This window comes from Roseovarius tolerans, from assembly GCF_900109855.1.
GTDB classification, from domain to species: Bacteria; Pseudomonadota; Alphaproteobacteria; order Rhodobacterales; family Rhodobacteraceae; genus Roseovarius; species Roseovarius tolerans.
This window is the reverse complement of the sequence record NZ_FOBO01000008.1, coordinates 56,979-113,577: the sequence shown is the minus strand read 5'-3', so window position 1 is coordinate 113,577 and position 56,599 is coordinate 56,979. Positions and strand designations below refer to the sequence as shown.

The following is a 56,599-nucleotide window of genomic DNA, read 5'->3' as shown; positions in this document are numbered from 1 at the left end:
CGTCCCGGAAGCGATCCTTCCGGGACACGCCCACGCTGCGCAGCGCCGAAATGCTGCGCCATTTCGAATATCTTCTTGTCGATAATTCAGTCACATCCCGCGCAAATCCCGGCTATAGGTCGGTTGCGGCGCGACCAGCGTCGCAATTCGGAAAGTGGCGATGCGACAAATTGACGAAAGCTGCGCCAGACTTAACAAAGATGCGCGCGCGCAGAGCAAGCAAGGATTCCCCCCATGTCTGACGAAGAAGACGACATCATCCTGTCGGAACTGGACGACGAAGAACTTGTCCAGCAGATGTTCGACGACCTTTACGACGGCCTCAAGGAAGAGATCGAGGAAGGCGTCAACATCCTTCTGGAGCGGGGCTGGCAGCCCTACCAGGTCCTGACCGAGGCGCTGGTGGGCGGCATGACAATCGTCGGCAAGGATTTCCGCGACGGCATCCTCTTCGTCCCCGAAGTGCTGCTGGCGGCCAACGCGATGAAGGGCGGCATGGCCATCCTCAAGCCGCTCTTGGCCGAAACCGGCGCGCCGCGCGTCGGCAAGATGGTGATCGGCACGGTCAAGGGTGACATCCACGACATCGGCAAGAACCTCGTGTCGATGATGATGGAAGGCGCAGGTTTCGAAGTGGTCGATCTCGGGATCAACAACCCGGTCGAGAACTATCTCGAGGCGCTCGAAACCGAAGAGCCCGACATCCTCGGCATGTCCGCCCTGCTGACCACTACGATGCCCTATATGAAAGTCGTGATCGACACGCTGATTGAACAGGGCAAGCGCGATGACTACGTCGTTCTCGTCGGTGGCGCGCCGCTGAACGAGGAATTCGGCCGCGCCATCGGTGCCGACGCCTATTGCCGCGACGCCGCTGTCGCAGTGGAAACCGCCAAGGATTTCATGTCGCGCAAGCACAACAAGCTGGCCGCAGGCTAAGCCCGAGCCACCCTGTCCTCATCCCTGAGGCGCGACGTGCTTGCCGATCCGCTCGGCAAGCACGTTTGCGTTTCAGCCACAGCAGCGATCAGCGCGCCGACACCAGGCGCATGACAGCTACCATGACGATGCCGTAAAGCACATGTCCAACCAGCGCGACCCAGGTGATGCCGGTGAAGTTCAGAAAGAACGGCAGCCCCGCAATCGCCGTGATCCCGCCGATCGCAAAGACCCAGAGGCCAAACCCGTAGACGGCGGACGGGATGAACCAGCCGGTCGACTGACCAAGAACCCGCGTCCAGACCGGGCGAAAGATGAACAGCCAGCCAACCGGATACCCGATCAGGCCGACAAGATAGAAATGCACGAAATAACCGGCGAAATCGCCGTTGGGCAGGCCGAACGTGCCCAGCAGGCTTTTCGCCAGACCATGCGGCGACAGGTTGGCAAAGCCAAGCGCGGGGCTCAGGATCTGGCCCCAGAGATCAAAGGCTGCGGTTGCGAAAAAACCGGAGAGGAACATCAGACCAAGGGTCTGGGCAAATCCGGGGGCGAGTGCGGGGGGATGGTCGGTTGACGTGGTCATTCGGCTATGTCCTTGTTTGGGGCAAAACGGGGATCGTGAGACGCAGGTGTCGTCTCGTCGCCGAATGCGCAATGAATGCTGCAAGCATGACACGAAAAGGTCAAAACACGTGACTGATAACGACCAGAGCATGCCCGCCACGGCCACGCTAACCACGCAGGGGCTCGCGCCCGAGGGGCACGGCACCATCCTGCTCATCGCCTGCGGCGCGCTGGCCCGTGAAATCCTGGCGCTGAAACGGCTCAACGGGTGGGACCACATGGACCTGCAATGCCTGCCCGCCAAGCTGCACCTCTACCCCGACCAGATCACCGAAGAGGTGGAAAAGGCGGTGACGGAACACCGCGACGCCTATGACCGCCTCTTCGTGGTCTACGCCGATTGCGGCACCGGCGGGCAGCTACAGGCGAAATGCGCAGAGCTCGGCGTCGAGATGGTGGCGGGGCCGCATTGCTATTCCTTCTTCGAAGGCAATGACCGCTTCGCCGCGCATGACGACGAGATCACCGCCTTCTATCTCACCGATTTCCTCGTCCGGCAATTCGACGCCTTCGTCTGGAAACCCATGGGCCTCGACAAGCACCCCGAACTGCGCGACATGATCTTCGGGCACTACACCAAGCTGGTCTACCAGGCCCAGACCGACGACCAGGCGCTCACCGCCCGCGCCCGCGACTGCGCCGAGCGCCTCGGCCTCGACTTCGAATATCGCTGGACCGGCTACGGCGATCTGGAAACCGTGCTCAAAGCGCAGGCGAATGGGGCCTAGCCGGGAACGCCCTTGCAAGGGCGTTCAAAGCCGTTTGGAAACGGCTTTCCAAGCGCTTTGCAAAGCGCTTGCCCCGCTCACGGCAGGCGTGCCACCGCCTCGATCGTGCCGTGGCCCTCATATTGCAGCAGGATCGCGCTGGCCGCCGCGTCGTTCGGCCGCTCAAAGCTCAGCTCGAGCGGCTCGACCGTGTCCCACCGCGCCAGTGTCTGCATCTCGGTCACGATATTGACATAGGTGATCGTCTTGCCCGCATTCTCGCCGCGCTCGATCTCCACCGTCTCTTCCGGCAGGTAGCGCACGAGATACACCGCCAGCGGCATCGTGCGGGGGCTTGGCGTGCGCGCAGTCAGGTGGACCATCCCGCCCTCCTCGCGCACATCCACCGACAGATCGCCCCCCGACCGCGCCAGATGCTTGTCGATCAGATCGCCCACATCCTTGAGCCGTGTGCCCACCGCGTGATCGGCCCCGTTGATGATCATCTGCGGCGTGTAGACCATCTTGCGACCGTCGGCCTTGGCATAGCCGCGCTGCCGGGCGGTGTGATCGGGGCTGGCGAACGTGTCCTCCCAGCCGATGTAATCCCAGTAATCCACATGCAGCGACAGCGCGAGCACATCGTCGCGCGCCACGAGTTCTTCGAGAAACGCATCGGCAGGCGGACAGGACGAACAACCCTGCGAGGTGAACAATTCCACAACCACCGGGCGTTCACCTGCCATCCCGGGCAGCGCCCCGAGGGCCAGAAGCCCGGCAAGGGCGGTCATCAAAATATGTCGCATCGCGTGTGTCGTCCCCGGCGGATCGTCTCGATATCGGCGTATCCCAAAGGTAGTCCGATCTTCCCATGATAACCAATCAAGGTTTCGAGAGACAGCAGTGAAATCTTGAAATGACACCCAATTGTGTGCAATAGTATACAAAAAGAGCCCCAGCCCTCTTGATCGGCATCGCCAAATCGGTCAGAAGCAGGGCAAGTGATCCAGCCTCGACCATGAAAGGACGGCCACCATGCCCATCAGTGTCGGACAAGACAGCGCCAAGACCCGCAAGACCCTCACCGTCGGCGACCAAAGTGTCGCCTATTACTCGATCCCCGCCGCCGAGGCCGCCGGTCTCGGCGATTTCTCGCGCCTGCCCGCCGCCCTCAAGGTGGTGCTCGAGAACATGCTGCGCTTCGAGGACGGCAAGACCGTCACCGTCGACGACATCAAGGCCTTCTCCGAATGGGCTGCGAATGGCGGCCGCGCCAACCGCGAACTGGCTTACCGCCCGGCCCGCGTGCTGATGCAGGATTTCACCGGCGTGCCCGCCGTGGTCGATCTCGCCGCGATGCGCGATGGCATTCAGGCCCTCGGCGGCGACGCGCAAAAGATCAATCCGCTCAACCCCGTGGATCTGGTCATCGACCACTCGGTGATGATCGACGAATTCGGCAATCCCCGCGCCTTCCAGATGAACGTGGACCGCGAATATGAGCGCAACATGGAACGCTACCAGTTCCTCAAATGGGGTCAGGGCGCGTTCAACAATTTCCGCGTCGTGCCCCCCGGCACCGGCATCTGTCACCAGGTCAATCTCGAATACCTGGCCCAGACCGTCTGGACCGACGAGGACCAGAACGGCGAAACGGTGGCCTACCCCGACACGCTCGTCGGCACCGACAGCCACACCACCATGATCAACGGCGTGGCCGTGCTCGGCTGGGGCGTCGGCGGCATCGAGGCCGAGGCCGCGATGCTCGGCCAGCCGATTTCCATGCTGATCCCCGAGGTCGTGGGGTTTGAGCTGACCGGCGCGATGATGGAAGGCACCACCGGCACCGATCTGGTGCTCAAGGTCGTGGAAATGCTGCGCGCCAAGGGCGTTGTCGGCAAGTTCGTGGAATTCTACGGCTCCGGCCTCGATCACCTGCCGCTCGCCGACCGCGCCACCATCGCCAACATGGCCCCCGAATACGGTGCCACCTGCGGCTTCTTCCCGATCGACGACGAAACCCTGCGCTACCTGCGCAACACCGGCCGCGACGAGGCCCGCGTCGAACTGGTCGAGGCCTATGCCAAGGAAAACGGCTTCTGGCGCACCGCCGATTACGCCCCGGTCTATACCGACACGCTCAGCCTCGACATGGGCACCATCGTGCCCGCCATCTCCGGCCCCAAACGCCCGCAGGATTACGTCGCCCTCGATCAGGCGGCCTCGAAATTCTTCGACGTGGTGTCCGAGTATCGCGGCGAGGATGAAGGCGCCGACGCCACCGACATGGCCGCCGAAGGCCCGGCCCCCGACGCGCTCATCGACCCGCGCAAGTCGGTCAAGGTCGCGGGCGAGGAGTATGAGCTTCACGACGGCTCGGTAGTGATCGCCTCGATCACGTCCTGCACCAACACCTCCAACCCCTACGTGATGATCGGTGCAGGCCTCGTCGCCCGCAAGGCGCGCGAACTGGGCATCACCCGCAAGCCCTGGGTCAAGACCTCGCTCGCCCCCGGCTCTCAGGTGGTCTCGCACTACCTCGAGGCGGCCGGCCTGCAAGAGGATCTCGACGCCATCGGCTTCAACCTCGTGGGCTATGGCTGCACCACCTGCATCGGCAACTCGGGCCCCCTGCAAAAAGAAATCTCCGAGGCCATCGCCGAGGCGGATCTCATCGCCACCTCCGTGCTCTCCGGCAACCGCAACTTCGAGGGGCGCATCTCTCCGGATGTGCGCGCCAACTACCTGGCCTCGCCTCCGCTCGTGGTGGCCTATGCGCTCGCCGGTGACATGAATATCGACATCAGCAGCGATCCGCTCGCCCATGACAAGGACGGCAACCCCGTCTACCTCAAGGATATCTGGCCCTCCCAGGCCGAGATCGCCGAACTGGTCGAGCGCACGGTCACCCGCGAGGCGTTCCAGTCGAAATATGCCGATGTCTTCAAGGGCGACGAGAAATGGCAGGAGGTCGAGACCTCCGAGGGCGAAACCTATGACTGGCCCGCGCAATCGACCTACGTCCAGAACCCGCCCTACTTCAAGGGCATGTCCCGCGACCCCGGCACCATCTCCAATATCGAGGGCGCGCGCATTCTGGCCCTTCTGGGCGACATGGTCACCACCGACCACATCTCGCCTGCAGGTTCGTTCAAGGAGACCACCCCCGCAGGCCAATACCTGCGCGAACGTCAGGTGCCGGTGCGCGAGTTCAACTCCTACGGCAGCCGCCGCGGCAATCACGAGGTGATGATGCGCGGCACCTTCGCCAATATCCGCATCCGCAACGAGATGCTGGACGGGGTCGAAGGCGGCTACACCAAGGGGCCGGACGGCGAGCAGACCTCGATCTTTGACGCCTCCATGGCCTACCAGGAGCAGGGCACGCCCCTCGTCGTCTTCGGCGGCGAGCAATATGGCGCAGGCTCTTCCCGCGATTGGGCCGCCAAGGGCACCGCCCTTCTGGGCGTCAAGGCCGTCATCGCCGAGAACTTCGAGCGCATCCACCGCTCCAACCTCGTCGGCATGGGCGTCATCCCGTTCGAGTTCACCGGCGGTGACACTCGCAAGACGCTGAACCTCACCGGCGACGAAAGCGTCTCGATCCAAGGCCTCGATGCTGTGAAACCGCAGCAGGAGGTGCCCTGCGTGATCACCTACTCGAACGGCACCGAGAAAGAAATCACGCTCAAATGCCGGATCGATACCGCCATCGAGAAGGAATATGTCGAGCACGGCGGCGTGCTGCACTACGTGCTGCGCGACCTCGCCAAATCCGCCGCTTGAGCGACAAGGCGGGGCCGGGACATCCCCGGCCCCCCTTGATCCGTCATCGTCCGGCGTCCCTAACCCGTCATCGTCCGGCTCCCCTCAACCCGTCATCGTCCGGCTTGACCGGACGACCTCTCACCTCACGTCCCCCGCTTCCCCGTCACCCTCTCAACCCCGTCATCGTCCGGCTCGACCGGACGATCTCCAACCCCCCCTTTTTTTTCATCACATGCGCAAGTTTTGGCCACTCGCCCCGGTCCTTGCACGGTTTTCCGCCGATCACGCAGGCGTGACGCGTTTGCCCGCCGCTTCCCCCTTACTTTCTCCGCCGCCCCGCCCATCTTGGGGAAAAGAGCAGAGAAACGGATAGAGCAATGAGAACCATCGTCATTCTGGCACAGGCCGCCTTCATTAGCATGGTCGCCGTGATCGGCGCCTACGGCGACAGCGACCACAAAGCCCCCTGCCCCCTCCCCGCCGCCGCCGAGGCCGCGCAGCATTGTGAGGTGGAGCGGTAATAGGAACGGCGGACGCGCCTTACGCCTCCTCGCGCGCCTCCGGCGGCACATAAGCCTCCGGGTCCGCCTGCCACTTGCGGTATTCTTCTTCGAAATCGTTGGTTTTAAGCTTGCATGTTGGCCAGTGTCCGGGCCGAATCGCACATTCAGGCAGAACTACGGAACCGTCACCAAATGTTGCCAACACATACGTCGAAATATTGGTTAATTGGGTACAATCTAAATTACGAAGCTTCGCTTGTTCAAGAGAGCCAGGGCTGAACGCTGTATCTTGGTTAAACTTTGTTCCGTTGAGTGTTGCTTTTTGCATCTGAGCACCACCGAGTCGTGCGTTATGCAACTGCGTCTGTTCAAGGTTAGCGTTTTGCATCTGGACACCAATAGCAATGCTTCTTTGCATTTGCGCCCCAAGAAGATTTGCCCCTTGCAACTTTGCACCGGAAAAGACGCAACCCTGCATATCAACGCGGCTTAGTTTTGCGTACTGCGCATTAAGATGACGGAGGTTTGCCCCCTGCAACCGCGCCTCCCGGAGGTCCGCACCCTGCAACCGCGCCTGCCCGAGGTTCGCCCCCTGCAACTGCGCCTCCCAGAGGGAAGCCCCCTGCAAACTCGCCCGCCCGAGGTCCGCACCCTGCAAGCGCGCCTCCCAGAGGGAGGCTCCCTGTAGCTGAGCCTCTATTAGCACGGCCTCCTGCAACCGCGCTGTCATGAAGTCTGCCCCTTGCAACCGTGCTCGAATTAGGTTCGCCCCCTGCAACTGAGATCCCCAGAGGACCGCGCCCTGCAACCGCGCACCCTCAAGAACCGCTCCCTGGAACCGTGCTGTCCTGAGGTCCGCCCCACACAAGTGGGTCCCGTTTAGTTTCGCACCTTTCAGGTTCAACCCCGAAACGTCGGCTCCAGGCAGGCTTGCGTTGCGGAGGTCGAGCCGGTAGCCGTCGTATGCGATCAGGGGCTTCTTCCAATCTTCGAGTCTTTTCCGATAGGCACCCAGCGTCGCAGGGTCGTGGTTATCTTCCGCTCCGTCATAGGCGGGGCAGGGTACATCAAATGGAAACTTCGCCTCCTCGCCGCGCCCTGCCTCCAACCGCCGCTGTCGGGCGCTGCGTCGCCCAATCACCGTCAGCGCCACTTGTATATCTTCGCGCACCTTCAGCGTTCTCTGTCGTTCCTTCTGCGCGTTGCGGAAGGCCTTCCATCGCTCCTCCCAATCCTCCAACAGCGGGCCATCCTCCTCGCCCTCCTTCATCTCCAATTCGGGCCAGTCCATCGCTTTGGAGGCGGGGGCATTCTGCCGGATATAGGCGCAGAGGATTTCCATGATCTGCACATGGTCGCGGTCACTGTCCTGCGCGATCCGCTCAAGTGCATAGATCGCCCCGATCCGAACTTCGAGATTGGGTTCGGTCCATTCCTTGTCGTCCCGCCTGACCGTCTTCTCCGCCCCTAACCCCTCGACCGCCTTGTTGATCCGGTCGGTGATATGCCCCTGCTCATGAACATCGACCGATTTCTGCGCCACGACCGATCGCCAGATCACGAAGGGTGCGCCGATCAGGGCGACGGTCACGGCCCCGACCCCAAGGCTGTTGCCGGGTGTCAGGGACGCGCCGCCGAACACCGCGCCGCCCAGCATCCTGACGGCGCTCGCGATGGCAAGAATGAACAGCAGAAACACCAGACCCGACAAGACCGGCCCCAGCCACCGCGCCTTCGAATAATCGAACGGCGCGCGCAACCCGAGCCAGCCCGCCAATCCGCGCTTGTCATTCTCACTCACCCGGTCGCTCCCCAGCCTCGAACACCCGCTCAGCCTAGTCCGGAAAACCGCCGATCACAAAACCCTTGCTGGTGATTTCGGACGACAGTCACCGAATTGGCACCCCGCCCCCCGCACCGACGCAATACCGACGTGATACCGACGCGATACAGCCTGCCTTTCCCGCCTTGCAAATGCCCCGCCCCGACCTTAGGTTCCGGCTCAATTCGCGGGGCCTCCGCCCCGGCACCTCAGACAAGGACAAGACCCAATGGAAGCCTTCGGCCAGTTCATTCCCCTCATCCTGATTTTCGTGATCATGTATTTCCTGCTGATCCGTCCGCAGCAGAAAAAACTCAAGGAACACAAGGCGATGGTCGATGCGCTGCGCCGTGGCGATCAGATCGTGACCCAAGGCGGGCTGATCGGCAAGGTGGCCAAGGTCAAGGACGACAACGAGATCGAGGTCGAGCTGTCCGAGGGCGTCAAGGTCCGCGTCGTGCGCTCCACCATCGCGCAGGTCCTCTCCAAGACAGAGCCCGCCGAGGGCTGAGTCCCACTTTCACTTGCGCGCCTAACCCATTGAAAAGGCAATATCATGTTGCAAATCGACCTGTGGAAACGCCTTGCCATAATGGGCCTTGTCGCGCTCGGGCTGCTGCTCGCCCTGCCCAATGGTTTCTACTCCCGGGTCGAGACGCATAATGACGCAGCCGCCGCCATCGAGGCCGGCGCCGACCCCGCCGCCCTGCAGGACGAACTCGCCCTCTGGCCCGACTGGATGCCGTCGAGCCTCGTCAATCTCGGCCTCGACCTGCGCGGCGGCGCCCACCTCCTCGCCGAGGTTCAGGTTGAGGATGTCTATGCCGCACGGGTCGAAGGGATGTGGCCCGAGGTCCGCGATCTCCTGCGCGAAGAGCGCGACCGCGTCGGCCCGATCCGCTTGCAAAACTCTGAAAACGCTGAACTTCGTGTCCGTCTGGTTGAGCGCCCCGAGATGGCCCAAGAGGCCGCGAGCCTCGTGCGCGGCCTCGCCCGTCCGGTCACCAGCCTGACCGGCGCGGGCTCCACCGATATCGACGTGACCACCGACGGGGCCGAGGTGATCATCCGCCTCAGCGAGGCCGAACAACGCGCCACCGATGAGCGCACCGTGCGTCAGGCTTTGGAAATCATCCGCCGCCGCATCGACGAAACCGGCACCCGCGAGCCGACGATCATGCGCCAGGGCGCCGACCGCGTCCTGATCCAGGTGCCCGGCATCGGCTCCGCCGCCGAACTCAAGGAATTGATCGGCACCACCGCGCAACTCACCTTCCAGCCCGTGGTCAGCCGCTCCTCCAGCGCCGATGAAAACCCTGGCGTCGGCAACGAAATCCTGCCCTCGCTCGACGAGGACGGCGTCTATTACATCCTCGAACGCACCCCCGTTGTCACCGGCGAGGAACTGGTCGACGCGCAGCCCGATTTCGACCAGAACGGACGGCCTGCAGTGTCGTTCCGCTTCAACCCGACCGGGGCGCGAAAATTCGGCGATTACACCGCCGACAATATCGGCAATCCCTTCGCCATCGTGCTCGATGGCGAGGTGATCAGCGCCCCGGTGATCCAGAGCCATATCCCCGGCGGATCGGGCATCATCACCGGCAATTTCTCCGTTGAGGAAAGCACCCAGCTGGCCGTGCTCCTGCGCGCGGGCGCGCTGCCCGCCGGTCTAGAATTTCTCGAGGAACGCACCGTCGGACCGGAACTCGGCGCAGACAGCATCGAGGCCGGCAAGCTCGCCTGTATCGTCGCCTTCGTCCTCGTGCTGGCCTATATGGTCGCCTCCTACGGGCGCTTCGGCATCTTCGCCAATATCGCCCTCATTATCAATGTCGGGCTGATCTTCGGCCTGCTCAGCCTGATCGGCGCGACGCTCACCCTGCCCGGCATCGCCGGGATCGTGCTGACCATCGGCATGGCGGTGGATGCCAACGTGCTGGTCTTCGAGCGCATCAAGGAAGAGATGAAGACCGCCAAGGGGGCCGCCCGCGCCATCGAACTGGGCTATGAAAAGGCGATGAGCGCCATCGTCGACGCCAATATCACCACCTTCCTCACGGCCCTGATCCTCTATGCCATGGGCTCTGGCCCGGTGCGCGGCTTTGCGATCACGCTTGGCCTTGGCATCATCACTTCGGTCTTCACCGCGCTCTTCGTCACCCGCCTGATCGCGGTCATGTGGTTCGAACGCAAGCGCCCAAAGACCGTGCTCACGGGCCGCGCGCTGCGCCTTGTACCTGAGCAGACCTCGCTCGATTTCTTCAGCCGGTGGAAGCTGTGGCTAGGGATTTCCGGCGTGATGATCCTCGTCGCACTTGGCTCTTTCGGGCTGCAGGGGCTGAATTTCGGGATTGATTTCAAGGGCGGCACCACGATCCGCACCCAAAGCACCGAGCCGGTGGATGTCGGCCAATACCGCGACGCGGTCGGCTCTCTGGGCTTGGGCGATATCTCCATCACCGAGGTATTCGACCCCACGTTCGGCCCCGATGAAAACGTCGCCATGGTCCGCATTCAGGCGCAGGACGACACCGAGAGCGTGACACCGGAAGTGATCTCCGACGTCGAGGCAGCCCTGCAATCGGCGGTGCCGGATATCGAATTCACCTCCGTCGAAAGTGTCGGGCCCAAGGTCTCGGGAGAGCTTATTCAGGCCGCGATCATCGCCGTCGCCCTCGCCATCGGGGCGGTGCTGGTCTATATCTGGCTGCGCTTCGAGTGGCAGTTCGCCGTCGGCGCGGTGATCGCCCTTGTGCATGACGTGGCGCTTACCGTGGGCGTGTTCTCGGAATTGCAGATCCAGTTCGATCTGGCGATCATCGCCGCCCTTCTTACCATCGTGGGCTATTCGCTCAACGACACGGTGGTGGTCTTTGACCGGGTCCGTGAGAACCTGCGCAAATACAAGCAGAAGCCGCTGCGCGAAGTGCTCAACATTTCGATCAACGAAACCCTGAGCCGCACGATGATGACCTCCGTCACCACCCTGCTGGCGCTCTTCGCGCTCTACTTCTTGGGCGGTGACGTGATCCGCGGCTTTGTCTTCGCGATGATCTGGGGCGTGATCGTCGGCACCTACTCGTCGATCTTCGTGGCCTCGACGGTGCTGATGTGGCTCGGGGTCAAGCGCGACTGGTCCAAGCCCGACGCCAATGCCGGGACGCAATTCGCCAATGTAGATGCCTGAGGCACTCGGCACAGCCCTTGCCACGCCGGGGCTGCCCTGGCTCTTGCTGGCGATTGGCGTGGCGGGGATCGTGCGCGGCTTTACCGGTTTTGGAACGGCGCTGATCTTCGTGCCCGTGGCGGGGATATTTCTCGCGCCGCAAATCGTGGTCGGGGTGATGATGCTCACCGGGCTGGTCAGTTCGGCGGCACTCCTGCCGCGCGCCTGGGGACAGGCAAACCGGCGCGAGGTCGGGTTGCTGGCGCTTGCCGCAGTGCTGACCGTACCGCTTGGTCTGTGGCTGATGACACGGCTCGATCCGGTGCTGATCCGCTGGTGCGTGGCGGTGATCGCCGCCATCACGCTGGCCGCACTGATCTCTGGCTGGCGCTTCTCTGGCCGGGTCAATCGCCCGCAGCTTGCGGGCATCGGGGCCGCAGCGGGGGGCATCGGCGGGCTGACCGGGCTCACCGGGCCTGCCGTGATCCTGTTCTACCTTGCCGGGCAGTCGGTAGCGCAGCGGGTGCGGGCCAACACCATCCTTTTCCTCGCCGTCCTCGACGTGGTGATCGTGGCCAACCTGCTGGTGCGCGGCACCGTAACCGTTGGTCTTGTGACGCTCGCGCTGGTGCTGGCGGTGCCTTACCTCATCACCTCACTGATCGGACAGGCGCTGTTTGACCCGCGCCACGAGCGGCTCTACCGTTGGGCGGCCTATGCCGTGATCGGCCTTGCCGTGCTGAGCGGCCTGCCACTCTGGACGTGAAGGAGACACTGCCATGCAGATGACCGAAATCAGCTTTGCCGGAGCCACGCCGATTGACGGCTACGGGCCCGGATTCTTCCGCGTCGCAGGTGAGGTGATGGAGGGCGCGATCCTCGTGACCGTGAAATCGGCGCGCGGCTGGGGCGGGTTTGATGATAAAAAGCCCCTGTTGGACCTCGCCCAAGAGGTCGACGTGATCTTCATCGGCACCGGCGCCGAGGTGGCCCATATCCCCGCCGATCTGCGCCACGCGCTGGAAGAGGCCAATGTCGGTGTCGAGACGATGAGTTCCCCCGCCGCCTGCCGCACCTATAACGTGCTCCTCTCTGAGGGGCGGCGCGTGGCGGTGGCGGCATTGCCCGTGTGACGATGCGCGCAGCCTTGGCGCTTTTCGCGCGCCCGGTTTCGGGCTAAAGCAGGCGCATGATGCTGACCGTAACCGATCTGAGCATAGCACGCGGCGGAATACCCGTCCTCGAAGGGCTGAACCTGAGGCTCGGGGCCGGTCAGGCGATGGTGCTGCGCGGGCCCAATGGCATCGGCAAGACCACGCTTTTGCGCACCATCGCAGGGTTGCAGCCGCCGCTGTCGGGACAGGTTCATGTGACACCCGAAAGCCTCGTCTACGCGGGCCATGCCGACGGGATCAAGCCGACGCTCACGGTCACGGAGAACCTCAACTTCTGGGCGCAAGCGTTTGGAAATCATGATATTTCCGCCGCAATCGCCGCCTTCGCCCTCGGCCCCTTGGCCGCGCGTCCCGCAGGTGCGCTCTCGGCCGGGCAGAAACGCAGGCTCGGCCTTGCGCGCCTTCTGGTGACCGGCCGCGCGATATGGGTACTGGACGAGCCGACCGTCTCGCTCGACACGGACGCCGTTGCGATGTTCGCCGCCGCCGTGCGCGCCCATCTGGCACAGGGTGGGGCCGCGCTCATCGCCACGCATATCGACCTTGGCCTTGCCGAGGCTCAGCTGCTCGATGTCGGGCCCCTCCGGGCCAAGCCGCTCGATATCGAAGATTTCGACGGGGCCTTCCTGTGATCGCGCTGCTGATGCGCGATATCCGGCTGGCGATGCGCGCCGGGGGCGGCTTTGGCCTTGGCCTGTCGTTCTTCCTGATCGTCGTGGTGCTGGTGCCCTTCGGCGTCGGCCCACAAAGCGCGCTTCTCTCGAAGATCGCGCCGGGCATCCTGTGGCTCGGCGCGCTTCTGGCCTGCCTGCTGTCGCTCGACCGGATCTTCGCCCTCGACTGGGAAGATGGCAGCCTCGACCTGCTCGCCACCTCGCCCCTGCCGATGGAGGGAATCGTCAGCGTCAAGGCGCTCGCCCACTGGCTGACCACGGGCCTGCCACTTGTCTTGGTGGCCCCGGTTCTGGGCGTGCTGCTGAACCTGCCCGAGGCGGGCTTTTTGTGGCTCACCCTCTCGCTCGCCCTCGGCACCCCCGCACTCAGCGTGATCGGCACGTTCGGCGCGGCGTTGACCGTCGGCCTCAAACGCGGCGGATTGCTCCTCAGCCTGCTTGTGCTGCCGCTCTACGTGCCTACATTGATCTTCGGAGCCGAGATGGCGCGGCGCGGCGCGGAAGGGTTTGATATCACCACGCCGCTGCTGCTACTCGCGGGGATCACCTGCGGCACCATCGCGCTTTTGCCTTTTGCCTCGGCTGCGGTATTGAGGGTCAACCTGCGATGAACAAAGGAAACGGGATGAGCCTGAATTCGCTCTGGGAATATGCCAATCCCAAGAAATTCATCCAGACCACCGACCGCGTCTTGCCGTGGGTCGCGTGGTCGGCCGCACTCACGCTGGTGGTGGGGCTGGTCTGGGGGTTTTTCTTCACGCCGGATGACTACCGGCAGGGCTCCACCGTCAAGATCATCTACCTGCATGTGCCTGCGGCGCTGATGGCGATCAACGCATGGATGATGATGCTCGTCACCTCGCTGGTCTGGATCGTGCGCCGCCATCACGTCAGCGCCCTCGCCGCCCGCGCCGCCGCCCCCGTGGGGATGATCATGACGGTGATCGCGCTGCTGACCGGGGCGATCTGGGGTCAACCGATGTGGGGCACATGGTGGGCCTGGGATCCGCGCCTCACGAGCTTCTTGATCCTGTTCCTCTTCTATCTCGGCTATATCGCCCTGTGGGAGGCGATCGAGAATGACGACACCGCCGCCGATCTCACCTCGATCCTGTGTCTGGTGGGCTCGGTCTTTGCGCTGCTCAGCCGCTACGCGGTGAATTTCTGGAATCAGGGGCTGCATCAGGGCGCGTCGCTCAGCCTCGACAAGGAGGAAAACGTGGCCGATGTGTTCTGGTACCCGCTGCTGGTGGCGATGGCCGGGTTTGTCCTGCTGTTCATCGCGCTGGTGCTGATGCGCACCCGAACCGAGATCCGCGCGCGGCGCATGCGCGCGCTGCTGGCCCGCGAAAGGATGGGCGCATGATGCCTGATCTGGGAAAATATGCCGACGCGGTGCTGTCGTCCTATGCCGTCTCATTGGTGCTGTTGGCACTGATCGTCTGGCTCAGCCTGCGCCGCTCCAAACGCATCAAGAGCGACCTCGAAGAGGTTGAACGCAAGGTGAAATCCAATGGCTAAGCTGTCACCTCTGATGATTGCCCCGCTGGTGATCTTCGCCGGTTTCGCGGGGCTGGCCCTCGTCGGGCTGGGGCGCGACAACCCGAATGAATTGCCCTCTGCCTTGCAAGGCAAGACCGCACCCGCGGTCGCGGTCACGTCGTTGGGCGACGGTGCCCCCTTCACCGATGCCGATTTGCGCGCGGGCGATGTCACCCTCGTTAACTACTGGGCCAGCTGGTGTGCGCCCTGCCGGGTCGAACACCCCAACCTCGAAGAACTCGCCGAAAGCGGCCTCACCATCTACGGCGTGAACTACAAGGACAAGTCGGGCAATGCGCTCGGGTTTCTGGAAGAGTTGGGCAATCCCTACACGGCGCTCGGTGCCGATGCACAGGGCCGCATGGCGCTTGATTGGGGCGTCTACGGCGTGCCGGAAACCTATGTGATCGACGGCGACGGGCAGATCGTGCTGCGCTTTGCCGGGCCGATCACCGACCGGGTGATGGAAAAAACCCTTCTGCCCGCGATTGAGGCGGCGCGGCAGTAAACCGGCCCGACGTCACGCGAAAATCTGCGCCCGGTGCTCTTCGAGATAGATCCGCAACCACGGGGTAAATCGCGACGGATCATCCGCGATCCGCGCGCGCAAATCGTCCATGGCGCACCATTCCACCTCCATCACCTCGTCGGGATTGGGGGTGACGGGAATGGGCGACGCGACCTCGGCGGTGAAAATATCGACCACCTCATGTTCGATCAGGCCGTTTCCCACATCGGCGCGGTATTCCACGCGGTCGCGATACCCTAGGTCCAGCCCGGTTATTCCCAGTTCCTCATCCAGCCGACGGTGCGCGCAGGTCGCAGGGTCTTCGCCCCAATTCGGATGCGTGCAGCAGGTATTCGCCCACAGGCCCGGCGTGTGATACTTGCCCAAGGCGCGCCGCTGCAACAGCACCCGCTCGCCACACATCACGAAGACCGACACCGCCTTGTGCCGCAGCCCGCGCCGATGCACCTCCAGCTTCTCGACAGCGACCAGATCGCCGCCCACCCATGTCGGGATCATCACGCTCATGTATAGACCGCCGGCACCAGCCGGGTCAGATGCGCGAGGTTCTTCAATCCGATCCTGAGATGCGCCATCGGGCGGGCCTTCACCAGTTTCTTGTTCATATAGGCCTCGAAAGTGAGGCGCTGCACGTCGATATCATGGCAGAGCGAGACGAACCGCTCGCGCCGCTCATCCGACTTGTAATAGGCATTCTGCATCGAGGCCAGCACCCGGAACACGGTTTTATGCTCGCGCATGAAGAGCTGCCGGGCCAGCCGCAGGTCCTTCACCCGCCCCGACGCAAGGCACGCCGCCGCCGCCGTCGCGGCCACCCGACCGCCGACCATGGCATAGTAGATGCCTTCACCCGAGGACGGCGCAACCACCCCCGCCGCATCGCCCGCCAGCACCACGTCGCGGCCATTGTCCCAGCAATCGAGCGGCTTGAGCGGGATCGGCGCGCCCTCGCGGCGAATGGTCGGGCAATCGGCAAGCCCGCTGGAAACGCGCAACGCCGCCGTCGCCTGTTTCAGATCCACCCCCTTGACCATCGACCCCATGCCGACGCTCGCCGATTTGCCATGCGGGAACACCCAGCCGTAGAAATCCGGCGAGATCGCGCCGTCATAGATCACGTCACAGCGCGCCGGGTCATAGGCCCCAGTGGCCTGCGGGGCCTCGATGATCTCGTGATAGGCGATGACATAGGGTATCTTGTCGCCGCCCGGCACCTCGTCCCGCGCCACGTTCGAGCGCGCGCCATCCGCGCCGATAATCAGCCGGGTCTCAAGCCGACGCTCCTCGCCGCTCGCCTTGTCACGGTAGATCACGGCGGGCGCATCGCCCGCGCGGTCGATCCGCAGATAGGTGCCAGTGACCCGCTTGGCCCCGGCCGATGCTGCGCGGGCGCGCAGGAACTCGTCGAAATGCTCGCGATCCACCATGCCGACAAAGCCGTTCTCGATGGGGATGTCCACATGTCGCCCGGTGGGCGAAATCATCCGCGCGGTGCTGATCTTGGCCACAAGCTGTTCGTCTGGCAGATCGAAATCCGCAATCAGGCGCGGCGGGATCGCCCCGCCGCAAGGCTTGATCCGCCCATCCCGATCCAGCAGCGCCACGCTGTGACCCGAGCGCGCCAGATCCTCGGCCGCCGTAGCCCCCGAGGGGCCACCGCCAACGATAACAACATCATACATGCTCATTCTCCCGGAACGAGGGTCGCAGCACCGCGGTCACGACCGTGATCAATCACCCTCAGCGCCAGAAGCGCCGAGAGCACGAATAAAGCAGCCTCAAAGGCAAAGACCGCGCCAAAGGCGGGGGCATCCGCCACCATCACCCGGCGCATCACATCGACCGCTGCGGCACCGACCAGCCCGCCAAAGCCCGCCGCAATCGCCTGCGCCGCACCCCAGAGCCCCATGCGCGTGCCCTCGCGCGATCCGCGCCCCTGCCCCGCAAGCGCCATCATCGCGCCGATAGCCGCCACCGCGAACATGCCGTTGAAGAACCCCAGCAACACAACCGCCGGCACCAACGCCGAGGCCACGCCCGACGCCCCGAGTGCCGTGATCACCCCCAAGGACATGGCCGAGCCAAGACAACCCGCCACCACCCAATGCCGGATGGAGCCAAGCCGCAGCCCCGTGGCCGCGATACCCACCGTCAGCATGCCCAGAAACACGCCCCCGTTCTGCGCGCCCGACAGCTGCGTGGATTGCCCCGGCGTCATGCCAAAGACCAGCCCGGCATAAGGCTCCAGGATCAGTTCCTGCATGAAGTAGGCGGTCATCGACAGGAAGACGAAAATCGTGAAGTTGCGCGCCTCGGGTTCGGCCCAGATCTCGGCCAAACCCTCGCGGAACCGCACAGGGCCGTCCGCCTTGAGCGGCTGCGCGCCGGTGCGCGCCTCAATGCCCCAGATCGCCAGCATGGTCAGAACGACCGCACCCACGCTCACGATACCAACGATCCGCAGCAGCAGCGCAGGTGTATAGGGATCAAGAAACGCGCCCACGGTGCCCGCCGTTATGGCGATCCCCGCGATCATCATCAGCCAGGTAATCGTCGCCGCTGCTGCGCGCCTGCGCGCCGCACAGGCCGTTGCCAGCAGCGCCAGAAGCGAGGTGCCCGACGCCCCTGCCCCCAAACCGATCAGCGCATAGGCCAGAATCGACAGCGCCAGCCCCGCGCCAAACTGCGTCCCCATCATCACCACGCCAAGCGCGGCCATCCAGCCGCCCGCCGCCAGCACCGCCATGCCGCCGATGATCCAGCGGGTACGGTTGCCCGAGGTATCCGACAGAAAGCCCCAATTCGGCCGGGTGATCTGAATGCCGTAATGCAGCCCCACCAGAAGCCCCGGCAGCACCGCAGGCAGCGCCAGTTCCACCACCATCAGCCGGTTCAGTGTCGAGGTGGTGAGCACCACCACCGCGCCAAGGCACATCTGCACCAGACCCATGCGAAAGATTTGCAGCCAGCTCAGGTTCATCCCACCCCTCCGATCGTGCGAATGGCAAAGGCGGCGATCATCATGCCGGTGACATATGCGGTCACGCCCGTGCCGTTATACCAGGGCGCGCGGCCCTTGGGATCGGAGAGCAGAATGCGCATCGCCCAGAGTTGTGCCAGAACAAGCAAACCGATGGCAGCGGCATGAAACGGACGGTCCCAGGCCAGCAAAAGCCCGATCACCGCCAGCTGCGGCAGCGCCATGACCACGCAGGCCACCCGCGCCGCGCGCTCAGGCCCAAGCGTGACGGGCAGCGAGTTGACCCCGGTCTGCCGGTCGCCTTCCAGCGCCTTGAAATCATTGAGTGTCATGATGCCATGCGCGCCAAGCGCATAGAGCGCTGCAATGATCACCACCTCACCCGCAGGCGCACCGGCGGCCAGAACGGCGGCCCCGGTAAACCACGGCAGCCCCTCATAACACAGCCCCACAAGGCCCGGACCCCAGACGCCCGACCGCTTGAGCCGCACCGGCTCCGCCGAATAGGCCCAGGCCGCGAGCACGCCAAAGACGGTCGCACCAAAGCCCCACGGCCCCAGCGTCGAGCCAAGCACCAGCGCGAGGCCACTCATTGCCAGCGCGATCCACAGACCCCACCGGCCCGGAATGGCCCCTGAAGGGATCGGCCGGTCGGGCTCGTTGATCGCGTCCACATGCCGGTCGCACCAGTCATTCGCCGCCTGGCTCATGCCACAGACCACCGGCCCGGCCAGCACCATCCCGATCAGCACCAGCCAGGGCGCGGATGTCAGCGGCACACCCGACGAGACGACGCCGCATAGATAGGCCCAGATCGGCGGAAACCACGTGATCGGCTTGATCAGCGTGAGCATGGCGCGCGGTTTCGGCAGGCGGCGCGCATCGCGTAATGAATAAGTGACACTCATAGTGTCAACTAAACTATACATTGCGAGTCGGATAAAGGGTTTTGTTGTGGTGACGGGGGATATGGCCTGTCAGTTTTGGGCTTAAGGGCACTTTGCCGTGAGCCGCGCATCGACGGGCCGTGGTGCGGCGATCCAACGCCTGTTCGTCACACCTTTATCTCCGCCAAGTCAGGAAAACATCCATGTGATGCGCAGGTTGCAGCCAAATCGCCGTGCCGTCGGGGCGGTCCGTCGATGCGCGGCGGTCTTCGACCGCGTATCGCGCAGGTGCTTTGATCCAAGAACGGCAGCAACAAGCAAAACCCCGCCCTGAGCACCCCCCAGAGCTAAACCTCACCCCTCGCTGTCGGAGTTCAGGATCCCGTATTTGCGCAGTTTGACGTAGAGGCTCTGGCGCGACAGGCCCAGCATTTCCGCCGCTGCAACCCGGTTGTTGCCGGTCAGCTGCACCGCCGTCTCGATGCACATCTTCTCGACCACATCTGAGGTGGCCGAGACCAGTTCCTTCAACGACGCCGTGCCGACCAGATCCATGACGTTCTTCATCGCCTCGTCGCTCACCGCGACCGCGCCCTCGGCGGCCGGGTAATCGCTCGGCGTCTGCTCGCGCAGGATCAGGCCAAAGCCCAGATCGCCCCCGCGATGACGCAGCCGGGCGGCGGAGATCGCCACCGGCGCACGGGTGCCGACGATGCTCTTGACCTGCGCGGCATAGCTGCGCATCCGCCCCGACTTGGCCGCCGTCTCCAGGATCAGCTTGAGATCGACCGCGCCTCGCAACAGGAATTCCGACAGCGACTGCTCCTTGACGTCCCGCAACTGCGCGGCATCCGCCATGATCAGGAACGCTTCGTTGGCGTCGCGGATCATACCCTTGGAATCGGTCAGCACGATCGCATCACTGGAGGCCGCAAAGAGCGCCGCAAGCGCCTGGGTAAACTCCGGTCCGCTGGCATCCTTCTCATCGACCAGATTGATCCGGCACAACAGCACCAGATCGCCCGAGGCGCGGAAAAACTCCGGGAATACCATGACGATGCGCCCGTTGCGCCGCGCCACCACCTCGACCCCCTTGGTCTCGCTGGCCTGGGCCGCGCCATGCACCGCCTCCATGAACTCGCCACGACGGCGGCCCTCGAAGGCCTGCGCGAACGCGGTGCCCGCCAACGTGTCGGGCTTGGAGCCAAGCAGATGCGCCGCCGCACTGTTGATGTCGCGAATACGCCCGCTCTCGGGATCGACCAGCGCCATCGGCGTCTCGGACGCCTCCAGCACGACGCGGTAATAGGTCTCGCCGCCGCGCAGGCGCTGCTGGTCGCGCTCGCGGGCCTGCTGTTCGCGCAACAGACGCTGCTGCACCTCGGCGACGGGCTGCATGTCGCGCCCCAACAATAGAACGCCCTGCCCGGTGACCCGGTGCAGCGTGTAGCGCACCGGAAATTCCCAGGTGGCGTTGTCGATGTGATTGAGCTCGACCGGACGCGGCACGGCCTTGGGGTCACCCAGCATCTCGCGTCGGCGCGCGGTGAATTTCTCTTCGCTCTCAGACGTCAGGAAACTGATGAACTCGCGCCCGACCCAATGATCAAGACAGCCCAGGGACGGGCATTCCGGACTGACCGAAATCCCCGACACGACACCGGCCTCGTCCACCATCACGGCGATATCCGAGGCCTGCTCTATGATATTGTCGACGGCCCCCGGATCAGGAAGAGCACCAGCGCACAGTCGTTCCGATGTCCGTTCCTGCTTGGTCACACCTTTACTCCGGTTTTACGCGCCCTCCCGCTCTTACAGAGCCGAGTCGAACGGCAGTTCTTGTCCGACCGCAGCCAGACCGCATCGTTCGATCGCTTCGCGGATCGACGTCACGGCATGATCTGCCCCGGTGCGGCGCTCTATCATCCGCGCGTCGTCAACGACGCGGCCACCAATGACGATCGGCGGGCAGTCAGGATTGTTAGCCCGGATGTAATCTATTAATTCCGTCACCTTTTCAACCGTTTTCCGCGTCGCCACACTCAAGCCCAGCATGGAAAAGCGGCCACTCGAGATAAGCTTGGTCAATTCCTCGCGATTAAGCCCGATCCCCATGTGAACCCAGAGCCCGTGCCGACGGAATTGATCCGCCGCGACAAACGCCCCAAGCGAGTGGTGCTCGAACTCGGGAATGATCATCAGAACCGACTGGCCAAGCGGGATGCTGCGGTCCATCCAGCGATCGAATCCGTCCTCGCCATAGCTGCGAAAGAGCGCCTGAAGCCGCGACGCGCCAAGCGTCACGTCGACGAAACTGGCGCGGTCCTGCACCCACATTTCGCCCAGCACGCGGGCAGCATCGGGGATATAGGATTGGAACACCTCGCGCTGCGTCACACCCTTGGCGATCAGCGACGAGATCACCGCCTTGTGGCTGGTCTCCGATTCCGACACCAGCGCCGCGCAAAGCTGCGTGATCCATTCGTCGCGCGTCTTGGGTTCCGTGTTGTGGCTCGCCGAGGCGACGGATCGCAGCGCGGACTCAACCAGAAAGCGAATTCCCTTGCCCTGTCCGCCGGATATTCCGGGCTGCCCCTCTTGTCCCTCGTCTTGCATGTTATCCCCTCCTCCAAGCCCGTCGCAGCGACCTCGCATGCAATGGCACGCATCTAAGCAACTGAGATTGATTTAGTCTGCGCGCGCGAAGGTCAAATGTCAAAATTTTCTGACATGTTTGATGTCAAACCCGCTAGCACACTGAATTCCCGTTTCATTATTTTCATTTTTCTGCCGTGCAGCAAGGCTATTTTGATTGATCGCGGTGACTGGTCGATTCTTGAAAGGGCGTCCAGAACGGGTGACATTCGCGAAATGACAGGTGTAAATTATAATTGACACTTTGCCCGTCCCGCACTTAGCATGAACCAAGACAAACTTGCCTGTGAGGGGGACAAATGGCGCAGCAAGCGCAGACCACCAACGCTTCAGGCGCGCTCTACACAGAGGAACAGCGCGCGCGTCGTGACGCGAGTGTCTGGACACTGGTCCAGGGGATTCTTGCGCCGCTGCAATTCCTGGTGTTTCTCGTGTCGCTTGTGCTGGTTATCCGCTACCTGCTGACGGGAACCGGCTACGAGGCCGCGACATTGTCGATCCTCGCCAAGACCGGCTTGCTCTTGCTCATCATGGTGACCGGCGCGATCTGGGAAAAGGTGGTGTTCGGGCAATACCTCTTCGCCCCCGCCTTTTTCTGGGAGGACGTGTTCAGCTTCGCGGTAATCGCGTTGCACACCGCCTATGTCTGGGCGCTCTACACAGGCGCGCTCCCGCCCGTGGAACTGATGGCCCTCGCGCTCGCCGCCTATACCGCCTACGTCATCAATGCCGGTCAGTTCCTGCTCAAGCTGCGCGCCGCCCGGCGGCAGATGGAGGGCGCCGTATGACCCGCCATGACGCCCCCCCGCCGACCCGCGGCTGCCGCGACGCACCGGTCCTCAAACAGCGCGGACAACACGAGGTGTTCTGCGGTCTCACCGGCATCATCTGGCTTCACCGCAAAATGCAGGATGCCTTCTTTTTAGTCGTCGGATCGCGCACCTGCGCACATTTGCTGCAATCTGCGGCTGGCGTGATGATCTTCGCCGAGCCCCGATTCGGCACCGCGATCCTCGAAGAGACCGATCTCGCGGGCCTCAAGGACGCGCAGGAAGAACTCGAACGCGAGGTCGAGCGCCTGCTCGCCCGCCGCCCCGATATCCGTCAGCTTTTCCTCGTCGGCTCCTGCCCCTCCGAGGTGATCAAGCTCGATCTGGCGCGCGCCGCCGAACGGCTGACCCTGCGCCACGCGCCCAAGGTGCGGGTGCTCAACTATTCCGGCTCAGGGATTGAGACGACCTTTACCGAGGGCGAGGATGCCTGCCTCGCCTCGATGGTCCCCGCTCTTCCCAAGACCGACGAACGCCAGCTGATGCTGGTCGGCGCGCTGCCCGACGTTGTCGAGGATCAGGCGCTTGACCTTCTGGCGCAGATGGGGATCGACAAGGTGTCTGTCCTGCCTGCGCGCCATGCAGATGACCCGGTTGCTGTGGGCCCGAACACCGTGTTCGCCCTCACCCAGCCGTTCCTGGGGGGCACCCATGCCGCCCTTGAACGGCGCGGGGCGCGTCATGTTCCTGCACCGCTACCCTTTGGCGAGGAGGGCACGACCGCTTGGTTAGCCGCTCTCGCGCAGGAATTCGGTGTCGAACGGGCGCGTTTTGATGCCGTCACTGACGCGCCCCGTGCCCGCGCCCGCCGTGCGGTCAAGCAAGCCGCCGAAACGCTCGCTGGCAAGACCGTCTTCTTCTTCCCCGACAGCCAGCTTGAGATCCCTCTGGCGCGCTTTCTCACCCGCGAATGCGGCATGCAGGCGCTGGAGGTCGGCACTCCCTACCTGCACAAGGCCATTCTCGGCCCCGATCTCGATCTTCTGGCCGAGGGCCCGCAGATCGCCGAAGGTCAGGACGTGGATCTGCAACTCGAACGCTGCCGCGCCGCGCGCCCCGATCTCACGGTCTGTGGCCTCGGCCTCGCCAACCCGCTCGAAGCCGAGGGCCTGACCACCAAATGGGCCATCGAACTGGTGTTCACCCCGGTGCATTTCTACGAACAGGCGGGCGATCTCGCCGGGCTCTTCTCACGCCCCCTGCGCCGCCGCGCGGCCCTGCATCTGGAGGCGGCGGAATGAAGCTGACGCTCTGGACATATGAAGGCCCGCCCCATGTCGGCGCGATGCGCGTCGCCACCGCGATGACCGGCTTGCATTACGTGCTCCACGCCCCGCAGGGCGACACCTATGCCGATCTGCTCTTCACCATGATCGAGCGCCGCAACCACCGCCCGCCGGTGACCTACACCACCTTTCAGGCGCGCGATCTCGGTTCCGACACCGCCAACCTCTTCAAGACCGCCTGCCAGAACGCCTACGAGCGGTTCAAGCCCGAGGCGATGATCGTCGGTGCCTCCTGCACCGCCGAACTCATTCAGGACGATCCCGGCGGCATGGCCGAAACGATGGGCCTGCCCGTCCCGGTGATCGCGCTCGAACTGCCAAGCTATCAGCGCAAGGAAAATTTCGGCGCGGATGAGACCTTCTTTCAGATCACCCGTGCGCTGGCAAAACCGGTCGAGAAGACCGCCCATGTCAGCTGCAACCTGATCGGGCCGACGGCCTTGGGCTTCCGCCACCGCGACGACATCACCGAACTGACCGGCATGCTCGCCGATATGGGCATCGCGGTGAATGTCTGCGCCCCCTACGGTGCCTCGCCCTCCGACATCGCCCGGCTCGGGGCCGCACATTTCAACGTGCTGATGTATCCCGAAACCGGCGAGGCCGCCTGCCGCTGGATGGAGCGCGAGCTTGAACTGCCGTTCACCAAGACCGTCCCCATAGGCGTCGGCGCCACCCGCGATTTCATGGCCGAGGTGGCCTCCCTCACCGGCCTCACGCCGCAGATCGACGAGAGCCGCCTGCGCCTGCCTTGGTATTCGGCTAGCGTCGACAGCACGTACCTGACCGGCAAGCGCGTCTTCCTCTTCGGCGACGGCACCCATGTCGCGGCTGCCGCCCGCATCGCCCGCGACGAGATGGGGTTCGAGGTCGTGGGCATGGGCTGCTACAACCGCGAAATGGCCCGCCCCATCCGCAAGCTGGCCAAGGAGTACGGCGTCGAGGCGCTGATCACCGACGACTACCTAGAGGTCGAGGCCGCCATCGAGGCGCTCGCCCCCGAAATGATCCTCGGCACCCAGATGGAGCGGATGATCGGCAAGCGTCTCAACATCCCCTGCGCCGTGATCTCCGCCCCCGTCCATGTCCAGGACTACCCCGCCCGCTACTCCCCGCAGATGGGGATCGAGGGCGCGAATGTGATTTTCGACACCTGGGTACATCCGCTGGTCATGGGGCTGGAAGAGCACCTGCTGCACATGTTCCGCGACGATTTCGAATTCAACGACGCCGCCGGGGCCAGCCATCACGGCGGCCACCACAGCACGCCCGCATCAGAGACGAAGCAGCCGGAAACGGCGGACGCGGCGACGACAGGCACCGTCATCTGGCTCGACGAGGCCGAGCGCGAATTGAAGAAGATCCCCTTCTTCGTGCGCGGCAAGGCGCGGCGCAACACCGAAACCTTCGCCGCCAATCAAGGCGTCCACGAAATCGGCATCGACACGCTATACGAGGCAAAGGCGCATTATGCACGTTGATCGCGACATGACGGCGCCCAAGCCCTACCGCGTGGTGATCCTCACGCTCGATGCCCATGCGGCAGGCCCCTGCGCGCGTGTCGCCGAACGGCTGGCGGGCGACTTCCCGGGGCTCGAACTCAGCGTCCACGCCGCCGCCGAATGGGGCGAATGCCCCGAGGCTCTGGCCGAGGCGAGGACAGCGATTGCCCAAGGCGATATCGTGATCGCCAACCTCCTGTTCCTCGAAGAGCATATCAACGCCATCCTGCCCGACCTCAAGGCCCGCCGCGCCGATTGCGACGCGATGGCGGGCGTCATCGCCGATGCGCAGATCGTGAAACTCACCCGCATGGGCACGCTCGACATGGGCGCGCCCGCCTCGGGCGCGATGAAGCTGCTCAAGAAACTGCGCGGCTCCGGCAAACCCTCGACCGAATCCGGCGCCAAGAAGATGCGCATGCTGCGCCGCCTGCCCAAGATCCTGCGCCTCATCCCTGGCAAGAGCCAGGACCTGCGCGCATGGTTCCTGATCATGCAATACTGGCTGGGTGGCTCGGACGACAATATCGAGGCGATGGTGCGGTTCCTTCTGTCGCGCTACTGCCGTCGCGCCGATTGGCGCGGTGTCACCGCCCCCGCGCCGATCGAATATCCCGATACCGGCCTCTATCACCCCGACCTGCCCGAGCGCATCACCACCGACCCCGCCGCCCTGCCCGCCCCAACGGCGGCCAAGGGCACCGTGGGCCTCCTGATGATGCGCAGCTACGTGCTGGCGGGCGATACCGCGCATTACGACACCGTCATCCGCACGCTCGAGGCGCGCGGCCTGCGCGTCTTGCCCGCCTTTGCCGGCGGTCTCGACGGACGCCCGGCAATCGAGGCGTTCTTCACCGATGAGACCGGTCCGAAGATCGACACGCTCTTGTCGCTGACCGGCTTCAGCCTCGTCGGCGGTCCCGCCTATAATGACAACGCCGCCGCGCTCAAGACGCTTGGCGCGCTCGACCTGCCCTATATCGCGGCCCATCCGCTGGAGTTTCAGACGCTCGATCAATGGGCGGGCTCCAAGCAGGGCCTTGGCCCGATCGAGACCACCATGCTCATCGCCCTGCCCGAGCTTGACGGCGCGACCAACCCCACGGTCTTTGCCGGTCGCCATGGCGCACAGGGCTGCCGGGGCTGCGCGCGCAACTGCGCGGCACAGTCCACGGTCAAGGAAATGGCCCCCTGCCCCGAGCGCATCGAGGTGCTGGCAGCCCGCGTCGAAAAGCAGGTCGCACTCCGGCGCTCGCGCGTGGCCGAGCGTCGTGTGGGCATTGTCCTTTTCGGCTTTCCGCCCAATGCGGGCGCGGCGGGCACGGCGGCCTATCTCGACGTCTTCCAATCGCTGCACAACACCCTGCACGCCATGGCCGCCCGCGGCTATGACCTCACCCCGCCGGAAACGGTCGAGGATCTGCGCGCCGAGGTGCTGGGTGGCAATGCCGCGCAATATGGCCAAGAGGCCAATATCGCCGCCCATGTCGGCGCCGACGAGATCGTACGCGGCACGCCCTGGCTGAACGAGATCGAGGCGCAATGGGGTGCGGCCCCCGGCAAGGTGCAATCCGACGGGCGCGGCGTCTATATCCTGGGCCGCCAATTCGGCAATGTCTTCGTCGGGCTGCAACCGGCGTTTGGCTATGAGGGCGACCCGATGCGCCTTCTCTTCGAGGGCGGCTTTGCCCCGACCCATGCTTTCACACAGTTCTATCTCTGGCTGAAAAACGCGTTCCGCGCCGATGCCCTCCTGCATTTCGGCATGCATGGCGCGCTCGAATTCATGCCCGGCAAACAGGCAGGGCCCGGCAATGCCTGCTGGCCCGACCGGCTGATCGGCGACATGCCGAATATCTATCTCTATGCCGCCAACAACCCCTCTGAGGCGACCTTGGCGAAGCGGCGCACAGGCGCGGTGACGGTCACGCATCTCACCCCGCCGCTGGCGGTGGCCGGGCTCTACAAGGGGCTGACGGAACTGAAAGACAGCCTGACCCGCTGGCGCGAAATGGCGGATGATGCCCCCGAGCGCACAGAGCTTGAGGCGCTGATCGCCGAACAGGCGGCGGCGGTCGATCTCGACGGCAGCGATATCGCGGGGCTCTGGCTGCGCCTGCTGGAGACCGAAGCGGCGCTGATCCCCGAAGGCCTGCACGTTCTGGGCCGCCCGATGACGGCCACGGCCCGCGCCGACTATCTCGACCTGATGGCCGATGCCGATGACGCGACCCGCGCTCAGGCCGACGCGCATCTGCAACAAGACACCGAGATCCCCGCGCTCCTCAACGCGCTCGAGGGACGCTTTACCGCACCGGTGCATGGCGGCGACCTGATCCGCTCGCCCGACATCCTGCCCACCGGGCGCAATATCCATGCGTTCGATCCGTTCCGCATGCCCTCGGAATTCGCCTGCCGGGAGGGCGCGAAACAGGCGCAGCTCCTGCTCGACACTCATCACAGCCTGCCGCGCAGCGTGGCACTGGTGCTCTGGGGCTCGGACAATATCAAATCCGACGGCGCGCCACTGGCACAGGCGCTCGCCCTGATCGGCGCGACGCCACGGTTCGACGCCTTCGGGCGGCTCTGCGGCGCGGATCTCATCCCGCTGGAAACCCTGGGCCGCCCCCGCATCGACGTGGTGATGACCCTCTCGGGCATCTTCCGCGACCTGCTGCCCCTGCAAACCCGGCTTCTGGCCGAGGCGGCACTCAAGGCCGCTTCAGCCGACGAGCCGGTCGAGATGAACTTCATCCGCGCCCATGCGCTGGCCCATATCGAGCGCACCGGCTGCGACATGGACGAGGCCGCGCTGCGCGTCTTTTCCAATGCCGAAGGCGCCTACGGCTCCAACGTCAACCAGATGGTCGACAGTTCCGCCTTCGGCGAAGAGGACGAACTGGCAGACGCCTACGAGGCGCGCAAGAGCTTTGCTTACGGCGTCAACGGCAAGGCGCAGCAGCAAAGCGCGCTTTTGCAGGAAACGCTGCGCACCGTCGATCTCGCCTATCAGAACCTCGAATCGATCGAACTCGGCGTCACCACGGTCGATCACTATTTCGACACGCTCGGCGGCATCGCCCGCGCGGTGAAACGCGCCCGCGGCGGGCAAGAGGCGGCGCTCTATATCTCCGACACCACGCGCGGCGCGGGCAAGGTGCGGACGCTGGCCGATCAGGTGGCGCTCGAAACCCGCTCGCGCTCGCTCAACCCGAAATTCCACGAGGCCCTCTTGGGGCACGGTGCCGAGGGCGTGCGCCAGATCGAGGCGCATGTGACCAATACGATGGGCTGGTCCGCCACCACCGGACAGGTGGAACCGTGGGTCTATCAGCGCCTGTCAGAGACCTTCGTGCTCGACGAGGCGATGCGCGAGCGGATGAGCGCGCTCAACCCCGCCGCCTCCTCGCGGATGGCGAACCGGCTGATCGAGGCGCATGAGCGCGCCTATTGGACCCCGGATGCGGCCACGCTCGACGCCCTGCGCGCCGCCGCCGACGCAATCGAGGACCGGATGGAAGGGGTGGCCGCAGAATGACTTACCGGAGCGCATATGGCGAACATCCGGGGCGCTGCCCCGGACCCCGGAGTATTTCGACCAAGAAGAACCACGCAAACACGGCGCAAGCCGATTGGAGGACTATATGAGCCCGCGCGACGATATCCCGAACCTTCGGGGACAGGACGGCGAGGGATCGGTGCAGGTGCATCAGGATGCCTCGATGAAAATCGAGGGCGCCAAGGTGTTTTCGGTCTATGGCAAGGGCGGGATCGGCAAATCGACCACCTCGTCGAACCTCTCGGCGGCGTTTGCCGCCATGGGCAAGCGGGTATTGCAGATCGGCTGCGACCCCAAGCATGACAGCACTTTCACCCTGACAGGGCAACTGCAGCCCACGGTGATCGACATTCTCAAGGATGTCGATTTCCACTCCGAAGAACTGCGCCCCGAGGATTTCGTGACCGAAGGCTGGGGCGGCGTGCAATGCGTCGAGGCCGGTGGCCCGCCCGCCGGAACCGGCTGCGGCGGCTACGTTGTCGGCCAGACGGTGAAGCTCTTGAAACAGCACCACATGCTCGACGATGCCGATGTGGTGATCTTCGATGTGCTGGGCGACGTGGTCTGCGGCGGCTTTGCTGCGCCCTTGCAGCATGCCGACCGGGCGCTCATCGTCACCGCCAATGATTTCGACAGCATCTACGCGATGAACCGGATTATCGCCGCCGTGCAGGCGAAATCCGCCAATTACAAGGTGCGGCTTGCGGGCTGCGTGGCGAACCGCTCCAAGGACACCGACGAGGTCGACCGCTACTGCGATGTCGTGGGCTTCAACCGCATCGCGCATATGCCCGACATCGACGCCATCCGCCGCTCGCGCCTCAAGAAGAAGACGCTGTTCGAGATGGACACCGACGAGGAGGTGCAGATGGTCCGTGATATCTACACCGGGCTTGCACAGCACCTCTGGAACGGCACCGATCCGCTGGCCCCCTCGCCGATGGAAGACCGCGATATCTTTGAGCTTCTGGGGTTCGATTGATGTCCTATGATCAGACACTCGCGCGGGTCGAGACCTATTTCGACCGCACCGCCACCCGGGCCTGGGAGGCGCTGACCAGCGATGCGCCGGTGTCGAAGATCCGCCAGACGGTGCGCGAGGGGCGCGATACCATGCGCGCGCAGATGCTGGCGCGGCTGCCCGACGATCTGCGCGGCGCGCGCATCCTCGATGCGGGCTGCGGGGCTGGGCAGATGACGGCGGAACTGGCGGCACGCGGGGCTGATGTTGTGGCGGTGGACATCTCCCCCGCACTTGTCGAAATCGCACAAAAACGGCTTGATACCCGCCTTAAAAGACATGTTTCCTTTCACTCTGGCGATATGCTGGCCAAAAACCTCGGACGCTTCGATCATGTCCTCGCGATGGACAGCCTGATCTACTACACCGCCCCCGATCTGGCGCGCGCGCTTACCGAATTGGCAGCGCGCACCAGCGGCGGGATCATCTTTACCGTCGCCCCGCGCACGCCGCTGCTGATGGCGATGTGGCGGGTGGGCAAGCTCTTTCCGCGCGCTGACCGCTCCCCGGTGATGGTGCCGCATTCGGCGGCCCGGCTGGCACAGGGCCTGCGCGCGGCGGGCAGCAACGCCCGCCTCACCCCGCTCGACCGGATCGCGCGCGGCTTCTACATCTCACAGGCGATGGAGGTGCGGGGATGATCGGGCAGGCCTGGAAACGCACGAATGCACAGTTGATGGCGGTCACCACGCGCTGGCTGCCGTTTGCCGATGCGGCAAGCGAGGGCCTGCCGCTCAGCCAACTCCTGCGTCTGTCGCTCTTTCAGGTCTCGGTCGGCATGGCGACGGTGCTGCTTCTGGGCACGCTCAACCGCGTGATGATCGTGGAACTGTCGGTGCCTGCCGTGATCGTCGCGGTGATGATCGCCCTGCCCGTCCTGATCGCCCCGTTCCGCGCGCTTCTGGGGTTCCGGTCCGACACCTACCGCTCCGCCCTCGGGTGGAAGCGCATCCCCTATCTCTGGTTCGGCTCCCTCTGGCAGATGGGTGGCCTTGCGGTCATGCCCTTCGCCCTTCTGGTGCTGAGCGGACAGCAACAGGTCGGCCCGACATGGGCGGGCGAGGTGCTGGCCGCTATCGCCTTCCTGATGACCGGCCTTGGCCTCCACATGACGCAGACCGCCGGTCTGGCGCTCGCCTCTGATCGGGCCACCGATGAAACACGGCCCCGTGTCGTGGCCCTCCTCTACGTGATGTTCCTTCTGGGCATGGCGCTCTCGGCCATCGTGATCGGCTGGCTCCTGCGCGATTTCGCCCCCTTCACGCTGGTGCGCGTGGTGCAGGGCGCGGCCTCGGTCGGCATCATCCTCAACCTGATCGCGCTCTGGAAGCAGGAAAAGCTCAGCCCCATGACCCGCGCCGAACGCGAGGCCCCGCGCCCGCAATTCCGCGATGCCTGGCGCGATCTGATGAAGGGTGGCACGGCGGGGCGGCTGCTGGCGGTGGTTTTCCTCGGCACCATGGCCTTCAACATGCAGGACGTGCTGCTCGAGCCCTACGGCGGCGAGGTGCTGGGCCTCTCGGTCTCGGCCACCACGGTGCTGACCGCGATCTGGGCCGCAGGCGCGCTTGCGGGCTTCGCCCTAGCCGGGCGCGCGCTGCTCAAGGGCGCGAATACCTACCGCATGGCGGGCACCGGTCTGCTGGTGGGCATCGTGGCCTTTGCCACGGTGATCTTTGCCGCCCCCATGCAATCGCCGGTGCTGTTCTTCGCCGGGGCCGGGCTCATCGGCTTCGGCGGCGGGCTCTTCGCGGTCTCGACCCTCACGGCGGCCATGTCTCTGGCCAAGGAAGGCGGCAGCGGCCATGGCCTCGCCCTCGGCGCATGGGGCGCGGCACAGGCCACGGCGGCGGGGCTGTCGATCGCCATCGGCGGCGGTGTGCGCGACGTGGTCAATCACGTAGCCCTCTCGGGCGCCTGGGGCGAGGCGCTGGCGACCAATGCCACCGGCTATTCGCTCGTCTATCACGCGGAAATCGCGCTTCTCTTTCTCACCCTCGTCGTGCTGGGGCCGCTCGTGCGGCTCACCCCGCGCGGCAGCATATCGCAATCGGAGGGCGGCCGCATCGGGCTGGCCGAGTTCCCCTCATGACCAATGTTCGCTCGAAAGGAGTCTGACATGACCGAGCCATTCTTTGGAAATTTCGACCTCGCGAGCCTCTCGCTCTGGCTGTTCTACGGCTTCTTCGCCGTGCTGATCTTCTACATTCAGCGCGAGAACATGCGCGAGGGCTACCCGCTCGAGGATGACGACGGCAACCCGTCGGCCAATCAGGGGCTGTTCCCGGTGCCAAGCGACAAGACCTTCAAACTGCCGCACGGCCGCGGCGAGGTGACCGTGCCCTCGGGCCAGAACCCTGAGCGCACCGATGTCGCGCTTGAGAAAACCGCCCATGGCAACGGCTTTCCCTTCGTGCCGACCGGCGATCCGATGGCCGATGGCGTCGGCCCCGCCTCCTGGGCCCCGCGCCGCGACATCCCCGAACTGGACGGCCACGGCCACCCCAAGATCGTGCCGATGTCGGCGACCGAGCATTTCGTGGTGGCCGCAGGCCGTGACCCGCGCGGGCTCGAGGTACAGGGCGGCGATCACGAGGTCGTGGGCACCGTCAGCGACATGTGGATCGACGAACCCGAGCAGCTGGTGCGCTATCTCGAGATCGAATTGCAGGCCCCCTGGGGCGAGGGCAAGCGGCTGGTGCCGATGACCTTCGTGCGCATCCGCTCCGACCGGGTGCAGATCCGCTCGATCTTCGGCAAGCATTTCGCGGGCGTGCCGGTGCATGCCTCACCGCGTCAGGTGACCTTGCTCGAAGAAGACAAGATCGCGGGCTATTACGGCGGCGGCACGCTTTACGCCTCCGAGGCGCGGCTCGAGCCGCAACTGGGATAAGGACCAAGACCATGAGCCATGACGACTTTGCCGTTGAACCCGTCCCCGGCCTGCCCGAGAGACCGCCCGAGGGCGAACACATCCTGTGGCAGGGCAAACCCGATTGGTGGCGGCTCAGCGTCGAGTCGCTGAGCCTCAATTGGGTCGCGGGCTATTTCGTCTTCCTCGCGGCCTGGCGCTTTGTCACGCTGGTCGATCAGATGACGCTGATGGCGGCCTTCGCCGCCTCCGCGCCCCTGCTGATCATGGGGGCCGTGGTCTGCGCGATCCTGATGGTCGTGGGCTACGTTCAGGCTCGCGCCACCCTATACACGATCACCAATCGCCGCGTGGCGATGCGGATCGGGGCGGCGCTCACGGTGACGCTGAACCTGCCCTACACCCAGATCGGACGCGCCGATTTCAAACCCGGCAAGCACGGCACCGGCACCATCACCTTTGATCTGATGGGCGACACGCGCCTGTCGTATCTGGTGTGCTGGCCACATGTGCGCCCCTGGGTGATGCGCCGCACGCAGCCTGCGCTGCGCTGCATCCCCGAGGCCGAAAAGATCGCAGCACTGATCGCCGAGACCGCCGAGACGCGGATCGCGACACCGCGCGTCGAACGCGCCGCATCACAGCCCGCGATGGCGGCGGAATAAGCAAGGAGCCCCAGACGATGACTGACGCAAGCGCCCCGAGATACAAGACCCCGCAGGACCGCGACCTTGTCCCCCGGATGATGGTCCGCGCGATGCTGGTGCTGGTACTGTCTGTTCTGGCCATCGTCAGCTACGCGCGCTTCACCGACGCGCCGCTCGTCTCCACCCCGCCCGAAAGCCCGGTGGTGCTGAAACGGCAGATGTTCCTCTCGGGCGACATGGGCGGACGCGCCACCGTGCTCGACGCCAATGGCAGCGTCATCGCGAAACTCTCGCCCGAAGAAGGCGGCTTCATCGCCGGCGTCGAACGGGTGATCAACCGCGAACGCATCAAACACGACGTGGCCCGCACCGGGCCCGTCACCTTGAGGCAGCACGAAAACGGCCGCCTCTCGATCCACGACCCCAGCACAGGCTGGCGCGCTGACCTCATGGGGTTCGGCGCGGATAACGCCGCAGCCTTCGCAAAGCTGCTGGCAAACTGAGAAAGGAGGCCAATAATGGGATGGCTTACCAAGGAAATCGAACACGCGCCCTGTACGGTTGAAATCAGTCACAAGTTTGAATCGCTCCACGCGCATGTGCGCTTCAACAACGGTGCCACGGTCTATCCGGGCGACGAGGTGAAGGTGCACGGCCCCGAGATCATGGCGCCCTTCGGCGAGATCGTGATCGAGGATCGCGACGCCACCATCGTGCGCGCCAGCGGGCTCGAGCGCCTCTGGACCCGGATGACCGGTGATTTCGAGGTGATGGAGCTTTGCGAATTCTCGTTCTCCGAGGAGGTGACGCTATGAATGCCCTCGTGAAACATTCCGCCGACGCCACCACCGTCGAAGAAGGTCTCGCCATCCAGGAAGAGCAGGCCAAGTTCGACAGCAAATCCGCGACCGAGGTGGCGATGCAGAACACCCTGCTGACGCCGCGCTTTTACACCACCGATTTCGACGAGCTCGACGCGATTGACGTCTCTTCCGTCCGCGAAGATTGGGACAAGCTCATCGACCAGATGGAAAGCGATCCCAACAAGGGCCATTTCAAGAAGAACGAAGACTGGGACCATGTCGATTGGGAGAACATGGAGCCGGGGCTCAAGAAGGAATTCATCGACTTCCTGATCTCAAGCTGCACCGCCGAGTTCTCGGGCTGCGTCCTCTACAAGGAAATGAAGCGGCGCGGCAACAACAAGGACATCACGCAGCTGTTCCAACTCATGGCGCGTGATGAGGCCCGCCATGCGGGCTTTATCAACGACGCCCTGCGCGAGGCAGGCGTGGCGGTCAACCTGGGCTTCCTGACCCAGAAGAAAAAATACACCTATTTCCGGCCCAAGTTCATCTACTACGCCACCTATCTCAGCGAAAAGATCGGCTATGCCCGCTACATCACGATCTTCCGCCATCTGGAACAGCACCCCGAAAACCGCTTTCACCCGATTTTCAAGTGGTTCCACGAGTGGTGCAATGACGAGTTCAGCCATGGCGAGGCCTTTGCCCTCCTGATGAAGACCGACCCCAAGCTGACCTCCGGCAAGAACGTGCTCTGGATCAAGTTCTTCCTGACCGCCGTTTACGCCACGATGTATGTGCGCGATCACCAGCGGCCCAAATTCCACGAGGCCCTGGGCGTCGAGCCTGACTGGTATGCGAACGAGGTCTTCACCAAGACGTCTGAGCTGACCAAGCAGATCTTCCCGATCACGCTCGATATCGACAACCCGCGCTGGCAGGCGGGGCTGGTGCGGCTGCAAAAGGCCAATGCCGATCTGGCCCGCGCCAAGGCGGAAAAAGGCGTCGGCGCATGGTTGCGCAGCGTCGGCGCGCAGACACGCGCGGCGGCGGCCTTTGTCGGGCTCTACACCATCCCGGCCAAGAAACACGCGGTGCCCGCCAGCACCCGGCTTGAACCGGCGTACTAAACACGTGGGGGGCCAGCCCCCCACGCCACAGCCCCAAGTGGGGGGCCAGCCCCCCACACCCCCTGGAATATTTCCGGCAAGATGAAGGAATAGACGTGCATAGCCCCTGGATCGCAGCCCTGATGGCGCTTTTTCTCTGGTGGTTCGCCACCGGGGCGATCCTGATTGTCGTGCGCCTCTGCGAACGGCGCGGCGATGCGGCGGGCCGCCGCGCGGTGCTTCTGGCGCTGCCGGTTCTGGGCGCAGGCATCTGGGGATACGAGGCGACACTGGGCCTGACCGGCGTGGGCGCCACCTATGGCGCGTTCCTCTCGGCACTGGCGATCTGGGGCTGGATCGAGCTCAGCTTTCTGACCGGCGCGATCACCGGGCCGAACCGCCGCCCCTGCCCCGCGCATCTGCCGGAATGGGAGCGGTTCCTGCGCGCCTGGGGCACCGTCGCCTATCACGAGATGCTGCTCACCGGCGTGCTGATCCTTGTCTGGGTCTTCGGCCATGAGGCCGCCAACAGTGTCGGGCTCTGGACCTTCACCGTGCTCTATTTCGCCCGCGTCACCGCCAAGCTGAACCTCTATTTCGGCGTGCCGCGCATCAATACCGAGTTCATCCCCCGCGCCCTTTCGCATCTGGGCAGCCATTTCCGCATCGCGCCGGTGGGCTGGTTCTTCCCCTGCTCAGTCACCGCGCTCAGCCTCGCCGTGGCCTGCTGGCTGGAGCGGCTCTATTCCGCAGGCCAGCCCGGCGAAGTGGTGGGCTTTGCACTCCTGTCGGCGATCACCGCGCTGGCGCTTCTCGAACATTGGCTGATGGTGCTACCGGTGCCTGACGCGAAACTCTGGCGCTGGATGCTTCCCGCGCCCAAACACGCAACAAAAAAGACAAGACCGGAGGGACATCATGGATTTTGACGCCATGTTCGACGCGCAACTGGACACCCTGCGCGAAGAGGGAAATTACCGCGTTTTCGCCGAGCTGGAGCGGCGCTGCGGCGAGTTTCCGAAAGCGAAAAGCCATGATGCCGACGCCCCCGACGAGGTGACGGTCTGGTGCTCCAACGACTATCTCGGCATGGGCCAGCACCCGGTCGTGCGGCAGGCGATGAAGGACACTATCGACCAATGCGGCACAGGTGCTGGCGGCACCCGCAACATCTCGGGCACCAATCACCACCACCTGCTGCTCGAGCGCGAACTGGCTGACCTGCATGGCAAAGAGGACGCGCTGCTCTTCACCTCCGGCTACGTGTCGAACTGGGCGGCCCTCTCGACGCTTGGCAGCCGGTTGCCCGATGCCGTGATCCTGTCGGATGAATTGAACCATGCCAGCATGATCGAAGGCATTCGCCACAGCCGCGCGCAAAAGGTGATCTGGAAACATAACGACCCCGAGGATCTCGACCGCAAGCTGGCCCGCCTGCCCGCCAACGCGCCCAAGATTGTCGCCTTTGAGAGCGTCTATTCGATGGATGGCGACATCTGCCCGATGGAGGAAATCGTCGAAGTCGCCGAGAAACACGGCGCGCTGACCTATCTCGACGAGGTGCATGCCGTGGGCCTCTACGGCCCGCGCGGTGGTGGCGTCTCCGAGGAACGTGGCCTCGCCCACAGGATCACCCTGATCGAGGGCACGCTCGGCAAGGCCTATGGCTGCATGGGCGGCTACGTCACCGGCTCCGCCAGCCTGTGCGATTTCATCCGCTCGTTTGCCTCGGGCTTCATCTTCACCACCGCCCTGCCCCCCGCCGTGGCCGCCGCCGCGACGGCGAGCATCGCGCATCTCAAGCAATCGGACGAGGAGCGGCAGGCACAGCGGGCGCAAGTGGCCAACCTGCGCGCCAAGCTCGACGCGCGCGGCATCCCGCATCTCGACAATGACAGCCATATCATTCCGGTGATGATCAAGGACCCGGTCAAATGCCGGATGCTCGCTGATATCCTGATGCGCGACTGGGGCATCTACGTGCAGCCGATCAACTACCCCACCGTGCCCAAGGGCACCGAGCGGCTGCGCTTCACCCCCGGCCCGCTGCATTCGGAGGCCGATATCGACCACCTCGTGACAGCGCTGACGGTGCTCTGGAAACAATGCGCGCTTGCGCATGCGGTGGCCTGAACGGAGCCTCCGACCAGCGGCGTGTCCACGGCGCCCGTTCCAGCGCAAGGGTCCCGCGTCTCAGACTGGCGCGAAAGCGGGCCACCTATCGCCTCAGGCACCGTATAGAGCAGCGGCGCAAATCCGCAGGTCCGGCACAAGCGACGTGCCGCCAAGCTCATCTGGCAGTCCCCTGACGGGTCAGACCCTGCCTGTCAGCGGCACCGACAGAATACCGACGCAATACCGACCATTTACCGACGCTCCGAAAGGGCGTTCCGCGACCGGCAAGCCTCGCTTGCAGGAATCGCTTTGGCCGTCGCCGCATCTCGCCTATCACCGTCGTCAGGCCCCGCCCTTCCCGGCGGTGGACGACAGCCAAGGAGACACAGATGAGCCTGTTCGACGAAGACCTGTTCCTCAAGGGACTGGAGCAGCGCAAGGCCACGCTCGGGGCCGAGTATGTGGAGCAAAATCTCGCCGCAGCGGATGACTTCACCCGCCCTTTTCAGCAGGCAATGACCGCATGGTGCTGGGGCTTCGGCTGGGGCGACGAGGTGATCGACGCCAAGACCCGCAGCATGATGAACCTCGCGATGATCGGCGCTCTCGGCAAGATGCAGGAATGGGAAACCCACTGCCGCGGCGCGCGCCGCAATGGCGTGACCCAGGAGGAACTGCGCGCCATCATCCACGTCATCGGCATCTATTGCGGCGTGCCGCAGGCGCTGGAATGCTTCCGCGCAGCCCGCAAGGTTCTGGACGCGGAATGAGATGCAGTATCGACGCCTTCATCAATGTCTTCAAGGAGTTATGCCTTGAAGATATGGCCAGAAGCAACCGCCGGATGCAGCAGACCCCGACCAATGCATATACCGGCGAGCCCTGCGCCCGCCGGGTCGTCAGCCCATTCTGATCGCTTAGTCCTGCGCCGCAAGGAACACGTCAATCCCCGCCTGCGCAACCTCGCGGTCCTGCGCGGGGGTGCCGGAACTGACGCCGATGCCCCCCACCACGTCGCCGTCAACCACGACCGGCAGGCCTCCACCCACCACCATCAGCCGTCCGCCGATGGCCGAAGCGATGCCATAGACCGGCTTGCCGGGCTGGCTGACCTCGCCATATTCATGCGTCGCCTTCTTGGCACCCGCTGCGGTGAACGCCTTGTCGATGGCGATGGTGATCGAAGTCACCTTGCCGCCATCCATCCGCTCAAACGCCACGAGGTTCCCGCCTTCGTCGGTGATGGCGATGCACATCGGCACACCGATCTCGGCAGCCTTGGCGCGGGCGCCGTCCAGAATGACACCCGCATCGGCCAGATCGAGCCGTTTCACTGTCATCATCGTTCAGGCCCTCCTCAGGCCGCCTTGGCGCGGCGACGCGCGGCATGCAACAGCGGCTCGGTGTAGCCCGAGGGCTGCTCCGCACCCTTGAATATGAGGTCATGCGCGGCCTTGAACGCCACCCCGTCGAAACCGGGGGCCATGGGCAGGTAAGCCGGATCATGGGCGTTCTGCGCATCCACCTTGGGGGCCATCCGGCGCAGCGATGCCTCAACCTCCTCGGCTGTGCATATGCCGTGCAGCAGCCAGTTGGCAAGGTATTGCGAGGAAATGCGCAGCGTCGCGCGATCCTCCATCAGCGCCACATCATTGATATCGGGCACCTTTGAACAGCCGACGCCCTGATCGACCCAGCGGACCACATAGCCCAGGATCGACTGGCAGGAATTATCCAATTCGCGCTGAACGTCCTCTCCCGAGAGGTTGCGCCCGATCATCAGCGGTGGTGTCAAAAGCGCGTCGCGCGAGGCCGTTTCACGGGTCTTCATCTCGTCCTGCACCGCCGCCACATCGACGCGGTGGTAATGCGTGGCGTGCAGCGTCGCCGCCGTGGGCGATGGCACCCATGCCGTGTTGGCCCCGGCTTTGGGGTGGCCTATCTTGACGTTCAGCATCTCGGCCATCGCGTCGGGCTTGGCCCACATCCCCTTGCCAATCTGGCCCTTGCCGGACATGCCGGCCGCCAGCCCCGCATCGACATTGCCTGCCTCATAGGCGGCCAGCCATGCCTCCTTCTGCATTTCACCCTTGGGAACGACCGGCCCGGCCTGCATCGAGGTGTGGATCTCGTCGCCGGTGCGGTCCAGAAAACCGGTGTTGATGAACACACAGCGATCCTTGACCGCCTTGATACAGGCCAGCAAGTTCGCCGACGTGCGGCGCTCCTCATCCATCACGCCCAGCTTGACGGTGTTGCGCGGCAGACCAAGCATATCCTCGACCCGGCCATAGAGCGTATCGGCGAACGCGACTTCCTCAGGGCCATGCATCTTGGGCTTGACCACATAGACCGATCCGGCGCGCGAATTGCGCGCGCCGTCTTTCTTCAGGTCATGCATCGCGGCGGCGACGGTCACGGCGGCATCAAGCATGCCCTCGGGTGTCTCCGCCCCGTCCATCAACACCGCATCGGTGGTCATCAGATGGCCCACGTTGCGCACCAGCATCAGCGCGCGCCCGGGATGCGTCACGGCATGTCCCTGCGGGTCGAGATAGCTGACATCCGGGTTCAGGCGGCGGATGATCTGCTTGCCCTCTTTCTCGACCGTCTGTTCCAGATCACCCCGCATCAGGCCCAGCCAGTTGGCATAGACCACGCACTTATCCTCGGCGTCCACGGCGGCGACCGAATCCTCGCAATCCTGAATCGCGGTCAGCGCGCTCTCCAGCCGGATATCGGCAATCCCCGCCGGGTCGTCCTTGCCAATGGCCGAGGCGCGGTCGATCACCACCTCGATCAGCAGACCATGCGCCCGCAGGAAGATGTTGCCGCCCTCGGTATATCCCGCGAATTGCTCTGCATCGGCAAGGGTGGTCTCGGTCTCGCCCACGGTCACGCAAAGCCCGCCATCGCGCACCGCAAGCGCGCTGACATCGGTCCAGCTTGCCTGCGCCAGCGGTGTCACATCGTCGAGATGCGCGCGCGCCCATGCGATCACCTGCGCCCCGCGCGCGGCGTCATAGCCCGCACCTTGCGGCTGACCCTCGATCGCGTCGGTGCCGTAAAGCGCATCATAGAGCGACCCCCACCGCGCATTGGCGGCGTTCAGCGCAAAGCGCGCATTCATCACCGGCACCACAAGCTGCGGTCCGGCGATGCTGGCGATCTCGGGATCGACATTCTGGGTGGTCATGGCAAACGGGCCAGGCTCCGGCTCCAAATACCCGATCTCGGCCAGAAAGGCGCGATACGCCTCACCGTCGAACGGCTGGCCCCGGCGCGCGATGTGCCAGTCGTCGAACCTGCCTTGCAACTCGGTGCGCCGTGCCAGCAGATCCGCGTTCTGCGGGGCCAGATCGCGCAACAGCGCCGCATAGCCGGACCAGAACTGATCTGGCGAAACACCAGTCAGGACGTCATTCTCGATGAGGGCTGCAAGCGGTTCGGCCACAGACAGCCCGTGGCGGTCTACGTATTGGGTCATATCCGGTCTCCATTTGATTGGGCGGAGGGCTAGCGCAAGGGGTTGAAAATTGTAACAAGCGGGAAAATGTTTTCCATTGTATGGAAAGGTATACCGCAATGACTGATCCGAAACCCGACGGCGTGCAATCGGTGCAGCGGGCGCTTGGCCTGTTGCGGCTGCTCAGCCAGCACGACGAGGGCATGCGGGTGAGCGACATCGCGCGCGCGGCGAGGCTGGCGCTCTCGACCACGCACCGGCTGCTGACCACGCTCGAAATCGAGGACTTCGTGCAGTTCGAGCCAGACCGTGCCCTTTGGCATGTCGGCCGCGAGGCGTTCAGCGTCGGTGCGGCCTTCGGGCGGCGGCATAATTTCGTGGCCCCCGCGCTGCCCCTTCTGCGGCGGCTGCGCGATGCCACCCGCGAGACCGTAAATCTCGGGCTGCTCGACCGCGACGAATTGATCACCCTCAGCCAGGCCGGCAGCCGCGAGATCATGCGCGCCATTTCCGCCCCCGGTGGGCGGGTCCCGGCGTTCTGCTCGGGCATGGGCAAGGCGATCCTCGCCACCTGGAGCGATGCCGATATTGCCGCCTTCGTCGCGCGCACCGGGTTTCGCCCCCTGACCGGCCGCTCGCATCGCAGCCTCGACACGGCGATGGCCGATATCGCGCGGATTCGCGCAACCGGCTATGCGCTCGACGATCAGGAACATGTGGCCGGGCTGCGCTGCGTCGCCGCCGTGGTCTGGTCGGCGCAGGGCGAGGCCGTCTGCGCGATCTCGATCTCCGGCGTGGCCACCCGCCTGCCCGACAACAAGATCGAGGCCGTCGGCCGCACCGTATGCCGCGCGGCAGATGAACTGACGACGCGTCTCGGCGGCACGCCACCGCGGGAAACGTGATCGTCCAACTCTGCCGAAAGGTTTGCATTTGCACGCGCACCTGCCAAGAATGGCCGCGACGACACGGAGACGCCCACCCGATGCGCAGCCTGATCCTTGCCACTCTCGTCGCACTCTGCGCGACCCTGACACATGCCGCGCCCACCGGCACCTTCCGGCATGCCCACAATGTCGGTTTCGGCGCGCAATCGAGCCTCGATCCAGCCTCCAAGGGCCGCGTGCTCCAGATCATCGAGAAAATCCAGAGCCGCCTCGTCCGCCCGGGGCGCAGCGGCAAGCCCGAACCCGATCTCGCGACCGCTTGGGAGCCCAATGAGGACGGCACCGTCTGGACCTTTCACATCCGCGACGGGGTGCGCTTTCACGATGGCAGCGCGCTCGATGCGGGCGACGTGGTCTACTCGATTAAGCGCGTGATCGACCCCGACTATGGCAGCCCCGCCCGCGCCGCCGTCAAGATGATCGAGCATATCGAGGCCACAGGCCCACTGACCGTGCGCATGCGGCTCGGCTCCACCTTCGCCGACCTGCCCCTGCAACTGATGGATCCGCGCCTTCGGATCATCCCCGAGGGTTCGGGCGAGACGGTGGATCAGACCGGCATCGGCACCGGGCCTTTCAAGGTTGAGACATTCGACCCCGACGGCATCACCGTGCTGACCGCCTATGAGGGCTATTGGGAAGGCCCGCCCGCGCTGGCTCGGATCGAGGTCATCGGCGTGCCCGACGCGCAGGCGCGGCTTCAGGCGTTTCTCAGCGGGCAGTTGGACATGGAGCGTGGCATCGCGCCTGTCCTGCGCCGTGCGCTCGACAAATCCTTGCGCTACCAGTTGCTGGAAATTCCCACCGGCAACTGGATGGGCCTTGCCTTTCGCACCGACATGGCCCCGTTCGACGATCCGCGCGTGCGCCGCGCCCTGCGCCTGGTGGTGGATCGCGACGAGATGCTCGATCTGGCGCTTGACGGCGGCGGGGTGGTATCGTGCGACACGCCGGTCGCGCCCAATGACCAATACCGCGCCGAGATGCGCTGCCCGCCCGATCCCGAACGCGCCCGCGCGCTGCTGGCCGAGGCGGGCCATCCCGATGGGATCGACGTGGATATCTACGTCTCATCGCTCGATCCCAGCTGGCCGGTGATCGGCGTCGCCTATCAGGAACAGGCTGCCGAGGCAGGCATTCGCGTCAACGTGGTCAACGCCGCCGCCGATGGCTACTGGTCCACGGTCTGGATGAAAAAGCCCGCCTTCACCACAAGCTGGGGCGAACGCCCCGCCGATCAGGCCCTCAATGAGGCGTTCCATTCCAGCGCAAAGTGGAACGAGAGCCACTATTCAAATCCCGAATTCGACCACTTGCTGAAAGCCGCCCGCGCCGAGTTGAATTTCGCCAAGCGCCGCGCGCTCTATATCAAGGCGCAGGAATATCTCGCGAGGACCTCGGGCACGATGATCCCGTTTCACGTCACCCAGCTTGTGGTGCTGTCGAACCGGGTGACGCACTTTGATCCCGCGCCCAACGACGCGCTGCGCTGGCATCTCGTGGCGGTGGTGGACTAGGCGCGCGCGCTCACTCCGCCGCCTTCTCCGCCTGTCCCGGCGCGCCCGCGTCCATCGCCGCCAATTCCGCCAGCGTCACCGGTTTCAGCGGCGGACGGATACGGTAATATCCCGTCTCGTCTTGCGTTTGCCCGTTCGCGTCCGCCAACAGGGCGGTGACGGTCAATCCGCAATAGCGCCCCTGGCACGGCCCCATTCCTGGGCGGCCAAAGGCCTTGGTCTGGTTTGGCCCCAGACAGCCAAGGCGCGCATACCCCCGGATCGCCCCCGCCGTCACCTCTTCGCAGCGGCAGATCACGGTGGCGTCCTCGGGGGCCAATGCCTGCGCCGCCGGGGGATAAGCCGCGTCGAGAAAGGGCCGCGCCGCCATCTCTTGCCGCCTTGCGCGTAACAGCGGTGCCGCGCGCCGGTCACGGGTGGCGCGGTCGATATGACCCAACTCCCCGGCCACATGAAGCGCGGACAACTGCCCCGCGATCTCGGCCACCTTGGCCCCGCCGATGCCGCCCCCGTCACCCGCAATCAATACCCCGTCCACATCGCACTGCCCCCACTCATCAAGCTTGGGCGCGAAACACTGCTGCGCCGCGTCCCAGGCATGCGCCACGTTCAGCGACCGCGCCGCTTGCGTGTTGGGCACTACCCCGTGATGCAGAAAAACCGTGTCGCAATCGATGCGATGCGCGCGGCCCCGACAAGTGAACGTGACCGCTTCGGCCTGCGCCTCGCCCTCGATCTTGATAGCCTGCGCGCCTGTATAACGTGGCACCCGCGCGCGAATGATCTCGGCCATCAGGCCCAGCCCCTTAAGCAGATACCGCCAGCCGCGCAGCGCACCGCCCAGATGCCGCGCCGCACGGATCAAGTCGGCGCGCGTCTGCGTTTCGATCAGCGCCAGCGGCGGCGTGCCCGCCCGCACCATCTGCGCGGCGATGAGGTAAAGGAGCGGGCCCGAGCCCACCAGCACCGCGCGCCGCGCCAGCACCCCCGATTGCTTGAGCAGGATCTGCCCCGCGCCTGCGGTCATCACCCCCGGCAAGGTCCAGCCCGGCAACGGCATGGGCCGTTCCAGCGCGCCGGTCGCAAGCAGCACGCGGCCCGCCTCGATCTGCGCCGCCGCCCCGCCTTGGGTGTAGGAAATCCGGAAACCCTCCTCGATGGCCCAGACCACCGCCCCCGCCAGATTCGTGATGCCGCCCGCACGCAGCCCCGCCACCAGCGGCGCACCTTGGGTATAGTCCGTGCCCAGAATATCGCCGCGCCGCGCCGCCGCGCGTTCCACATCGCGGTAAATCTGCCCGCCCGCGCGTGGCTGCTCGTCCAGCACGCAAACCGACAGCCCCGCCTCCGCCGCCGTGGCGGCCGTCGCCATGCCCGCAGGCCCCGCGCCGATCACGGCCAGATCATAGCGTGTCATGCGCGTCCCCCTCATGCGGGCGGGCGATCTCCAGCCCCTCAACCACCTCCATCATGCAGGCCTGGCGCACCACACCCTCCACCTCCACAAGGCAATCGAAACAGGCCCCCATCATGCAATAGGGCGCACGCGGCGCGCCCGAGACCGGCGTGTGCCGCAGCACCGTCACCCCGGCGGCTAGCAAAGCAGTGGCCAGATTGGCCCCTTCAGGCAGCATCAGCGTCTCACCGGCAAAACGCACCGGCACCCGCACCGCCGCGGGGTCGAGTTCAAGAAAAGCGGGCTTCACCGAACACCTCCAGATCGGGCGCATCAGTTGCGCCCTCAAGCCAGTCGGGCAGGAACCGTGCGTGCGCTGCGGCCAGCGTGATACCGCTGTGGCATGTTACGAGATAGGCACCGGGCATCTCGGCGCTTTCCTCGTAGATCGGCAGACCATCGGGCGAGAGCACACGCAAGGCCCCCCATGACCGGACCAGCTGCGCGCGCCCCAGAACCGGATAGGCCGCAATCGCCTCGGCGGCGAGACCGGAAAGCCCCGGCTGCGTCACGCCATCATCAAGCCCCACCTCCTCGTTGGTGGCCCCGATCTGAATACCGCCCTCATCCACCTGCCGCGCAATCAGCGAGGGCCGGTTGATGATCTTGGGCAGTTTCTCGGTAATCAGCACCTGCCCGCGCTGTGGCCGCACAGGGGCCTTGAAGCCCAGCTTTGGCCCCAGTTGCGCCGCCCCCAGCCCCGCCGAGAGCACCAGCTTGCCCGCCTCGACCACCGTCCCATCGGCGCAGGTCACGCGAAAACCGTCGGGTTTGGCCAGATCTGTCACCGTCTTGCCGGTCAGCACGCGGCCCCCCATCCGCCGCACATCGGCGGCAAGTGCCTGCAACAGGCGCAGCGGGTTGGCATGGCCATCCTGATGATGCAGGATCGCGCCTACGACAGATGCGCCTATATGCGGCTCTTCCTTGCGTAGGGCGTTGTGTCCCAGAACCTCGAACGGGTAGTCACCGTCCAGCTTGTCCTTGAGCGCCTCGTACTTTTCCACCGTCGCCTGCAGGCTCTCCTCGGAGAAGTGAAAATCATAGCCGCCTTTCTGCTCCAGCCCCAGATTCTGACCGGTGGCCTCGCCCAACTCGGCGGCGAAATCGCCCCAAGCGGCGGCGGATGTCTGTGACCATTGCGCATAGCGGGGCTGGTTCATGCCCTTGGATTGCACCCAGACCAGCCCGAAATTCCCCCGGCTGGCGCGGAACGATCCATCGTCGCCATCCAGCACCGTCACCCGCAGCCCGCGCCTGAGCAAGCCCCAGGCCACGGAGAGGCCGACGACGCCGCCGCCGATGATGACATAATCACTGCTCATGGGTGTCTTTCCCGGCTTGGGGTGACAGGGCGGCGCGAACCGCCCTGTCGTCTTTTGGCTCAGTTGCTTGCTGCCACCTTGTCGAGGATCGCCTGACCCCAGTCGGTGCCCACATCCTCCAGCACGGCGGGCCAGACATCGGCGCGCGCCTTGGCGGCCATGGCGGCAAGTTGATCATCGCTCAATTCAACGACGGTCGCGCCCAGATCATCGACCAGCCGCTGCTCGTTGCGCGCCTGATCGGCCTCGGCCACCTCCCAACGGGTCGCCTCGAACGACGCGGCCTGTTCCTTCAGCGCCGCCTGATCCTCGTCTGACAACCCGGCAAGGCTCTCGTTCGAGATGATCATGTACCAGACCTCGAAATGGGTGTTGGCCGGAATGTAGGTCTTGGTCACGTCGCGGAACGAGGCATAATAGCCCTCGGCCCCCGACCCGATCACACCATCGACCACGCCGGTCTGCACGGCAGTGAACGCCTCGGAGAACGGGATCGGCGACGGGATATAGCCAAGCGCCTCGCCGGTCAGCTGAAAGCTCTTGATGCCCGGCACCCGCACCTTGATGCCTTTTGCCTCGGGCGTCCCAACGCTCTCGGGCGCGGCCACGTTAAGCGAGATGCCCCCGAAATAAACCGGATAGGCGGCAAGCATGGTGATGTCCTGCTCGGCATAAAGCCCGGCCATCACCTCGCGCACCACCCCACCGGGGCCATAGACCGCACGGGCCTGCGCCCAGTTGCCCGCGAGATAGGGGAAAGAGCTGATCTGCATCCGCCGGTCGGCGGCGGTCGCGGCGGGCTGCGTCGCCATATCGACCGCCCCTACGCTCACGCGCTCCTGCACCGTGGTGTAATCGCCAAGCGCCGAGGCCGCGAAAATGTTGACACTCACATCGCCGCCGGTCGCCTCGCTGACAGCATCGGCAAACGCGTTGAGTTCGACGTCAATGGTCGCACCCTGCGGGCGGACATGGCTCATCTTGAGATCCTGCGCCTCGGCCATGGGCGTAAACGCCATGAGTGCGGCGGCAGCGGTGGCCAGCATGGTATGTTTCATTGGGGTAATCCTCCGTGTTGGTTTCTGGTTCAGGGTTTGCTTCAAGGGGCCACGTCATATCCAAAGAAACGTGGCAAGAAGAGCGACAGGTCCGGCCAGAGCGAGGTGAGAAACACCACGGGCACATAGCCGAAAAGAATGAGCTTCATCGCGGGCGGGATCACCTTGGTGACCTTCACCTTGCCGATCCGCGCCCCGAGATAGAGGATCGAGGCATAAGGCGGGGTCACACCCCCCATGGCTGTGTTGACCCCCATGATCGCGGCGAACTGAACCGGGCTCACCCCGATGGCGTTCATCAAGGGCAGCAGCAGCGGGGCGATCAGGATGATCGCGGTCACGTCATTGACCACCATGCCCACGAGAAAAAGCAGGATGTTGATCATGATCAGCAGCAGCACCTTGTTCTCGGTGATCGAGAAGATGCCCTGCACAAGCTGCTGCGGGATGCTCTCATAGACGAACATCTGAGATAGGATCATGGAGAACAGGATCATCATCATGATCGCGCCCACGGCGGTCGCGGCCTCGCGCCCTGCCGAAAGGAAGTTCGACAATCTCAGCCCCTTGTAGATCAGAAAGCCGACGGGGACCGCGTAGATCACCGCGACAGCAGCAGCCTCGGTGGGCGTCATGATCCCGCCATAGATGCCGCCGAGGATGATCACCGGCATCAGCAGCGCCGGGAAGGCGTGAAACCCGCGCCGCGCCACCTCCCCCGACAACTCTGAGAAAGACGGTTTGTCATCGAGCACGAGGTCGAACTTGCGGCTCATCACCAGGTTGATGATCGAGAACGCCACCATGATCAGCAGGCCGGGGCCGAGCGTGGCAAGGAAACAGGCGAGGATCGAAGTATCCGTCACCCAGCCATAGACGATCATCGTGACCGAGGGCGGAATGAGTAACCCGAGTATCGAGGAATTGGCGATGAGTGCGGTCGCGTATTCGCGCGGATAGCCGCGTTTTTCCATCTCGGGGATCAGCAGAGGGCCGATGGCAGCAATCCCCGTGAGGCCCGAACCTGAAATCGCCCCGATCACCGCACAGGACACGGCGGCGACCACGCCCAAACCGCCCCGCACATGGCCGATGAACGCGTTGACAAAGCGCAATAGCGAGGCGGCGATCCCGCTTTCCGACATGATCGTTCCGGCCAGCACGAATAACGGAATGGCCAGCAGCACCGGGTTGCCCATTTGCTGGAACCCCCAGAGCATCATGCCCTTCATCGTCACATCGCCGAGGAAATACATCACCATCAGCGCGGCGCCGAAGCAGTAGGGCAAAGGCACGCCGAGCGTCAGCGTGATCACCAATAGCGCGATGGCCAGAAGGGCGATCTCGATCATGACGGTGCTCCCAGCGACAGACGGCGGATATGCGTCACAAGATGACCGGCGGTGTAGGCCATCATCAGCCCCAGCCCAACCAAGAGCGCGATATCGGAGTAGAAAGTCGGGATATAAAGCGTCGGGCTCTCGCGCCAGACACGCCAGGCATATTGCGTGTAATCCCAGGCCCAGCTGAGCAGCCACAACCCGATAATCAGGCTGATCACCTCGCCGACGATGGCAAGGATGGTATGCCCGCGCTCGGTTTTGACGAAGATTTCCAGCACATTCGCACGGATATGGGTGTTCTCGCGCGAGGCGTTGACCGAACCGAGGATATAGAGCCAGAGCGTGGGGTAGAGCATCGTCTCTTCCAGCCCCATCACCGGCACCTGCAGGACATAGCGCGTGATCACCTGCACGAACTGACCAAGCGCCACCACGCAGATCAGCGCGGTGAGCAGGTATTTCGCGAATGTGTCCATGGCGTCCCCCTCTCCGGCGTCTCGTCGCACCGGCTTTCAAACGATTACACTGGACAGGCAATATAAATTCAATTTGATTATATCTTTGAGTCCATCAATTCAGGTTATGGAGCAACATGCATCTCTCCCTGCGCCAACTCACCACCTTCCGCGAGGTCATGCGCTCCGGCTCGATCAGCCAGGCGGCGCGCAGCGTCGGGCGCACGCAACCCGCGGTCTCGACCATGATCCGCACGCTCGAAGACCAGCTGGGTTTCGCCCTCTTCATGCGCATGCAGGGCAAGCTCACCCCCACCCCCGAGGCGCATTTCTTTCTGGAGGAATGCGAGGATATCCTCGGGCGGGTCGAGCGCACCGAACGCACCCTCAGCCGGATCAGCACCCTGCAATCGGGCAAGCTCAAGATCGCCAGCCACCCGGCCGCCTCCAGCGTGTTCCTGCCGCGCCTGCTGACGCGCTTCCTTCAGGACCGCGACGATCTCGAGCTGTCACTGATCATGCGCTCCTCGGACGTGATCGAGGACCTGATCGCCTCGCAGCAATACGATGTCGGCTTTGCCGAGACACCGGCCCCCCGGGCCTCCATCGCTCAGGTGGATTACGATCTCGAATGCGTCTGTGTGCTGCGCGCCGACGATCCCCTTGCACGCGCTCCGGTGATCACACCTTCCGATCTTGACGGGCGGCCCATGGCGGTGCTTTTTGACGCGCACAACACCGCGCTCCAGACCGAAGCCGCGTTCCGCGCGGCCGGGTGTCGCTTTAACAAGCGGCTCGAATTACGCACCTTCCTGCCGGGCCTGCAATTCGTGGCGGCAGGGGCCTGCACCATGGTTTGCGACCTGATCACCGCCTATAGTCATCTCCTGCAGGCACCGACCGATCACGCCCTTGCGATCCGCCGGTTCCGCCCCCGCATCTCGAACAGCGTGTCGATCCTGACACCGGGGTTCGCCACGCAATCCCTCGCCGCAAGCGCCTTCATCACCGATCTGCAGATGGCGGTGGATCAGGCCGCCCGCGCCGTTGAGACGGTGCTCGATACCAGCTAGGCGACGCATCGTTCAGCCGGATTGCCGCCCCGCCGGATGAACCGCATGTGCCTTCTTCCACGCCACGATCTCGGCCAGGATCGACAGCGCAATCTCGTGCGGATCAACCGCCCCGATATTCAGCCCCGCAGGTGATTTGAGCACCGCGAGCCGCGCCGCATCGACGCCCTGCACCGTCAGCTTGTCCCGTAATACATCGGCCTTGCGGCGGCTCGCGACCATCGCCACCCATCCCGCCTGCGTGGAGAGCGCCGCGCTCAGCGCCGCCATATCCCCTTTGCCCTGCGATGCGACGACCACGACATCGCGCGGCTCCAACGCAGGCATCTCCCCCTCTTCCAGCCGCGCAACCTCGGCCTGCCCGGCCTCGGCCCCCGCCTCCATGATCACCAGAAACCCCATCAGGGCGGCATGTTCCGACAGCGCCCGCGCGATCGGGGTCGCGCCATAGATCATCAGGCAAGGGGCAGCGCGCCACGGCTCGATCAGCAGATCCACCGTGCCGCCCGAGGGGCAGCCGCTCTTGTAAAGCTGCATCTCGGCCTCGTGGTCCAGGGCCACCACCTTTTCCGTGGGGCGCACCGTAATCAGACGCGGTGCGCCCGCGCTCAACGCCTCGGTTGAGGCTGCACACACCGCGCGCTGCACGCAGGCCCCGCCCAAGTGGCCAATGATCTCGCCCGCGCTGGTGACCGCCGCCTTGGCCCCGGCCTTGGCCGAGGTCGCGTCGGCGGTGCGAATGACGGTAGCCACGCAAAAAGGCGCGCCCGCCCGGCGCAGCGTCTCGATCTCGTCATAGATATCGAACCCGGCCATCGGCCTCTCCTCAAATTCGCGCGAATTCCGCCTCCAGCTCCGCCAGTGCCGCAAGGCTTCCAGCAGGCAGATGCGCATCGAGATGGGGCCGCGCCGCCGCCATCGCCCGCGCCACCGGTTCATGCTCCTGCCAGCCACCCAAAGGATTGAGCCAGACAATCCGCCGCGCCTTGCGCTTCAGCCGCGCCAGCACTGCCGCCAGCACCTCGGGCGACCTCGTGCAATAGCCATCCGACAGGATCAGCACCACGGTGCGCCCACCCAAGGCACGCGCGCCGTACCTGTCCAGAAACCGCTCCAGCGCGCCCGAGATATCCGTACCTCCGCCGAACCCCTCGGCCATCAGCGACAGCCGGCTTGCGGCACGCAAGCTATCGTGGTCGCGCAGCGCATCGGTCACCCGCATCAGCCTTGTGTGAAAGAGATAGGCATCGGTGCGCATATCCTGCCCCACCAACCCGCGCAAAAAGGCCAGAAACACCCGCGCATGCACGCTCATCGAGCCGCTGACATCGCAAAGTGCCACGATCCGCATCGGGCGCGGCGGGCGGCGGCGGTGATAGAGCTCCATCGGCTCGCCACCCCTCGCAAGGCTCGCGCGCTGCACCCGGCGCAGGTCGAGCGGGCCACTGCGCCGCGCGCGCTTGCGTCGGCGCGAGGTTCGGTCCCGGATCGCACGGGCGAGGCTGGCCGCCACACGCTCGGCCTCACGCAGGGTGCTCTCGTCCATCACCTCGCGCAGGTCACGGCGGCCCAATGCGTCGGTCCGCGTCGCCATCAGCCGCCCGTCGCGGCCCTCGGCCTCGTCCTCACCCGCGTCGGGCACATCGGTCTCGGTCTGGTCCGGCACGCCGCCGCCCTGATCCTCCAGATGGCTGTGCCACAAGACCGGGCGCGCCGATTGCACCCGCACATGGGTGTTGTCGGCGCGGTCCTGTCGGGTGCGCCCGGCGTTGAACCAGAAGGCATCGAACAGATCGTCGAAGCGCCGCCACTCCTCGACATCGCGTGCCAACACGGCGGCGAGCGCCGCGCGCGGCTCATCAGGCACGCTTGCCTGCACCTGCGTCAAAGCCTCCAGCGCCGCCGCAGTATCGGTCGCGCCCACCTTCATTCCGTTACCCCGCAGATGCGCCACGAAATCCGCCATCCGGTCGGCCATGCCGCCCGCCCGCGCCGCAAAGCGGGTGACGCGCATCACGCCACCCGGCCAATCAGCCGGTCCATCACCTCGGGCGGCGCGGCATCGTGATCGGCGGCGGTTTTGAGCAGGCACACCAGCGTCGCCTGCACCGCCTCGGGCGATTGCGCAAGGTCGTTCACCCCCAGCCCCGACAGCGCCGCCGCCCAGTCGAGCATCTCGGCAACCCCCGGTACCTTCTCCAACTCTTCGCGCCGCAGCGCCTGCACGACGCCGACGATCTGCGCCGCCAGCCGCACCTCCAGCCCCGGCATGCGCGCATGCAGGATCGCCAGTTCGGTGTCGCGGTCGGGAAAGTCGAGATAGCAATAAAGGCAACGCCGCCTGAGCGCATCCGACAGATCGCGCGTGCCATTGGCGGTCAGGATCACCACCGGGCGCGCACGGGCGGAAATCGTGCCCAGTTCCGGGATGGTGATCTGAAAATCCGACAGCACCTCCAGCAGATAGGCCTCGAATTCCTCGTCGGCGCGGTCGATCTCGTCGATCAGCAGCACCGGTGCCTCCTCTTGAGAAATCGCCTCCAGCAGGGGCCGCTTGAGCAGGTAGGTCTCGGAAAAAAGCGCCGCCTCATCGACGCCGCCGCGCGCATCCGCCGCCCGAATGGCCAGCAATTGCCGCTGGTAATTCCATTCATAGATCGCCTGCGCGGCATCCAGCCCCTCGTAGCATTGCAACCGGATGAGCCGCGCCGCGCGCATGCCCGCCAAAGCCTTGGCCACCTCGGTCTTGCCCACGCCCGCCGGACCCTCCAGCAGCAGCGGACGCCCCATGCGCTCGGCCAGATGCAGCGCCATGGCCAGCCGCTCACCCGCGACATAGCCCTGCCCCGCCATCGCCTCCTGCACCTCGCGCCAGTCCTGCATGCCGTCCCGCTCTTTCACCTTTCCCGAAATACTCAGATCCCGCGCTCAGCCATGCAGACCCAGCTCATTCGCGATGCGCCAGATCCGCCAATGGTCATGCGGCATGTGGCTCTGCGTCAGGCCGAAGGGCCGGAACGCATCATGCATCGCGTTGGAAAAGCACGGCACCGAACCGACATTAGGGCTCTCGCCCACGCCCTTGGCACCGATGGGATGATGCGGCGAGGGGGTGACAGTGTGATCGGTGGTGTAATGCGGCGTCTCCCACGACGTGGGCAGGAAGAAATCCATCAGCGTGCCGGTCATCACGTTGCCCATCTCGTCATAGGCAATCTCCTGTCCCATGGCGATGGCATAGCCTTCGGTGGCACCGCCATGCACCTGCCCCTCGATGATCATCGGATTGATCCGGGTGCCGCAATCGTCGAGCGCATAGAACTGCCGCACCTCGTGCTCGCCGGTATCGACGTCGAACTCCATCACGCAGATATAGGCGCCGAACGGGTAGGTCATGTTGGGCGGATCGTAGTAGCTCACCGCCTCCAGCCCCGGCTCCAGCCCCGGTATCGCCTGATTATAGGCGGCAAAGGCGATCTCCTTCATGCTCTTGAACCGCTCCGGCGCGCCCTTGACCGCAAAACGATCGACGTCGAATTCCACGTCGTCGTCATGCACTTCCAGCAAATAGGCCGCGATCATCTGCGCCTTGGCGCGGATCTTGCGCGCGGCCATGGCCGTCGCCGCCCCCGCAACGGGCGTCGAGCGCGAGCCATAGGTCCCAAGGCCATAAGGTGCGGTGTCGGTATCGCCCTCCTCCAGCGTGATGTCATCCGCCGGAATGCCGATCTCCGAGGCGATGATCTGTGCAAAGGTCGTGGCATGCCCCTGCCCCTGACTGATCGTGCCAAGGCGTGCGATGGCGCTGCCAGTGGGGTGAATGCGGATCTCGCAACTGTCGAACATGCCAAGGCCGAGGATATCACAATTCTTTACCGGCCCCGCACCGACGATCTCGGTGAAATGCGTGAGGCCGATGCCGATCAGCTTGCGCGTTTTCCCAGCCTTGAAATCCTCCAGCCGCTGCGCCTGTTCGGCGCGCAGACCGTCGTAATTCACAGCCTTCAGCGCCTTTTCCCACGCCGTGTGATAATCGCCGCTGTCATATTCCCAGCCAAGGGCCGACTGATAGGGGAACTGATCGGCGCGGATGAAGTTGATCCGCCGCAACTCGGCGGCATCCATCCCCAGCTTGATCGCCAGCACCTCGACCATCCGCTCGATGAAATAGGCAGCCTCGGTCACGCGGAACGAACAACGATAGGCCACGCCCCCCGGTGCTTTGTTGGTATAAACGCCATCGACCGCCAGATAGGCCACCGGAATGTCATAGCTGCCGGTGCAGATATTCATGAACCCCGCCGGAAACTTGGTCGGATCGGCACAGGCATCGAAGCCGCCGTGATCGGCGGTGGTGTGACACCAGAGCCCGGTGATCCGGCCCTCTTTCGTCGCCGCGATCTTGCCCTGCATCCAGTAGTCGCGGGCAAAGGCGGTGGTCATCAGGTTGTCCATCCGGTCCTCGACCCACTTGACCGGCTTGCCGGTCACGACCGAGGCCACGACCGAACAGACATAGCCCGGATAGACACCCACCTTATTGCCGAATCCGCCGCCGATATCGGGCGAGATGATGCGGATGTTGTGTTCTGCGATACCGGAAATCAGCGAGACCACCGTGCGGACCGCATGCGGCGCCTGGAACGTGCCCCAGACGGTCAGCTTGCCGGTGACCTTGTCCATGCTTGCGACACAGCCGCAGGTCTCCAACGGGCAGGGATGGGTGCGGTGATAATAGACCATCTCCTCGGCCACAACATCGGCCTCCGAGAGCACGGCTTCGGTCGCGTCCTTGTCGCCCTGTTCCCATGTGAAGATATGGTTGTGATGGCGGCGCGGCCCGTGCGCGCCCTCGGTCTGACCTTCCAGATCCTCGCGCAGCACCGGCGCGTCCGGCTCCAGCGCCTTGAACGGGTCGACCACGACGGGCAGTTCTTCGTATTCGACCTCGACCAGTTCCACCGCATCGGCGGCGATATAGCGGTCTTCGGCCACGACAAAGGCCACCTCCTGCCCCTGGTAGAGCACCTTGCCATCCGCGAGAACCATCTGCTTGTCGCCCGCCAGCGTCGGCATCCAATGCAGGCCCAACGGCTCCAGATCGGCGGCGGTCAGCACAGCGATCACGCCCGGCACGGCCTTCGCAGCCTCGGCATCAATCCGGGTGACGCGCGCATGGGCATAGGGCGAGCGCACGAAATCACCGAACAGCATTCCGTCCATCCGGATATCGTCCACGTAATTGCCCTTGCCTTGGGTAAACCGGACATCCTCGACGCGCTTGCGCGAGGTGCCCATGCCCTTGAGGCTTGCGCTGCGGTCTTCGGGGGTTGCGACGTCGTCCTTCATTCCGCGGCCTCCACTTTTTCATGCCCTACCGCTTCGCTGCTTGAGGGCGGGGCATTCAATATCTCGGCCGAGGCAAGGATCGCCTTGACGATGTTCTGATAACCGGTGCAGCGGCACAGGTTCCCGGCCATGCCGAACCGCACCTCCTCCTCGGTCGGCGTCGGGTTTTCCTGCAACAGGCGATGCGCGCGGGTAATCATCCCCGGCGTGCAAAAGCCGCATTGCAGCCCGTGATGCTCGCGGAACATCTCCTGTATCACGCCAAGGCTGCCGTCCTCGTTCACCAACCCCTCGACGGTGGTGATCTCGGCCCCGTCGGCCTGCGCCACGAAGACGGTGCAGGATTTGACCGACCTGCCATTCATGTCCACGGTGCAGGCCCCGCAATGGCTGGTCTCGCAGCCGATATGCGGGCCGGTTATGCGCAGGTTTTCGCGCAGGAAATGGATGAGCAGCGTGCGCGGCTCCTCCAGCCCCTCGACCGCGCGCCCGTTGACGTTCAGTTTCACATGCATTTTCGTCATCATCCCCTCCCTCAACCGGCGCGCTGTTGCGCCCGCGCGATGGCACGCCGCAGGATCACGCCCGCCACGTGTTTCTTGAACGCCACCGGGCCGCGATTGTCGGCCATCGGGTCAATCGCGCCCAGCATGGCGGCGACCGCTCCCTCGACATCGCCGTCAGCCAGAGCCGCGCCCGCCTCCCCGGACCAGATCGGCGTATCCGCCAGATTGGTCATCGCGACGGAGGCCGTACCGCCCCCGATCAGAACCGCCGCCGCCGCCGTGGCATAGTCGCCGATCTTGCGCTTCTGCTTTTCATAGGCATAGCCGGTGCCCGGCGCGGGCAGCGGGATACGGATTTGCGTGAGGATTTCCTCGTCGCC

55 protein-coding genes (1 of these 55 running past the window's edge) are annotated in these 56,599 nt (G+C 64.6%); 32 read left to right on the top strand and 23 right to left on the bottom strand.

Annotation, left to right across the window (positions count from 1 at the left end; translation table 11 throughout):
• Positions 1-234 precede the first annotated feature (234 nt).
• Positions 235-939 (top strand): corrinoid protein, encoded by a 705-nt coding sequence (locus BMX04_RS09800; protein ID WP_050664400.1) that lies wholly within the window; start codon positions 235-237, stop codon positions 937-939.
• Positions 940-1,027: 88 nt separating this feature from the next.
• On the opposite strand, the gene BMX04_RS09795 is transcribed toward BMX04_RS09800, so the two are convergent.
• Positions 1,028-1,525: a hypothetical protein gene (locus BMX04_RS09795; RefSeq protein ID WP_074786064.1), complete on the bottom strand. Its 498-nt coding sequence runs from the start codon at positions 1,523-1,525 to the stop codon at positions 1,028-1,030.
• A gap of 130 nt (positions 1,526-1,655) precedes the next feature.
• Between BMX04_RS09795 and BMX04_RS09790 the strand changes: the two genes are divergently transcribed.
• Positions 1,656-2,294: a DUF1638 domain-containing protein gene (locus BMX04_RS09790; protein ID WP_175477349.1), complete on the top strand. Its 639-nt coding sequence runs from the start codon at positions 1,656-1,658 to the stop codon at positions 2,292-2,294.
• A 77-nt stretch (positions 2,295-2,371) separates the two neighbouring features.
• Here the strand turns inward: BMX04_RS09790 and BMX04_RS09785 are convergent, their stop codons facing one another.
• Positions 2,372-3,079, bottom strand: coding sequence for a DUF1223 domain-containing protein (locus BMX04_RS09785; RefSeq protein WP_074786062.1), 708 nt, complete (start codon positions 3,077-3,079; stop codon positions 2,372-2,374).
• Between the two features lie 229 nt (positions 3,080-3,308).
• Here BMX04_RS09785 and acnA point away from each other — a divergent pair, with 229 nt between their 5' ends.
• Positions 3,309-6,059: an aconitate hydratase AcnA gene (acnA, locus tag BMX04_RS09780; RefSeq protein ID WP_074786061.1), complete on the top strand. Its 2,751-nt coding sequence runs from the start codon at positions 3,309-3,311 to the stop codon at positions 6,057-6,059.
• Positions 6,060-6,418: 359 nt separating this feature from the next.
• Positions 6,419-6,562 carry a hypothetical protein gene (locus tag BMX04_RS19405; RefSeq protein WP_175477347.1) on the top strand — a complete coding sequence of 48 codons (144 nt, stop codon included), beginning with the start codon at positions 6,419-6,421 and terminating at the stop codon, positions 6,560-6,562.
• Positions 6,563-6,581: 19 nt separating this feature from the next.
• Here BMX04_RS19405 and BMX04_RS09775 read toward each other — a convergent pair whose 3' ends face one another.
• Positions 6,582-8,345: a pentapeptide repeat-containing protein gene (locus tag BMX04_RS09775; RefSeq protein WP_139194528.1), complete on the bottom strand. Its 1,764-nt coding sequence runs from the start codon at positions 8,343-8,345 to the stop codon at positions 6,582-6,584.
• Positions 8,346-8,595: 250 nt separating this feature from the next.
• Here BMX04_RS09775 and yajC point away from each other — a divergent pair, with 250 nt between their 5' ends.
• The 9 genes from yajC to BMX04_RS09730 are packed head-to-tail and all read left to right on the top strand — an operon-like array spanning position 8,596 to position 15,434.
• A complete protein-coding gene (yajC, locus tag BMX04_RS09770) occupies positions 8,596-8,877 on the top strand; it encodes a preprotein translocase subunit YajC (protein ID WP_050661171.1) in 282 nt (93 codons plus the stop codon).
• Positions 8,878-8,922: 45 nt separating this feature from the next.
• Positions 8,923-11,556, top strand: a complete 2,634-nt coding sequence (locus BMX04_RS09765) for a protein translocase subunit SecDF (protein ID WP_074786059.1) — start codon at positions 8,923-8,925, stop codon at positions 11,554-11,556.
• Entirely contained in the window at positions 11,549-12,301 is a 753-nt protein-coding gene (locus BMX04_RS09760) for a sulfite exporter TauE/SafE family protein (RefSeq protein ID WP_074786058.1), read from the top strand. Before BMX04_RS09765 ends, BMX04_RS09760 begins: the two co-directional genes overlap by 8 nt.
• Before the next feature lie 13 nt (positions 12,302-12,314).
• Positions 12,315-12,668, top strand: coding sequence for an Mth938-like domain-containing protein (locus tag BMX04_RS09755; protein ID WP_074786057.1), 354 nt, complete (start codon positions 12,315-12,317; stop codon positions 12,666-12,668).
• A 56-nt stretch (positions 12,669-12,724) separates the two neighbouring features.
• On the top strand, positions 12,725-13,342 hold the full coding sequence (ccmA, locus tag BMX04_RS09750; protein ID WP_074786056.1) for a heme ABC exporter ATP-binding protein CcmA: 618 nt from the start codon (positions 12,725-12,727) through the stop codon (positions 13,340-13,342).
• The gene (gene ccmB, locus BMX04_RS09745) at positions 13,339-13,995 is read left to right on the top strand and encodes a heme exporter protein CcmB (protein WP_050661176.1); all 657 of its coding nucleotides are present in this window, start codon (positions 13,339-13,341) and stop codon (positions 13,993-13,995) included. The genes ccmA and ccmB overlap by 4 nt, the downstream gene beginning before the upstream one ends.
• Before the next feature lie 14 nt (positions 13,996-14,009).
• A complete protein-coding gene (locus BMX04_RS09740) occupies positions 14,010-14,750 on the top strand; it encodes a heme ABC transporter permease (protein ID WP_050661286.1) in 741 nt (246 codons plus the stop codon).
• Positions 14,747-14,905 carry a heme exporter protein CcmD gene (gene ccmD / locus BMX04_RS09735; RefSeq protein WP_050661177.1) on the top strand — a complete coding sequence of 53 codons (159 nt, stop codon included), beginning with the start codon at positions 14,747-14,749 and terminating at the stop codon, positions 14,903-14,905. Before BMX04_RS09740 ends, ccmD begins: the two co-directional genes overlap by 4 nt.
• Complete coding sequence (locus tag BMX04_RS09730) at positions 14,898-15,434, top strand: DsbE family thiol:disulfide interchange protein (RefSeq protein WP_074786055.1); 537 nt, start codon at positions 14,898-14,900, stop codon at positions 15,432-15,434. The genes ccmD and BMX04_RS09730 overlap by 8 nt, the downstream gene beginning before the upstream one ends.
• A gap of 12 nt (positions 15,435-15,446) precedes the next feature.
• Here BMX04_RS09730 and idi read toward each other — a convergent pair whose 3' ends face one another.
• The 6 genes from idi to BMX04_RS09700 all read right to left on the bottom strand — a co-directional run bounded on the left by idi (position 15,447) and on the right by BMX04_RS09700 (position 21,938).
• The gene (gene idi, locus BMX04_RS09725; RefSeq protein WP_074786054.1) at positions 15,447-15,962 is read right to left on the bottom strand and encodes an isopentenyl-diphosphate Delta-isomerase; all 516 of its coding nucleotides are present in this window, start codon (positions 15,960-15,962) and stop codon (positions 15,447-15,449) included.
• The gene (locus tag BMX04_RS09720) at positions 15,959-17,137 is read right to left on the bottom strand and encodes a geranylgeranyl diphosphate reductase (RefSeq protein ID WP_074786053.1); all 1,179 of its coding nucleotides are present in this window, start codon (positions 17,135-17,137) and stop codon (positions 15,959-15,961) included. The genes idi and BMX04_RS09720 overlap by 4 nt, the downstream gene beginning before the upstream one ends.
• 2 nt (positions 17,138-17,139) lie before the next feature.
• Complete coding sequence (locus BMX04_RS09715) at positions 17,140-18,435, bottom strand: BCD family MFS transporter (RefSeq protein ID WP_074786052.1); 1,296 nt, start codon at positions 18,433-18,435, stop codon at positions 17,140-17,142.
• Positions 18,432-19,343: a chlorophyll synthase ChlG gene (chlG, locus tag BMX04_RS09710; RefSeq protein ID WP_074786051.1), complete on the bottom strand. Its 912-nt coding sequence runs from the start codon at positions 19,341-19,343 to the stop codon at positions 18,432-18,434. The genes BMX04_RS09715 and chlG overlap by 4 nt, the downstream gene beginning before the upstream one ends.
• Positions 19,344-19,676: 333 nt before the next feature.
• The gene (gene ppsR, locus BMX04_RS09705) at positions 19,677-21,101 is read right to left on the bottom strand and encodes a transcriptional regulator PpsR (RefSeq protein ID WP_074786050.1); all 1,425 of its coding nucleotides are present in this window, start codon (positions 21,099-21,101) and stop codon (positions 19,677-19,679) included.
• Between the two features lie 33 nt (positions 21,102-21,134).
• Positions 21,135-21,938, bottom strand: coding sequence for a cobalamin B12-binding domain-containing protein (locus BMX04_RS09700; protein ID WP_244888516.1), 804 nt, complete (start codon positions 21,936-21,938; stop codon positions 21,135-21,137).
• A gap of 114 nt (positions 21,939-22,052) precedes the next feature.
• On the opposite strand from BMX04_RS09700, the gene BMX04_RS19565 reads away from it, so the two are divergent.
• The 16 genes from BMX04_RS19565 to BMX04_RS09625 all read left to right on the top strand — a co-directional run bounded on the left by BMX04_RS19565 (position 22,053) and on the right by BMX04_RS09625 (position 38,494).
• Positions 22,053-22,217, top strand: a complete 165-nt coding sequence (locus tag BMX04_RS19565; protein ID WP_217644453.1) for a hypothetical protein — start codon at positions 22,053-22,055, stop codon at positions 22,215-22,217.
• Positions 22,218-22,276: 59 nt separating this feature from the next.
• Entirely contained in the window at positions 22,277-22,765 is a 489-nt protein-coding gene (gene bchF, locus BMX04_RS09695; protein ID WP_074786049.1) for a 2-vinyl bacteriochlorophyllide hydratase, read from the top strand.
• Positions 22,762-24,048 carry a ferredoxin:protochlorophyllide reductase (ATP-dependent) subunit N gene (locus tag BMX04_RS09690; protein ID WP_074786048.1) on the top strand — a complete coding sequence of 429 codons (1,287 nt, stop codon included), beginning with the start codon at positions 22,762-22,764 and terminating at the stop codon, positions 24,046-24,048. Before bchF ends, BMX04_RS09690 begins: the two co-directional genes overlap by 4 nt.
• Positions 24,045-25,574 (top strand): ferredoxin:protochlorophyllide reductase (ATP-dependent) subunit B, encoded by a 1,530-nt coding sequence (gene bchB, locus BMX04_RS09685; protein ID WP_074786047.1) that lies wholly within the window; start codon positions 24,045-24,047, stop codon positions 25,572-25,574. Before BMX04_RS09690 ends, bchB begins: the two co-directional genes overlap by 4 nt.
• Positions 25,564-29,133 (top strand): magnesium chelatase subunit H, encoded by a 3,570-nt coding sequence (locus BMX04_RS09680; protein ID WP_074786046.1) that lies wholly within the window; start codon positions 25,564-25,566, stop codon positions 29,131-29,133. Before bchB ends, BMX04_RS09680 begins: the two co-directional genes overlap by 11 nt.
• A 106-nt stretch (positions 29,134-29,239) precedes the next feature.
• Complete coding sequence (gene bchL, locus BMX04_RS09675) at positions 29,240-30,136, top strand: ferredoxin:protochlorophyllide reductase (ATP-dependent) iron-sulfur ATP-binding protein (protein ID WP_074786045.1); 897 nt, start codon at positions 29,240-29,242, stop codon at positions 30,134-30,136.
• On the top strand, positions 30,136-30,816 hold the full coding sequence (gene bchM / locus BMX04_RS09670) for a magnesium protoporphyrin IX methyltransferase (RefSeq protein ID WP_074786044.1): 681 nt from the start codon (positions 30,136-30,138) through the stop codon (positions 30,814-30,816). The genes bchL and bchM overlap by 1 nt, the downstream gene beginning before the upstream one ends.
• Positions 30,813-32,267, top strand: coding sequence for a PucC family protein (locus BMX04_RS09665; protein WP_074786043.1), 1,455 nt, complete (start codon positions 30,813-30,815; stop codon positions 32,265-32,267). Before bchM ends, BMX04_RS09665 begins: the two co-directional genes overlap by 4 nt.
• Positions 32,268-32,294: 27 nt before the next feature.
• Positions 32,295-33,068: a photosynthetic reaction center subunit H gene (gene puhA / locus BMX04_RS09660; protein WP_074786042.1), complete on the top strand. Its 774-nt coding sequence runs from the start codon at positions 32,295-32,297 to the stop codon at positions 33,066-33,068.
• Between the two features lie 11 nt (positions 33,069-33,079).
• On the top strand, positions 33,080-33,712 hold the full coding sequence (gene puhB, locus BMX04_RS09655; protein ID WP_074786041.1) for a photosynthetic complex putative assembly protein PuhB: 633 nt from the start codon (positions 33,080-33,082) through the stop codon (positions 33,710-33,712).
• Between the two features lie 17 nt (positions 33,713-33,729).
• Complete coding sequence (puhC, locus tag BMX04_RS09650) at positions 33,730-34,197, top strand: photosynthetic complex assembly protein PuhC (RefSeq protein ID WP_074786040.1); 468 nt, start codon at positions 33,730-33,732, stop codon at positions 34,195-34,197.
• A 15-nt stretch (positions 34,198-34,212) separates the two neighbouring features.
• Positions 34,213-34,509, top strand: coding sequence for a hypothetical protein (locus BMX04_RS09645; protein WP_050661194.1), 297 nt, complete (start codon positions 34,213-34,215; stop codon positions 34,507-34,509).
• The gene (gene acsF, locus BMX04_RS09640) at positions 34,506-35,630 is read left to right on the top strand and encodes a magnesium-protoporphyrin IX monomethyl ester (oxidative) cyclase (protein WP_074786039.1); all 1,125 of its coding nucleotides are present in this window, start codon (positions 34,506-34,508) and stop codon (positions 35,628-35,630) included. The genes BMX04_RS09645 and acsF overlap by 4 nt, the downstream gene beginning before the upstream one ends.
• Positions 35,631-35,725: 95 nt before the next feature.
• Positions 35,726-36,538 (top strand): putative photosynthetic complex assembly protein PuhE, encoded by an 813-nt coding sequence (gene puhE / locus BMX04_RS09635; RefSeq protein ID WP_074786038.1) that lies wholly within the window; start codon positions 35,726-35,728, stop codon positions 36,536-36,538.
• Entirely contained in the window at positions 36,528-37,742 is a 1,215-nt protein-coding gene (gene hemA, locus BMX04_RS09630; protein WP_074786037.1) for a 5-aminolevulinate synthase, read from the top strand. Before puhE ends, hemA begins: the two co-directional genes overlap by 11 nt.
• Positions 37,743-38,113: 371 nt before the next feature.
• On the top strand, positions 38,114-38,494 hold the full coding sequence (locus BMX04_RS09625) for a carboxymuconolactone decarboxylase family protein (RefSeq protein ID WP_050661197.1): 381 nt from the start codon (positions 38,114-38,116) through the stop codon (positions 38,492-38,494).
• A 147-nt stretch (positions 38,495-38,641) separates the two neighbouring features.
• On the opposite strand, the gene BMX04_RS09620 is transcribed toward BMX04_RS09625, so the two are convergent.
• Positions 38,642-39,067 carry a GlcG/HbpS family heme-binding protein gene (locus tag BMX04_RS09620; protein ID WP_074786036.1) on the bottom strand — a complete coding sequence of 142 codons (426 nt, stop codon included), beginning with the start codon at positions 39,065-39,067 and terminating at the stop codon, positions 38,642-38,644.
• A 14-nt stretch (positions 39,068-39,081) separates the two neighbouring features.
• The gene (locus tag BMX04_RS09615; protein ID WP_074786035.1) at positions 39,082-41,211 is read right to left on the bottom strand and encodes a malate synthase G; all 2,130 of its coding nucleotides are present in this window, start codon (positions 41,209-41,211) and stop codon (positions 39,082-39,084) included.
• Between the two features lie 98 nt (positions 41,212-41,309).
• Here BMX04_RS09615 and BMX04_RS09610 point away from each other — a divergent pair, with 98 nt between their 5' ends.
• Together BMX04_RS09610 and BMX04_RS09605 are read left to right on the top strand one after the other, a co-directional pair.
• Entirely contained in the window at positions 41,310-42,095 is a 786-nt protein-coding gene (locus BMX04_RS09610; RefSeq protein WP_074786034.1) for an IclR family transcriptional regulator, read from the top strand.
• A gap of 80 nt (positions 42,096-42,175) precedes the next feature.
• Entirely contained in the window at positions 42,176-43,654 is a 1,479-nt protein-coding gene (locus BMX04_RS09605) for an ABC transporter substrate-binding protein (protein WP_074786033.1), read from the top strand.
• Positions 43,655-43,664: 10 nt separating this feature from the next.
• On the opposite strand, the gene BMX04_RS09600 is transcribed toward BMX04_RS09605, so the two are convergent.
• The 6 genes from BMX04_RS09600 to BMX04_RS09575 are packed head-to-tail and all read right to left on the bottom strand — an operon-like array spanning position 43,665 to position 49,312.
• Positions 43,665-45,071: an FAD/NAD(P)-dependent oxidoreductase gene (locus BMX04_RS09600; RefSeq protein WP_074786032.1), complete on the bottom strand. Its 1,407-nt coding sequence runs from the start codon at positions 45,069-45,071 to the stop codon at positions 43,665-43,667.
• Entirely contained in the window at positions 45,058-45,360 is a 303-nt protein-coding gene (locus tag BMX04_RS09595) for a 2Fe-2S iron-sulfur cluster-binding protein (RefSeq protein ID WP_244888514.1), read from the bottom strand. The genes BMX04_RS09600 and BMX04_RS09595 overlap by 14 nt, the downstream gene beginning before the upstream one ends.
• Positions 45,341-46,435: an NAD(P)/FAD-dependent oxidoreductase gene (locus BMX04_RS09590; protein WP_074786030.1), complete on the bottom strand. Its 1,095-nt coding sequence runs from the start codon at positions 46,433-46,435 to the stop codon at positions 45,341-45,343. The genes BMX04_RS09595 and BMX04_RS09590 overlap by 20 nt, the downstream gene beginning before the upstream one ends.
• A 59-nt stretch (positions 46,436-46,494) precedes the next feature.
• Entirely contained in the window at positions 46,495-47,493 is a 999-nt protein-coding gene (gene dctP / locus BMX04_RS09585) for a TRAP transporter substrate-binding protein DctP (RefSeq protein WP_074786029.1), read from the bottom strand.
• A gap of 41 nt (positions 47,494-47,534) precedes the next feature.
• The gene (locus BMX04_RS09580; protein WP_050661206.1) at positions 47,535-48,845 is read right to left on the bottom strand and encodes a TRAP transporter large permease; all 1,311 of its coding nucleotides are present in this window, start codon (positions 48,843-48,845) and stop codon (positions 47,535-47,537) included.
• Entirely contained in the window at positions 48,842-49,312 is a 471-nt protein-coding gene (locus tag BMX04_RS09575) for a TRAP transporter small permease (protein WP_074786028.1), read from the bottom strand. The genes BMX04_RS09580 and BMX04_RS09575 overlap by 4 nt, the downstream gene beginning before the upstream one ends.
• 116 nt (positions 49,313-49,428) lie before the next feature.
• Here BMX04_RS09575 and BMX04_RS09570 point away from each other — a divergent pair, with 116 nt between their 5' ends.
• Positions 49,429-50,364, top strand: a complete 936-nt coding sequence (locus BMX04_RS09570) for a LysR family transcriptional regulator (RefSeq protein ID WP_074786027.1) — start codon at positions 49,429-49,431, stop codon at positions 50,362-50,364.
• Positions 50,365-50,376: 12 nt separating this feature from the next.
• On the opposite strand, the gene BMX04_RS09565 is transcribed toward BMX04_RS09570, so the two are convergent.
• The 6 genes in view from BMX04_RS09565 to BMX04_RS09540 are tightly spaced (at most 45 nt apart) and all read right to left on the bottom strand, a layout consistent with a single transcriptional unit that may run on beyond the window.
• Positions 50,377-51,180, bottom strand: coding sequence for an XdhC family protein (locus BMX04_RS09565; protein ID WP_074786026.1), 804 nt, complete (start codon positions 51,178-51,180; stop codon positions 50,377-50,379).
• Positions 51,181-51,190: 10 nt separating this feature from the next.
• The gene (locus BMX04_RS09560; RefSeq protein WP_083398147.1) at positions 51,191-52,378 is read right to left on the bottom strand and encodes a vWA domain-containing protein; all 1,188 of its coding nucleotides are present in this window, start codon (positions 52,376-52,378) and stop codon (positions 51,191-51,193) included.
• Entirely contained in the window at positions 52,378-53,247 is an 870-nt protein-coding gene (locus tag BMX04_RS09555) for an AAA family ATPase (RefSeq protein ID WP_074786024.1), read from the bottom strand. Before BMX04_RS09555 ends, BMX04_RS09560 begins: the two co-directional genes overlap by 1 nt.
• A gap of 45 nt (positions 53,248-53,292) precedes the next feature.
• Positions 53,293-55,713, bottom strand: coding sequence for an aerobic carbon-monoxide dehydrogenase large subunit (locus BMX04_RS09550; RefSeq protein ID WP_074786023.1), 2,421 nt, complete (start codon positions 55,711-55,713; stop codon positions 53,293-53,295).
• Positions 55,710-56,240 carry a (2Fe-2S)-binding protein gene (locus BMX04_RS09545; RefSeq protein WP_074786022.1) on the bottom strand — a complete coding sequence of 177 codons (531 nt, stop codon included), beginning with the start codon at positions 56,238-56,240 and terminating at the stop codon, positions 55,710-55,712. Before BMX04_RS09545 ends, BMX04_RS09550 begins: the two co-directional genes overlap by 4 nt.
• Before the next feature lie 8 nt (positions 56,241-56,248).
• Positions 56,249-56,599, bottom strand: the end of a protein-coding gene (locus BMX04_RS09540; RefSeq protein WP_074786021.1) for an FAD binding domain-containing protein. The gene runs 483 nt beyond the window's last position; 351 of the gene's 834 nt are visible here — the last part of the coding sequence; its start codon lies beyond the right edge, outside the window — the gene reads right to left on this strand; it ends in the stop codon at positions 56,249-56,251.

Bases quoted from the DNA above. Each gene is read 5' to 3' on its own strand.
- idi (WP_074786054.1), bottom strand. From the start codon at position 15,962: ATGAGCGTGATGATCCCGACATGGGTGGGCGGCGATCTGGTCGCTGTC.
- BMX04_RS09605 (WP_074786033.1), top strand. From the start codon at position 42,176: ATGCGCAGCCTGATCCTTGCCACTCTCGTCGCACTCTGCGCGACCCTG.
- BMX04_RS09550 (WP_074786023.1), bottom strand. From the start codon at position 55,713: ATGAAGGACGACGTCGCAACCCCCGAAGACCGCAGCGCAAGCCTCAAG.
- BMX04_RS09720 (WP_074786053.1), bottom strand. From the start codon at position 17,137: ATGTATGATGTTGTTATCGTTGGCGGTGGCCCCTCGGGGGCTACGGCG.
- dctP (WP_074786029.1), bottom strand. From the start codon at position 47,493: ATGAAACATACCATGCTGGCCACCGCTGCCGCCGCACTCATGGCGTTT.
- BMX04_RS09555 (WP_074786024.1), bottom strand. From the start codon at position 53,247: ATGCAGGACTGGCGCGAGGTGCAGGAGGCGATGGCGGGGCAGGGCTAT.
- BMX04_RS09615 (WP_074786035.1), bottom strand. From the start codon at position 41,211: ATGACCCAATACGTAGACCGCCACGGGCTGTCTGTGGCCGAACCGCTT.
- BMX04_RS09700 (WP_244888516.1), bottom strand. From the start codon at position 21,938: ATGCAAGACGAGGGACAAGAGGGGCAGCCCGGAATATCCGGCGGACAG.
- BMX04_RS09565 (WP_074786026.1), bottom strand. From the start codon at position 51,180: ATGGCCGGGTTCGATATCTATGACGAGATCGAGACGCTGCGCCGGGCG.
- bchM (WP_074786044.1), top strand. From the start codon at position 30,136: ATGTCCTATGATCAGACACTCGCGCGGGTCGAGACCTATTTCGACCGC.
- hemA (WP_074786037.1), top strand. From the start codon at position 36,528: ATGGATTTTGACGCCATGTTCGACGCGCAACTGGACACCCTGCGCGAA.
- bchL (WP_074786045.1), top strand. From the start codon at position 29,240: ATGAGCCCGCGCGACGATATCCCGAACCTTCGGGGACAGGACGGCGAG.
- BMX04_RS09610 (WP_074786034.1), top strand. From the start codon at position 41,310: ATGACTGATCCGAAACCCGACGGCGTGCAATCGGTGCAGCGGGCGCTT.
- BMX04_RS09765 (WP_074786059.1), top strand. From the start codon at position 8,923: ATGTTGCAAATCGACCTGTGGAAACGCCTTGCCATAATGGGCCTTGTC.
- puhC (WP_074786040.1), top strand. From the start codon at position 33,730: ATGACTGACGCAAGCGCCCCGAGATACAAGACCCCGCAGGACCGCGAC.
- BMX04_RS09620 (WP_074786036.1), bottom strand. From the start codon at position 39,067: ATGATGACAGTGAAACGGCTCGATCTGGCCGATGCGGGTGTCATTCTG.
- BMX04_RS09590 (WP_074786030.1), bottom strand. From the start codon at position 46,435: ATGAGCAGTGATTATGTCATCATCGGCGGCGGCGTCGTCGGCCTCTCC.
- puhA (WP_074786042.1), top strand. From the start codon at position 32,295: ATGACCGAGCCATTCTTTGGAAATTTCGACCTCGCGAGCCTCTCGCTC.
- bchB (WP_074786047.1), top strand. From the start codon at position 24,045: ATGAAGCTGACGCTCTGGACATATGAAGGCCCGCCCCATGTCGGCGCG.
- BMX04_RS09785 (WP_074786062.1), bottom strand. From the start codon at position 3,079: ATGCGACATATTTTGATGACCGCCCTTGCCGGGCTTCTGGCCCTCGGG.
- BMX04_RS19565 (WP_217644453.1), top strand. From the start codon at position 22,053: ATGTTTGATGTCAAACCCGCTAGCACACTGAATTCCCGTTTCATTATT.
- BMX04_RS09755 (WP_074786057.1), top strand. From the start codon at position 12,315: ATGCAGATGACCGAAATCAGCTTTGCCGGAGCCACGCCGATTGACGGC.
- bchF (WP_074786049.1), top strand. From the start codon at position 22,277: ATGGCGCAGCAAGCGCAGACCACCAACGCTTCAGGCGCGCTCTACACA.
- BMX04_RS09600 (WP_074786032.1), bottom strand. From the start codon at position 45,071: ATGACACGCTATGATCTGGCCGTGATCGGCGCGGGGCCTGCGGGCATG.
- BMX04_RS09680 (WP_074786046.1), top strand. From the start codon at position 25,564: ATGCACGTTGATCGCGACATGACGGCGCCCAAGCCCTACCGCGTGGTG.
- BMX04_RS09645 (WP_050661194.1), top strand. From the start codon at position 34,213: ATGGGATGGCTTACCAAGGAAATCGAACACGCGCCCTGTACGGTTGAA.
- ccmA (WP_074786056.1), top strand. From the start codon at position 12,725: ATGATGCTGACCGTAACCGATCTGAGCATAGCACGCGGCGGAATACCC.
- chlG (WP_074786051.1), bottom strand. From the start codon at position 19,343: ATGAGTGTCACTTATTCATTACGCGATGCGCGCCGCCTGCCGAAACCG.
- BMX04_RS09760 (WP_074786058.1), top strand. From the start codon at position 11,549: ATGCCTGAGGCACTCGGCACAGCCCTTGCCACGCCGGGGCTGCCCTGG.
- puhB (WP_074786041.1), top strand. From the start codon at position 33,080: ATGAGCCATGACGACTTTGCCGTTGAACCCGTCCCCGGCCTGCCCGAG.
- BMX04_RS19405 (WP_175477347.1), top strand. From the start codon at position 6,419: ATGAGAACCATCGTCATTCTGGCACAGGCCGCCTTCATTAGCATGGTC.
- BMX04_RS09740 (WP_050661286.1), top strand. From the start codon at position 14,010: ATGAGCCTGAATTCGCTCTGGGAATATGCCAATCCCAAGAAATTCATC.
- BMX04_RS09575 (WP_074786028.1), bottom strand. From the start codon at position 49,312: ATGGACACATTCGCGAAATACCTGCTCACCGCGCTGATCTGCGTGGTG.
- BMX04_RS09560 (WP_083398147.1), bottom strand. From the start codon at position 52,378: ATGCGCGTCACCCGCTTTGCGGCGCGGGCGGGCGGCATGGCCGACCGG.
- acsF (WP_074786039.1), top strand. From the start codon at position 34,506: ATGAATGCCCTCGTGAAACATTCCGCCGACGCCACCACCGTCGAAGAA.
- BMX04_RS09545 (WP_074786022.1), bottom strand. From the start codon at position 56,240: ATGATGACGAAAATGCATGTGAAACTGAACGTCAACGGGCGCGCGGTC.
- BMX04_RS09625 (WP_050661197.1), top strand. From the start codon at position 38,114: ATGAGCCTGTTCGACGAAGACCTGTTCCTCAAGGGACTGGAGCAGCGC.
- ccmD (WP_050661177.1), top strand. From the start codon at position 14,747: ATGATGCCTGATCTGGGAAAATATGCCGACGCGGTGCTGTCGTCCTAT.
- BMX04_RS09730 (WP_074786055.1), top strand. From the start codon at position 14,898: ATGGCTAAGCTGTCACCTCTGATGATTGCCCCGCTGGTGATCTTCGCC.
- BMX04_RS09665 (WP_074786043.1), top strand. From the start codon at position 30,813: ATGATCGGGCAGGCCTGGAAACGCACGAATGCACAGTTGATGGCGGTC.
- BMX04_RS09580 (WP_050661206.1), bottom strand. From the start codon at position 48,845: ATGATCGAGATCGCCCTTCTGGCCATCGCGCTATTGGTGATCACGCTG.
- BMX04_RS09715 (WP_074786052.1), bottom strand. From the start codon at position 18,435: ATGAACCTGAGCTGGCTGCAAATCTTTCGCATGGGTCTGGTGCAGATG.
- BMX04_RS09790 (WP_175477349.1), top strand. From the start codon at position 1,656: ATGCCCGCCACGGCCACGCTAACCACGCAGGGGCTCGCGCCCGAGGGG.
- BMX04_RS09795 (WP_074786064.1), bottom strand. From the start codon at position 1,525: ATGACCACGTCAACCGACCATCCCCCCGCACTCGCCCCCGGATTTGCC.
- BMX04_RS09800 (WP_050664400.1), top strand. From the start codon at position 235: ATGTCTGACGAAGAAGACGACATCATCCTGTCGGAACTGGACGACGAA.
- BMX04_RS09690 (WP_074786048.1), top strand. From the start codon at position 22,762: ATGACCCGCCATGACGCCCCCCCGCCGACCCGCGGCTGCCGCGACGCA.
- acnA (WP_074786061.1), top strand. From the start codon at position 3,309: ATGCCCATCAGTGTCGGACAAGACAGCGCCAAGACCCGCAAGACCCTC.
- yajC (WP_050661171.1), top strand. From the start codon at position 8,596: ATGGAAGCCTTCGGCCAGTTCATTCCCCTCATCCTGATTTTCGTGATC.
- BMX04_RS09570 (WP_074786027.1), top strand. From the start codon at position 49,429: ATGCATCTCTCCCTGCGCCAACTCACCACCTTCCGCGAGGTCATGCGC.